The 57,671-nt window shown below is 39.9% G+C and carries 53 protein-coding genes and 2 pseudogenes (1 of these 55 running past the window's edge); 45 read left to right on the forward strand and 10 right to left on the reverse strand.

Annotated elements, in window-relative coordinates; all coding sequences use genetic code 11:
• Positions 1 to 172: transposase (locus DL92_RS17985; RefSeq protein WP_034468330.1), on the forward strand; the 172-nt coding region annotated here is incomplete at its 5' end.
• Positions 173 to 331: 159 nt separating this feature from the next.
• Here the strand turns inward: DL92_RS17985 and DL92_RS0102030 are convergent.
• Positions 332 to 946, reverse strand: coding sequence for a LysR family transcriptional regulator substrate-binding protein (locus DL92_RS0102030; RefSeq protein WP_242845823.1), 615 nt, complete (start codon positions 944 to 946; stop codon positions 332 to 334).
• 78 nt (positions 947 to 1,024) lie between these two features.
• Positions 1,025 to 1,198 (reverse strand): annotated as a pseudogene (locus DL92_RS21845) (helix-turn-helix domain-containing protein); the annotation flags it as partial.
• A 119-nt stretch (positions 1,199 to 1,317) separates the two neighbouring features.
• Here DL92_RS21845 and pnuC point away from each other — a divergent pair.
• Genes pnuC through DL92_RS0102050 form a run of 4 tightly spaced genes read left to right on the forward strand, consistent with a single transcriptional unit; the run spans position 1,318 to position 4,629 of the window.
• The gene (gene pnuC, locus DL92_RS0102035) at positions 1,318 to 2,016 is read left to right on the forward strand and encodes a nicotinamide riboside transporter PnuC (RefSeq protein WP_034468332.1); all 699 of its coding nucleotides are present in this window, start codon (positions 1,318 to 1,320) and stop codon (positions 2,014 to 2,016) included.
• Positions 2,006 to 3,013 (forward strand): AAA family ATPase, encoded by a 1,008-nt coding sequence (locus tag DL92_RS0102040; RefSeq protein ID WP_034468334.1) that lies wholly within the window; start codon positions 2,006 to 2,008, stop codon positions 3,011 to 3,013. Before pnuC ends, DL92_RS0102040 begins: the two co-directional genes overlap by 11 nt.
• A 28-nt stretch (positions 3,014 to 3,041) precedes the next feature.
• On the forward strand, positions 3,042 to 3,515 hold the full coding sequence (locus DL92_RS0102045; protein WP_026654916.1) for a flavin reductase: 474 nt from the start codon (positions 3,042 to 3,044) through the stop codon (positions 3,513 to 3,515).
• A 25-nt stretch (positions 3,516 to 3,540) separates the two neighbouring features.
• Entirely contained in the window at positions 3,541 to 4,629 is a 1,089-nt protein-coding gene (locus DL92_RS0102050; RefSeq protein ID WP_034468336.1) for a DUF6688 domain-containing protein, read from the forward strand.
• Positions 4,630 to 4,967: 338 nt separating this feature from the next.
• Here DL92_RS0102050 and DL92_RS0102055 read toward each other — a convergent pair whose 3' ends face one another.
• On the reverse strand, positions 4,968 to 5,999 hold the full coding sequence (locus tag DL92_RS0102055; RefSeq protein WP_026654913.1) for a helix-turn-helix domain-containing protein: 1,032 nt from the start codon (positions 5,997 to 5,999) through the stop codon (positions 4,968 to 4,970).
• A 156-nt stretch (positions 6,000 to 6,155) separates the two neighbouring features.
• On the opposite strand from DL92_RS0102055, the gene DL92_RS21205 reads away from it, so the two are divergent.
• The 6 genes and pseudogenes from DL92_RS21205 to DL92_RS0102085 all read left to right on the forward strand — a co-directional run bounded on the left by DL92_RS21205 (position 6,156) and on the right by DL92_RS0102085 (position 9,290).
• Positions 6,156 to 6,524: a hypothetical protein gene (locus DL92_RS21205; protein WP_026666748.1), complete on the forward strand. Its 369-nt coding sequence runs from the start codon at positions 6,156 to 6,158 to the stop codon at positions 6,522 to 6,524.
• Between the two features lie 6 nt (positions 6,525 to 6,530).
• Positions 6,531 to 6,758, forward strand: coding sequence for a CBM20 domain-containing protein (locus DL92_RS21720; protein WP_026666749.1), 228 nt, complete (start codon positions 6,531 to 6,533; stop codon positions 6,756 to 6,758).
• Positions 6,692 to 6,895, forward strand: a complete 204-nt coding sequence (locus DL92_RS20605; protein ID WP_197027230.1) for a carbohydrate-binding module family 20 domain-containing protein — start codon at positions 6,692 to 6,694, stop codon at positions 6,893 to 6,895. Before DL92_RS21720 ends, DL92_RS20605 begins: the two co-directional genes overlap by 67 nt.
• A 73-nt stretch (positions 6,896 to 6,968) precedes the next feature.
• Positions 6,969 to 7,085: pseudogene (locus DL92_RS17990) on the forward strand (arsenate reductase family protein); the annotation flags it as partial.
• A gap of 76 nt (positions 7,086 to 7,161) precedes the next feature.
• Positions 7,162 to 8,109, forward strand: coding sequence for a phosphatase PAP2 family protein (locus DL92_RS0102080; protein ID WP_026666750.1), 948 nt, complete (start codon positions 7,162 to 7,164; stop codon positions 8,107 to 8,109).
• Positions 8,110 to 8,213: 104 nt separating this feature from the next.
• Entirely contained in the window at positions 8,214 to 9,290 is a 1,077-nt protein-coding gene (locus DL92_RS0102085) for a CPBP family intramembrane glutamic endopeptidase (RefSeq protein WP_034468339.1), read from the forward strand.
• Between the two features lie 54 nt (positions 9,291 to 9,344).
• On the opposite strand, the gene DL92_RS0102090 is transcribed toward DL92_RS0102085, so the two are convergent.
• The 4 genes from DL92_RS0102090 to iorA are packed head-to-tail and all read right to left on the reverse strand — an operon-like array spanning position 9,345 to position 13,515.
• On the reverse strand, positions 9,345 to 9,782 hold the full coding sequence (locus DL92_RS0102090; RefSeq protein WP_026654909.1) for an acetolactate synthase: 438 nt from the start codon (positions 9,780 to 9,782) through the stop codon (positions 9,345 to 9,347).
• A 40-nt stretch (positions 9,783 to 9,822) separates the two neighbouring features.
• Positions 9,823 to 11,124 (reverse strand): phenylacetate--CoA ligase family protein, encoded by a 1,302-nt coding sequence (locus DL92_RS0102095; RefSeq protein WP_026666752.1) that lies wholly within the window; start codon positions 11,122 to 11,124, stop codon positions 9,823 to 9,825.
• Positions 11,125 to 11,179: 55 nt separating this feature from the next.
• Positions 11,180 to 11,755 (reverse strand): indolepyruvate oxidoreductase subunit beta, encoded by a 576-nt coding sequence (locus DL92_RS0102100; protein WP_026666753.1) that lies wholly within the window; start codon positions 11,753 to 11,755, stop codon positions 11,180 to 11,182.
• A gap of 2 nt (positions 11,756 to 11,757) precedes the next feature.
• Entirely contained in the window at positions 11,758 to 13,515 is a 1,758-nt protein-coding gene (gene iorA / locus DL92_RS0102105; protein ID WP_026666754.1) for an indolepyruvate ferredoxin oxidoreductase subunit alpha, read from the reverse strand.
• Between the two features lie 271 nt (positions 13,516 to 13,786).
• On the opposite strand from iorA, the gene DL92_RS0102110 reads away from it, so the two are divergent.
• From DL92_RS0102110 to DL92_RS17995, 6 genes are all read left to right on the forward strand, one after another.
• Entirely contained in the window at positions 13,787 to 15,421 is a 1,635-nt protein-coding gene (locus tag DL92_RS0102110) for a class I adenylate-forming enzyme family protein (protein ID WP_026654904.1), read from the forward strand.
• A gap of 62 nt (positions 15,422 to 15,483) precedes the next feature.
• A complete protein-coding gene (locus DL92_RS0102115) occupies positions 15,484 to 18,096 on the forward strand; it encodes a heavy metal translocating P-type ATPase (protein WP_026666755.1) in 2,613 nt (870 codons plus the stop codon).
• 236 nt (positions 18,097 to 18,332) lie between these two features.
• Positions 18,333 to 18,770 (forward strand): dUTP diphosphatase, encoded by a 438-nt coding sequence (locus DL92_RS0102120; RefSeq protein WP_026666756.1) that lies wholly within the window; start codon positions 18,333 to 18,335, stop codon positions 18,768 to 18,770.
• A gap of 164 nt (positions 18,771 to 18,934) precedes the next feature.
• The gene (gene gltX / locus DL92_RS0102125) at positions 18,935 to 20,413 is read left to right on the forward strand and encodes a glutamate--tRNA ligase (RefSeq protein WP_026666757.1); all 1,479 of its coding nucleotides are present in this window, start codon (positions 18,935 to 18,937) and stop codon (positions 20,411 to 20,413) included.
• Positions 20,403 to 22,298: an ATP-dependent helicase gene (locus DL92_RS0102130; protein ID WP_026666758.1), complete on the forward strand. Its 1,896-nt coding sequence runs from the start codon at positions 20,403 to 20,405 to the stop codon at positions 22,296 to 22,298. The genes gltX and DL92_RS0102130 overlap by 11 nt, the downstream gene beginning before the upstream one ends.
• A gap of 21 nt (positions 22,299 to 22,319) precedes the next feature.
• The gene (locus DL92_RS17995) at positions 22,320 to 23,153 is read left to right on the forward strand and encodes a PD-(D/E)XK nuclease family transposase (protein WP_081670524.1); all 834 of its coding nucleotides are present in this window, start codon (positions 22,320 to 22,322) and stop codon (positions 23,151 to 23,153) included.
• 91 nt (positions 23,154 to 23,244) lie between these two features.
• Here DL92_RS17995 and DL92_RS0102140 read toward each other — a convergent pair whose 3' ends face one another.
• A complete protein-coding gene (locus DL92_RS0102140; RefSeq protein ID WP_051198964.1) occupies positions 23,245 to 23,604 on the reverse strand; it encodes a DUF1292 domain-containing protein in 360 nt (119 codons plus the stop codon).
• Between the two features lie 144 nt (positions 23,605 to 23,748).
• Here DL92_RS0102140 and DL92_RS0102145 point away from each other — a divergent pair, with 144 nt between their 5' ends.
• The 27 genes from DL92_RS0102145 to DL92_RS0102275 all read left to right on the forward strand — a co-directional run bounded on the left by DL92_RS0102145 (position 23,749) and on the right by DL92_RS0102275 (position 54,994).
• Positions 23,749 to 25,770, forward strand: coding sequence for an alpha-amylase family glycosyl hydrolase (locus tag DL92_RS0102145; RefSeq protein ID WP_026666759.1), 2,022 nt, complete (start codon positions 23,749 to 23,751; stop codon positions 25,768 to 25,770).
• On the forward strand, positions 25,767 to 27,011 hold the full coding sequence (gene pepT, locus DL92_RS0102150) for a peptidase T (RefSeq protein WP_026666760.1): 1,245 nt from the start codon (positions 25,767 to 25,769) through the stop codon (positions 27,009 to 27,011). The genes DL92_RS0102145 and pepT overlap by 4 nt, the downstream gene beginning before the upstream one ends.
• On the forward strand, positions 27,011 to 28,477 hold the full coding sequence (miaB, locus tag DL92_RS0102155) for a tRNA (N6-isopentenyl adenosine(37)-C2)-methylthiotransferase MiaB (protein WP_026666761.1): 1,467 nt from the start codon (positions 27,011 to 27,013) through the stop codon (positions 28,475 to 28,477). The genes pepT and miaB overlap by 1 nt, the downstream gene beginning before the upstream one ends.
• 68 nt (positions 28,478 to 28,545) lie before the next feature.
• Positions 28,546 to 31,188, forward strand: a complete 2,643-nt coding sequence (mutS, locus tag DL92_RS0102160; protein WP_034462312.1) for a DNA mismatch repair protein MutS — start codon at positions 28,546 to 28,548, stop codon at positions 31,186 to 31,188.
• Positions 31,189 to 33,240, forward strand: coding sequence for a DNA mismatch repair endonuclease MutL (mutL, locus tag DL92_RS0102165; RefSeq protein ID WP_026666762.1), 2,052 nt, complete (start codon positions 31,189 to 31,191; stop codon positions 33,238 to 33,240). It begins immediately after the preceding gene.
• Entirely contained in the window at positions 33,237 to 34,175 is a 939-nt protein-coding gene (miaA, locus tag DL92_RS0102170; RefSeq protein ID WP_026666763.1) for a tRNA (adenosine(37)-N6)-dimethylallyltransferase MiaA, read from the forward strand. Before mutL ends, miaA begins: the two co-directional genes overlap by 4 nt.
• On the forward strand, positions 34,168 to 35,469 hold the full coding sequence (locus DL92_RS0102175) for a methionine gamma-lyase family protein (protein WP_026666764.1): 1,302 nt from the start codon (positions 34,168 to 34,170) through the stop codon (positions 35,467 to 35,469). Before miaA ends, DL92_RS0102175 begins: the two co-directional genes overlap by 8 nt.
• A gap of 64 nt (positions 35,470 to 35,533) precedes the next feature.
• Positions 35,534 to 36,247 (forward strand): RadC family protein, encoded by a 714-nt coding sequence (gene radC / locus DL92_RS0102180; protein ID WP_026666765.1) that lies wholly within the window; start codon positions 35,534 to 35,536, stop codon positions 36,245 to 36,247.
• Between the two features lie 10 nt (positions 36,248 to 36,257).
• Complete coding sequence (locus DL92_RS0102185; protein WP_026666766.1) at positions 36,258 to 37,262, forward strand: rod shape-determining protein; 1,005 nt, start codon at positions 36,258 to 36,260, stop codon at positions 37,260 to 37,262.
• A complete protein-coding gene (gene mreC / locus DL92_RS0102190) occupies positions 37,262 to 38,137 on the forward strand; it encodes a rod shape-determining protein MreC (RefSeq protein ID WP_026666767.1) in 876 nt (291 codons plus the stop codon). Before DL92_RS0102185 ends, mreC begins: the two co-directional genes overlap by 1 nt.
• Positions 38,138 to 38,143: 6 nt before the next feature.
• Complete coding sequence (gene mreD / locus DL92_RS0102195; protein WP_051625204.1) at positions 38,144 to 38,668, forward strand: rod shape-determining protein MreD; 525 nt, start codon at positions 38,144 to 38,146, stop codon at positions 38,666 to 38,668.
• Positions 38,661 to 41,672: a penicillin-binding transpeptidase domain-containing protein gene (locus DL92_RS0102200; RefSeq protein WP_026666769.1), complete on the forward strand. Its 3,012-nt coding sequence runs from the start codon at positions 38,661 to 38,663 to the stop codon at positions 41,670 to 41,672. Before mreD ends, DL92_RS0102200 begins: the two co-directional genes overlap by 8 nt.
• 16 nt (positions 41,673 to 41,688) lie before the next feature.
• On the forward strand, positions 41,689 to 42,816 hold the full coding sequence (locus tag DL92_RS0102205; RefSeq protein WP_242845825.1) for an FtsW/RodA/SpoVE family cell cycle protein: 1,128 nt from the start codon (positions 41,689 to 41,691) through the stop codon (positions 42,814 to 42,816).
• A gap of 18 nt (positions 42,817 to 42,834) precedes the next feature.
• Positions 42,835 to 43,230 (forward strand): methylglyoxal synthase, encoded by a 396-nt coding sequence (mgsA, locus tag DL92_RS0102210; protein WP_026654885.1) that lies wholly within the window; start codon positions 42,835 to 42,837, stop codon positions 43,228 to 43,230.
• On the forward strand, positions 43,214 to 44,179 hold the full coding sequence (locus DL92_RS0102215; protein ID WP_026666770.1) for a D-alanyl-D-alanine carboxypeptidase family protein: 966 nt from the start codon (positions 43,214 to 43,216) through the stop codon (positions 44,177 to 44,179). Before mgsA ends, DL92_RS0102215 begins: the two co-directional genes overlap by 17 nt.
• Before the next feature lie 72 nt (positions 44,180 to 44,251).
• Positions 44,252 to 44,671 carry a hypothetical protein gene (locus DL92_RS0102220; protein ID WP_026666771.1) on the forward strand — a complete coding sequence of 140 codons (420 nt, stop codon included), beginning with the start codon at positions 44,252 to 44,254 and terminating at the stop codon, positions 44,669 to 44,671.
• 47 nt (positions 44,672 to 44,718) lie between these two features.
• Complete coding sequence (locus DL92_RS18000; RefSeq protein WP_242827151.1) at positions 44,719 to 46,281, forward strand: biotin/lipoyl attachment domain-containing protein; 1,563 nt, start codon at positions 44,719 to 44,721, stop codon at positions 46,279 to 46,281.
• A gap of 117 nt (positions 46,282 to 46,398) precedes the next feature.
• Positions 46,399 to 46,926, forward strand: a complete 528-nt coding sequence (locus tag DL92_RS0102230) for a cell division protein SepF (RefSeq protein WP_026654882.1) — start codon at positions 46,399 to 46,401, stop codon at positions 46,924 to 46,926.
• Positions 46,927 to 46,986: 60 nt separating this feature from the next.
• A complete protein-coding gene (aroB, locus tag DL92_RS0102235) occupies positions 46,987 to 48,093 on the forward strand; it encodes a 3-dehydroquinate synthase (RefSeq protein WP_026666772.1) in 1,107 nt (368 codons plus the stop codon).
• 24 nt (positions 48,094 to 48,117) lie between these two features.
• Positions 48,118 to 48,660 (forward strand): signal peptidase II, encoded by a 543-nt coding sequence (lspA, locus tag DL92_RS0102240; protein ID WP_026666773.1) that lies wholly within the window; start codon positions 48,118 to 48,120, stop codon positions 48,658 to 48,660.
• A gap of 12 nt (positions 48,661 to 48,672) precedes the next feature.
• Positions 48,673 to 49,599, forward strand: coding sequence for an RluA family pseudouridine synthase (locus tag DL92_RS0102245; protein ID WP_026666774.1), 927 nt, complete (start codon positions 48,673 to 48,675; stop codon positions 49,597 to 49,599).
• A gap of 50 nt (positions 49,600 to 49,649) precedes the next feature.
• Entirely contained in the window at positions 49,650 to 50,285 is a 636-nt protein-coding gene (locus DL92_RS0102250) for a cytidylate kinase-like family protein (RefSeq protein ID WP_026654880.1), read from the forward strand.
• 166 nt (positions 50,286 to 50,451) lie between these two features.
• Complete coding sequence (locus DL92_RS0102255) at positions 50,452 to 50,781, forward strand: hypothetical protein (protein WP_026654879.1); 330 nt, start codon at positions 50,452 to 50,454, stop codon at positions 50,779 to 50,781.
• A gap of 151 nt (positions 50,782 to 50,932) precedes the next feature.
• A complete protein-coding gene (locus DL92_RS0102260; RefSeq protein WP_026666775.1) occupies positions 50,933 to 51,982 on the forward strand; it encodes a M42 family metallopeptidase in 1,050 nt (349 codons plus the stop codon).
• A gap of 22 nt (positions 51,983 to 52,004) precedes the next feature.
• On the forward strand, positions 52,005 to 52,778 hold the full coding sequence (locus DL92_RS18005) for a PHP domain-containing protein (RefSeq protein WP_034468342.1): 774 nt from the start codon (positions 52,005 to 52,007) through the stop codon (positions 52,776 to 52,778).
• A gap of 212 nt (positions 52,779 to 52,990) precedes the next feature.
• On the forward strand, positions 52,991 to 53,773 hold the full coding sequence (locus DL92_RS19995) for a CPBP family intramembrane glutamic endopeptidase (RefSeq protein ID WP_026666776.1): 783 nt from the start codon (positions 52,991 to 52,993) through the stop codon (positions 53,771 to 53,773).
• Between the two features lie 204 nt (positions 53,774 to 53,977).
• The gene (locus DL92_RS0102275; RefSeq protein WP_026666777.1) at positions 53,978 to 54,994 is read left to right on the forward strand and encodes a tyrosine-type recombinase/integrase; all 1,017 of its coding nucleotides are present in this window, start codon (positions 53,978 to 53,980) and stop codon (positions 54,992 to 54,994) included.
• Positions 54,995 to 55,074: 80 nt separating this feature from the next.
• Here DL92_RS0102275 and DL92_RS20000 read toward each other — a convergent pair whose 3' ends face one another.
• Positions 55,075 to 56,310 (reverse strand): D-alanyl-D-alanine carboxypeptidase family protein, encoded by a 1,236-nt coding sequence (locus tag DL92_RS20000; RefSeq protein WP_051625205.1) that lies wholly within the window; start codon positions 56,308 to 56,310, stop codon positions 55,075 to 55,077.
• A gap of 158 nt (positions 56,311 to 56,468) precedes the next feature.
• A complete protein-coding gene (locus tag DL92_RS20005) occupies positions 56,469 to 56,888 on the reverse strand; it encodes a LysM peptidoglycan-binding domain-containing protein (RefSeq protein WP_051198970.1) in 420 nt (139 codons plus the stop codon).
• A gap of 170 nt (positions 56,889 to 57,058) precedes the next feature.
• On the opposite strand from DL92_RS20005, the gene lexA reads away from it, so the two are divergent.
• A protein-coding gene (lexA, locus tag DL92_RS0102290; RefSeq protein ID WP_026654874.1) for a transcriptional repressor LexA crosses the window boundary here: on the forward strand, positions 57,059 to 57,671 show its 5' portion. 8 nt of this gene lie beyond the right edge of the window; only the first 613 of its 621 coding nucleotides appear in the window; the start codon lies at positions 57,059 to 57,061; its stop codon lies off the right edge, out of view.

Below are 57,671 nucleotides of genomic sequence, written 5' to 3' on the forward strand. Positions count from 1 at the left end.
CAATAGACATTTCTGGTGCAGAGGCTATTACGTAGATACTGTAGGTAAGAATGCAAAGAAAATCGAGGAGTACATAAAGAATCAGTTAAAAGAGGATTTAGAGTACGACCAAATGACACTAAAAGAGTATATTGACCCGTTCACGGGTGAGCCGGTAAAGCAAAACAAATAAAAATGAGCCCAGGGGGCTCTGTAGGAAAATGATGTTGCGGCTGGCGAACCATTCGGCGAGTCTTTAGACTCAGCGCCGGCAACAGGCCCTTATAGGGCCAGAACAAACCACCGGCTAAGCCGGTGGTTCTGATTTCTTGATGTAGAGCATGTAACAAGCTCAGTGAAACTTATCTGAACACTGCTCCAAAAACCTCTTCGCCAGTTCCGCATCAGGTGAGTTTTCCAGATAAATCCCATACACATCCCAAGTATAGGTATCAGTTATAGGAATTGCTTTAACGTCGGTATCATCTTTGAAAAACCTTGGAGCAATGCCGATTCCGATCCCATTTTTTACAAGACGGTAAATAGAATCCCCTTCGCCAACCTTTGCAACAATCTCGGGATTGAAATCATTCATGTGGCAGGCGTTTATGAAATCGTGATAAATGTGGTATTTCTCGTTCATGGAGATAAGAGGTTCATCTTTGATCTCCGTAATACTGATCTGCTGTTTGCTTCTGAGTCTGTGGTCTTTGTGGACATACAGGACGATATCTACAGATTTGATGAGTTCCGACAAAAGCCCCGGAACCTGCGGCTTTCCTACAACGAGACCGCAGTTTATCTCATCGTTCAGCACACGCTTCAGGACAGTTTTGTTTTCCTGTTCATCCCAGCTTGCAACAATTTCCGGATTCGATTTCATAAAAGAATGCACCGAAGGAATATCTACAGCTCGCAGTGTCCCAGCCGCAAATCCAATCCTGAAGCGCTTCTCCCTGTCATTCACAGCTCTTATCTCCGAGAACATTTCATTCATGCTTTTAATTATAGTCTTGGATTTTTCATAAAAAATCTTTCCGCTCTCCGTAGGTACAAAGCCGTCTTTAGTCCTTGAAAAAAGTTGAGTGCCGCATTCATCTTCAAGGTTCTTTATGATCTTACTTAGGCCTTGCGGTGACAGAAAAAGTTTATTTGCAGCTACCTGCAGGTTACGCTCTTCATATATGATTTGAAAACATTTTAGATTTCTCGTGTTCATAAAAAAATAATAGCAAGGTGGGAAAAATATGCAATAGTCGCATCGGCGTAGAGTATATTTTTATGTGATATACTCTAGTGAAAAGACACTTTTTTTGAGGGATTAAGGAGAAATAAAAAATGGATGCCATAAAAAAATTTGTAAAAAGCGAACTTAGCGGATGGAAGCCGTTTGATGTTATTTGGCTTGTTTTTGCGACTGCGGTAATCCTGGGATTGTCAATTTACTGGAAGGATTCTCCGGTCAGCCTCTGGGCCGCTGTCACAGGCGTTTGCTGTGTTATTCTGACAGGAAAAGGAAAAAGGTCTTCTTTTATCTTTGGACTTGTAAATACGATTTTGTACGCGATAGTCGCTTTGTGGGCAAAATACTATGGGGAAGTAATGCTGAATCTTATTTATTACCTCCCGATGAATTTTGTGGGCTTTATTGCATGGAAAAAGTATATGAATGATGAGACGGGCGAAGTTATTAAGGAGCGCCTGAGCTTATCAAAGAGTATTGTTGTCTATGCGATAACTGCGGTATCAATCGTGATATATGGTTCTATATTGAAAAGAATGGGTGGAAATTTGCCGTATGTTGACAGCATGAGCACGGTTGTTTCGGTTGTTGCACAGGTTCTTTCCATTAAACGATTAACGGAACAGTGGGTTCTGTGGATCGTCGTTGATATTGTTACCGTGTTTATGTGGGCAGTGGATTTTATGAAGGGAGGAGAATCTATTTCTACTCTTGCCATGTGGAGCATATATCTTATAAACGCTTTTATCATGTTTATTCGCTGGTATAAGGAGGCAAAAAAGAATGCAGTATAACGTTGGTATGTACGGTGGCAGCTTTAATCCGCTTCATTTGGGGCATGTGGATTGCATTATACAGGCTGCAAACATGTGTCGTGAATTATATATAGTTCTGAGCGTAGGAAATAACAGAGGCGAAATAAATTACAGAGTCCGCTACAGATGGCTTTATCAGCTCACAAAACATATCGGAAATGTAAAGATAATAACTTTGTTTGATGATGCTGCCACAAAAGCTGATTATACAGAAGAGTACTGGGACAGCGATGCAAAGAAGGTTAAGGAGCAGATCGGAAAGCCGATAGATATCGTTTTTTGCGGAGACGATTATGATGAAAACAGCTTCTGGAACAAGTGCTATCCGGAAAGCGAGATCTATTTTTTTCCAAGGAATGATATAAGTTCTACAGAGATTAGGAAGAATCCGTATAAGCGATGGGATTGGATCCCGAATGTTGCAAAGCCTTATTTTGTAAAAAAAGTTCTCCTCATGGGCGGGGAGAGCACCGGAAAATCAACGCTTACCATTAACCTGGCAAACAGATTCAATACAAACTATATTGACGAAGCCGGAAGAGAAATCTCAGAGCGAAGCGGAACCGACATGTTAATGCTCTCGGAGGATTTCACGGAGATCTTATTGCAGCATAAGTTGAATGAGATCAACGCCATAAATAACAGCAATAAAGTTTTGTTTATAGATACGGACACACTGGTAACACAGTTTTATATGAGTTTTCTGAACGATCCGGAAATAGACAGGAACAAAGCACTTTCAGATGCGATAGATGCTGTCAATGAATATGATCTTATCCTGTTCCTGGAGCCGGATGTTGCTTTCGTTCAAGACGGTGATCGAAGCGAAGTCATCCGCGATGACAGGGAGACCTACAGCAATAAGATAAAAGACCTGATCACATCTCACGGCAAGAATTTTATAGTTATAAACGGAACATATCAGGAGCGTTATGTTAAAGCAGTGGAAGCAGTGGAAAGATTGCTTTTGGATTAATGTGAAAGCATACAAAAGGAGAGAGTTTATGGAATTTACAACAGATATTTTCAGTCAGTTTGATAAGAAGTGGGCACTTCTTACAGCGGGGGAAAAGGACAATTTTAACACAATGACGATTAGTTGGGGCGGTCTTGGAACATTATGGAATAAGCCGGTTGCTACAGTTTATGTAAGGACACCCCGTTACACTCATGATTTCATGGATAATAACGAATATTTCACGATCAGCTTCTACCCTGAGAAGTATAAGGATACACTTGTAGTACTTGGAACAAAATCAGGAAAAGAAATCGATAAGATGCATTCATCGGGGCTGACTGCCAAAGAAGTTAATGGCTCAATGACTTTTGAGGAGGCAGAGGTAACTCTGGTCTGCAAAAAGCTCTTTTGCCAGAGACTTGATCCAAAGAACATGCATCAGGACATTTCAAAGCGCTTCTATGACGGGGATGCGGAGCATGATATGTACATTGGGGAAGTTGTGGATGTTTTGAGATAACCGCGTACAGTGGTTGAGGTTTATTATGATTTTACTTTTATCCATACCAATATTTCTTACAATATGGGAAATAGCTTTATTTATACGTGAGCTAAAAAAGAATCCATTCGATGAAAGTTGGGCTATTGATGCACTGGTGTTCATTTTCGGAGCTATATATGCTCGCCTATATGGGGTGTATAAATGGATTACATGGGAAGACTGGAATGTACAGCTTGTAAATGCAGAAAGACATGCGCCAATCTATACAGATTCGCTTTTCACGGTTGTAGTTATCTTTATAATCGCTTTTGCAGGATACGTTCTGCTTCAGCGTAAAGAGCTGACAAAAATGCCACCGTTAGTAGTTGTGCTTTCGATTTCTGCTATGTATCTGGGAATGATCCAGTTAATTGTTTATACGATACAGATAGTCGGAGCTAAAATAGATAACGATCCTCTGGATTATTCTGTTATTGTTTTGCCTGTATGTTGCGGCATCATCACTGCAAGAACCATACTGAGAAAAATCCATGAGAGGAAAGAACAGAATACAACAAATGACAAGATACTGGAAAACAAAATATTACGTGTCGCTGACAAAATATTGAGAAAGGCAGATCTATGGCCTGTACTGGCATTTTTATTAATGTTCCCCCTTCTTGGAATACTTATTATGATTCTCATTTTGTTTGGACAAGCGCCGGATTCTATCATAAAAGCCTGGACAGAAACAAGTGAATGGGCATTATCAACAAAGCAGAGCCCGCCCAACCTGCATGTTGACGAGCATTATCTATGTACAGTTGCCGCAGGAGGACATAGAAAAATAGTTAAGCCAATCCGAAAAGGAATACGGCATGGACACGAAGTTATCGTAAATAGACAGCTCTGCATTGCCAACGCCTTCGAGGAAGTCCTGCAAGAAAAAACGCCCCGTGCGCATAGGCTGATACGTGGTTTCTATGACAAATACGGCTTCCCTGTCGCCAAACTTATCAGACATAAGTGGTCAGCGGATATTGTCTACTTTTTAATGAAACCACTGGAATGGATATTCCTTATCGTCCTGTATTCAACCGATGTCCACCCTGAGAACAGAATTGCCGTTCAATATACGGGTTACAAAAAATAAATTATAATTCTCAGACATCATTCCTATTTGGGAGTGGTGTCTGATTTTTTACGTACATTAAATCTGGGAAATTGATTTGTACCCGTAGAAATAAGTGAATGTAGGAACGGCTTTACGGGCATGGAATCCAGAAATCGATTTGTACCCGTAGAAATAAACGAATATGATAAAGATTTTACGGGTATAAAGTTTGCAATTGAATCTGAGCCACGTAGGGGAGGCCACAGAGGCTATCTGGATTACTAAGCTGTCTTTCTTGGAATTAAAGATACAACTAAGTAAATACATGCTAGTGTTAAAAAAGCAGAACAGAGATGCGCTTCTCTGTTCTGCCAAAATTATGCCAAAGACTTCCAATAGTCATTATCATGCATGTAATCAAAACATTCGTCTTCAACAAATCTTTTTATAAGTTTCGCTTTGAAATTTTCATAGAATTCGTCGCTTACATTTCCTGTTTCAACATGTGAAAAGAAATCCGACTTTGCATAATCAAGGATAGTATCGGTGTTATCAATGAGTTTTTTCATTATCTTCGCGGTTGCATCAACATCTTTTTCATGAGCGGCAAGCTGCAATTTGAATGCATTTTCCTGATAAGGACCGAGGTCAAAGCATTTCGCAAGGTTACAGTTAAGCTCTGAAGTACGCTTCGCAAGTTTCATATCATTTTTTTCCAGACAGAATACGTGCAGAGCATCCACGATCATCCGTAGCCTGCTCAGTTGCTCGAACATCAACGACTCATAAGTCCTATAAGCTTCGGTATCCTTACCTGTTTTGGCGAGAATATTTGCGGTGAAAAGCTTCTTATCGGGATTCTCGTCAGAGAAGTATTTAAGATATTCATGTGCTTTCTCATATTCTTTTTTGCTCATTTTAAGGTGGAAAAGAGATTCTGCCGCAGTCTTTCTTATTTTCGGATCTTTGGCGTTGATTAACTGCGAATACCACAGAGCTATTGTGTCACAATACTTATCCTCATTGAGAATGCTCTTCATTATAAGAGCTGAATTGAGCGTTATCGCTACTTTCCACTTGAGATTTTCACAGTTCGGATATTGCTCGACTTTTTCTTTTGCAAGATTGAACATGTCTTCAAAAGGCGCGTTGCCGTAAATCTTCATACTCAGATCTTTTACAAAAAAACTAATCTCGTCATCCGTCAGTTCATCTTTATACGCAAGGAGTTCATCTGTGGTTATTCTAAGAAGCCTTGCAATCGGGGCAAGCAGGCTTATGTCGGGAAGAGTATTCCCGTTTTCCCATTTGTTGACTGCGGGTGTAGTAACACCGAGACGCGTTGCCATTTCTTCCTGCGTAAATCCAAGTTCTTTTCGATATTTTCTAATAGTATTTCCTATATCCATCTTCGTGCCCTCCAATAATCTATTGTAACCGGTTCTGAGATTATGATATCGGAACGCCGCAGAAAATACTATTGAACAGGTGTTAATTATCGGGAAATTTTTTTAACCGCAGGGAAATAACGGCTATTCAATAACCACCGGTAGCGTGGTATAGCTTTGTCTCATCAGCGCCGGATTGTCTATTTTTCTGATTATCATGTCAGCAGCCTGCAGGCCCATGTCGTAGACGTTGATATCTACGATCGTGGGTTTTGGATTGATTATACAGGTGCCGACGGAGCACGCGTTGATGCCGCAAAGTGCATGTCTCCGAAGACAATACATGAACTTGAGGAGTATATAGGAGTACCTACATTCGGTGAGAATTTTGACATGGATGTTGATTTTGTCAGCAAGTGGGTTGGCGATAACGGAGTGAGCGGAATGCTTGACTTCCCGCTGTTTCAGGCAATCGTAAATGATTTTGCACATGGCCGTAACTTTGATAACACTGATGAGATCTCATTAAAGACTATATTCAATTAGGACGGTATGTATGGTGACCATGTCAATCAGATGGTTACATTTATCGATAACCATGACAGGAACAGATTCCTCACAGAGGCGGGCGGCGATATTTACAAAATGAAGAATGCGACAACATACTGGGGACAGAGTGTATATCTTTCAGGAGACTGCGAAGCACTTGGAAATTGGGATCCTGCTCTTGCAGCGGACCGGCATCATGCCCCGATTATCCGAAGTGGACATTTTCTGTAAAGCTTCCTATCGGTAAAAATATCGAATTTAAGGCCATAATGAAGGATGAAAGCGGAAATGTGACTTGGGAATCCGGCAACAATCACAGCTACACGGTTCCTTCAGAAGGTGGAAATTATACAATTCACTGGAATTGATGATCTGAGATTTTATTGCTATTATATTCCTGTCTCGTGTATAGAAATATATGCGAGGCAGGAAAGGAAAAAAATGAACATACAGATTTTTGGTACGAAGAAATGCAATGATACTAAGAAGGCGGAACGCTTCTTCAAAGAGCGCGGCATCAAGTATCAGTTTATCGATATGAAAGAAAAGGGTATAAATGACATTGGGACGGTTCTAATGTCATGCCTTTGACTTTTGACTAAATACATAAATTACAACATGGAGGAGACATAATATGAGTTGGGAAGTGCAATTGATGGAGTGGCTACAGGCCAATATTCCGGGACCGCTTATTTTGCTTATTTCGCAGTTTTCTGCTTTTGGAGAGGAGTTTGCGCTTGTTGCGGTCATGGGCTTTGTTTATTGGTGCCATGATAAAGAATTTGGACGAAAAATAGGATTACTTGTATGTTCTTCACTAATTTTATTTCCTATGATAAAAAACATTGTTTTCAGGATTCGTCCCTATATGGAGCATAGCAGCATAAAATGCCTGCGTCCCGTAGAGCCTGATGCGGATCTTATGGATGTGGATGCGCAAGGGTATTCATTTCCAAGCGGACATTCGACCAATGCGGCAACAGTCTATCCCGGAATTGTTATTTTTGGAAAAAATAAGAACAGGCTCAAATTGGTGTTATCAATTATATTGATGCTGCTTGTAGGTTTTTCGAGAGTTGTAGTCGGATGTCATTATCCTACAGACGTGCTCTGCGGATGGACACTTGGTTTAGCTATGGTTTTTGTTATTTCTTTTTTGTATAAAAAGATAAAGAATCAAAATGTCATATTTACGATGGTTGCAGTAATCGGGACTATAGGAGTTTTTTATTGCAAGACAAGCGATTTTTTTAGTGCATACGGTATACTTTTTGGTCTGTGGCTTTCAATACCTTTTGAGAAGAAATTCGTAAATTTTGAATCTACAAGAAATCCTGTTTCAAGCATTTTAAGACTTGTTGGCGGTGCGGTAGTATTTTTTGCACTTGATGAGATTTTAAAAATTCCTTTTGGCAAGGAGTTCCTAAATTCGGGAACTATGGTTGCTCATCTTGTAAGAAGCGGAAGATATATGATCGCTATTTTTGTTTCGCTTGCTGTATATCCAATGTTATTTAAGTTTAGAATTTTCTCGCTTGAGGTGCCTGAACGTGGCGAAGAAGTTGGCGACGGAATTTACTGATTTGTATTTGATTTAAAGTTATATGGGGAAATTGTAACAATAAGGAAAGGGTAATAAAGAAGCTTGTTATGTAGTACAAAAATAAAATAAAAAGGAGACTTGAAATGGAAAGTACTAACAAGAAACGATTTATAACCTTTATTGCCGTTGCGTACGGTGCTGTAGCTCTAATGTGTATCTTTATGTATATCGGCTTAAAAGCCGGAAAAGATCTTTCAGTCTTTCCGCTTGCACATATGCTTTTTCCTGCATGCGGAGTTATAATTGGAACTTTATTGTTTGGAGATAAGGAAAAAAAGGTTCCGAAAGCAGGATTTTTTGTGATGATTATTACCATGGTAGTTTTGTTGGTTATGAGTTTAGCTTCTATATTTACAACGCAGAAAAAGATTCAGACCGTGACAGGAGAGGGTACAAACTGGTCATCATACGCTCAGACTGTGATTGTTATAGCAAGTGTTGTATGTTACGTCCTTTTCTGGGTATGTGGCAAGGAAAAGAGAAAAAATGTCGGACTTAGTAGGAATGCGGTTGGTAAAAGCATACTTTTAGTTGCTGTTTTCATTGTTTTATATTTTGTAAGACTTTTTATTTGGACTGCTTTGAAGCAGGTCTTTGTAAATGATGGAACAAATGCTGTAGGTGAAATGGCAAAAGTGTTATTTTCGCCTCAGAGTGCATATATAGTTTTTTCAATTCTTATTACTTTTCCTTTGTCATTTACATTGTTTTTGGGAGAAGAATATGGATGGAGATATTATTTACAGCCAATTCTGCAAAAAAAGTTTGGGTTACGACGCGGTGTTTTGATTTTGGGGGTTGTATGGGGAATTTGGCATATTGGATTGGATTTTATGTATTATGCGGTTAATTCCGGACCAATGTATTTTGTAAATCAGATTATTAACTGTATTGCCTTGGCTATATTTTTTGGATATGCATACATGAAAACCAAAAACATATGGGTAGTAACATGGATGCATTATATCAATAATAATTTTGCCTTGTTATTTGCTAATGGGGATACAGATTTGTTTCAGAATCAGACAGTTTTGGCTTCGGATTTACCATTCATTATATTGGGAGCAAGCGTACTCATTGTCTTTATTTTTGCGCCAATCTATAAGGGGAAAAAAGATATGCTTGAATCTGAGCAGGGAAATGAACAGAATGTAGCATAAAAATAAAAGCTGTGAACTAATGAAATTCATCGGTTCACAGCTTTATTTTTTACATCAAATCTGTGCAAGATCTTCCTGAGTAAGCATCTTGAGAGATTTGTTTGCGGCAAGTTTTGCTTCGGCGTTCTTGGTATCTGAAACTCTGAATATCATGTAAGCGTGATCCTTGGCGCATCCGCCTGAGAAAGCGTACATGTATTCGATGTTGACTTTGGCTTCGTCAAATACCGAAAGAAGTTTATCAAGTCCGCCCGTCTCATCCGGAATCTCGATGGCAAGAACCGGAGTGAGGCTTGCTACAAAATTATTTTCTTTAAGAGTATTAACAGCTGCGAGAGCATCGTCAACTACAAGTCTTGCAATACCGAAGTCTTTGGTTTCGGCAAGAGAAGTAGCGCGCATGTCAATCTTGTTCGCTGCAAGTACACTTGTCATTTTCTTCAAGGTACCGGGTTTATTCTCAAGAAATACTGAAATCTGCATTACGCTCATAGCTGTATCCCCCTTTGCATCTTATATTTTCATTATACGATTAGATTTTTCTCTTGTCGATTACACGAACAGCTTTTCCTTCGCTTCTTGCAATAGACTTGGGAGCAAGGAGAGAAACCTTTGCCTTGATTCCGAGCATGGATTTAAGGCCTTCAACGAGTTTCTTTTGTCTTTCTTCAATCTCACCCACATTATCGGTAAACATCTCGGGAGTCATTTCAACCTGAACGTCGAGAGTATCTGTGTTGTTTACTCTGTCTACGACAATCTGGTAGTTTGCTGCATAGCCGTTGTTCATAAGAACAGTCTCAATCTGGCTCGGGAATACATTTACGCCGCGGATGATAAGCATGTCATCTGAACGTCCCATAGGCTTAGCCATGCGGACATGAGTTCTTCCGCAAGAGCATTTTTCTCTTGTGAGCTTGCAGATGTCTCTTGTACGATAGCGAATCATCGGGAAAGCTTCTTTATCTACGGCTGTGAATACCAGCTCACCCTGTGAACCTTCGGGAAGAACTTCTTCTGTGTCGGGATCGATGATCTCGGCGATGAAGTGATCCTCATTGATGTGCATTCCGTTCTGAGCAGAACATTCAAATGCAACACCGGGACCTGAGAGCTCTGTAAGTCCGTAGATGTCATATGCTTTGATTCCGAGAGTCTTCTCGATATCTGCACGCATTTCTTCACTCCAGGCTTCTGCTCCGAAGATACCGGCTTTAAGCGGAATATCATCGGGGCCGTAGCCCATCTCTTTGAAACGCTCACCGAGGTAAGCAGCATAGCTGGGAGTACAGCAGAGGATAGTGGCACCAAGATCGTTGATGAACATAATCTGTCTGTCTGTATTTCCTGAGCTGATGGGAACAGTAAGAGATCCTACTTTGTGTGAACCGCCGTGAATTCCGGCTCCACCTGTGAAGAGACCGTAGCCGTATGCAACATGAACGACGTCTTCATTTGTTCCGCCGGCAGCCATGATGGCACGTGCACAGCAATCTTCCCAGAGGTCGATGTCATGCTGCGTGTAGTAGGCAACAACTCTTTTTCCGGTTGTTCCGGATGTGGAGTGGATACGAACACATTCCTTTAACGGTTTTCCGAGAAGTCCGTAAGGATAAGCGTCTCTTAAATCTTTTTTGGATAAAAAAGGAAGTTTATGGAGGTCGTCAACCGACTTGATATCATCAGGTGTAACACCTTTTTCTTCCATTTTTTTGCGGTAGTAAGGAACATTGTCCCATACGTGTTTTACTTGCTTAACTAGTTTTTCTGATTGAATCTTGCGAATTTCCTCATAGGGCGCACACTCAATGTCCTTTTGATAATATCGCTCCATGTATAATTCCTCCGTGTGTTTGTAGATAGATGATAAAAAGCTTATGATAGCAATATCACTTCATGTTTTTTCCAAGCTCAAATGCCTTCTTGTTCATTTCAAGGAACTTAGGAGGCACATTTGCTTCAAGTGACTTCATCCATGCTTCTTCGGGAAGATCAAAGTAGTGTGAGAGTCTTCCGAGAAGAACGATGTTAACGGCTTTTGCAGATTCTGCCTGCTCAGCGAGTGAGAGGCAATCAAGAGCATCAACTTTAGCACCTGTTTCTTTTAACTTGGAAACAAGATCTTCGGGATACTCGGCAGCACCTGTAATTACAGGCATGGGATCGATCTGCTGTGTGTTCGTAACAATCTGTCCGTCTTTTTTAAGGAAAGGAAGCCATCTTGCAGCTTCGAGAATCTCGAAAGAAACAATGTAATCAGCTTCGCCCTTATCGATAACGGGAGAGTAAACCTTATCACCGTATCTTACGTAAGTAACAACGCTACCGCCTCTCTGAGACATTCCGTGTACTTCGGACACTTTTACATCATAGCCCTGTGAAAGGAGGAGGTGTCCCAATAATTTGCTGGCAAGAAGTGATCCCTGTCCGCCAACTCCGACAATCATAATATTCTTAGTTTCCATTATCATGCCTCACTTTCTGCTGTGCTTTCAAATGCACCAACAGGGCACATCTGTGAACATACATTGCAGCCTACACATAATGTGTTATCAATAGTTGCCTTGCCGTTCTTCATTGAGATGGCAGGACATCCGATCTTCATACATGATTTACAGCCTACGCACTTATCGGTGTTAACCTTAAGAGGTGCGTTATGCTTTACATATTTAAGAAGTGCGCAAGGTCTTCTTGAGATGATTACAGAAGGAGCTTCTACGTTAAGCTCTTCCTTGAGGACTTCGTCGCACTGCTTTAAGTTATAAGGGTCTACGACTCTTACGCGCTCAAAGCCCATAGCTTTGCAAAGTGCTTCGAGGTCGATCTTTCCTGCTGGGTCTCCCTTGATGTTGTAACCTGTTGTGGGATTCTGCTGGTGACCTGTCATTCCCGTGATGGAGTTATCAACGATAACGATAGTTGAGTTTGACTGGTTGTAAGCAACGTTTGCAAGTCCTGTCATACCTGAGTGCATGAATGTTGAATCACCGATTACGGCAACAGTCTTTTTCTCGCTCTCAGCGCCGCGAACTTTGTTAAATCCGTGAACTGCACCGATTGAAGCCCCCATGCAAAGTGTCATCTCGATTGCTCCAAGAGGAGGAACTGCGCCAAGTGTATAACATCCAATATCACCAAGAACTGTGCAGTTATTCTTTTTAAGAGTGTAAAAGAGTCCTCTGTGAGGGCAGCCTGCACACATAACGGGTGGTCTTGCAGGAATCTGCTCATCGATGGTAAAGCCTTCATTTACATCTTTTCCGAAAGCCTTTGCAAGAAGATTCTGTGAGAACTCATCGATAACGGGAAGAAGCTCTTTTCCCGTAACTTCGATTCCGAGAGCCTTAACGTGATTTTCGATGATAGGATCAAGTTCTTCAACAACAAAGAGCTTGTCAACTTTTGCAGCAAAGTTCTTTATAAGATCGCAGGGAAGAGGATTGGTCATTCCAAGCTTGAGAACACTTACTGAGTCACCGAATACTTCTTTTACATACTGATAAGAAGTTGAGCATGTGATGATACCGATCTTGGTGTCACCCATTTCAACTCTGTTAATGGGATTTTCTTCTGCAAATTTGATGAGATCTTTGGTACGCTGTTCAACGATGGGATGACGCTTTTTGGCATTTCCCGGCATCATAACGTATTTAGCGATATTTTTTTCATACGGCTTGTCGGGAACAGTGCGCTCGCCTGTCTCAACGATAGACTGAGAGTGAGCTACTCTTGTGCACATCTTAAGAAGGACGGGAGTATCAAACTTCTCGGAAATCTCATAAGCAAGCTTGGTGTACTCAAGAGCTTCTTTGGAATCTGAAGGCTCGAGCATAGGAACCTTTGCTGCGATGGCGTGATGACGTGAATCCTGCTCGTTCTGGGAAGAATGCATTCCGGCATCATCGGCAACAACTATAACAAGACCGGCATTTACTCCGGTATAAGACATTGTATAAAGAGGGTCTGCAGCAACGTTAAGTCCAACGTGCTTCTGAGCACAAAATGCTCTGCGACCTGCGAGAGAAGCACCAAAAGCTGATTCCATAGCAACCTTCTCATTTGGAGCCCATTCGCAATATATTTCATCATATTTGGCAGCTTCTTCGGTAACTTCCGTGCTGGGTGTTCCGGGATAACTGGAAATAAAGCATACTCCGGCTTCATAAAGACCGCGAGCAACAGCCTTGTTGCCCAGCATCAGCTGCCCATTTTTTGTTTGATCCATGGTAAAAAACCTCCTACAGAATTTTAGACGGCTCATAATTACTGTTCAATCAGAAATGCGCATATACTGCGCATTTCGTGAGAATATGATTCAAGAGTGAGCACATTCCTCGCGAAGCGAATTTTAATGAATGTGCGAATGCATTACTGGAGCGAGCAGTATGCGAGCGAACAGTAATCAATTTAGCGCGATAAAGTTAATATATCATATTTGACCTTTAAATAGAATACGTTTATACTTTACTTTAGCACTTTAAAGCGGAGGATTTCTTATGCCAATTACGGATTTATTGGAACGAAACAGCAAATTGTATGGGGATGAAGTTGCTCTTGTTGAGATCAATCCGGAGATTAAAGAAGAGCAGAGGGTTACGTGGAGAGAATATGAGCTTATTCAGCCGACTTCCACAGCATATTACAGAAGACAGATCACATGGTCGGTTTTTGATGAGAAAGCAAACAGAGTTGCAAACATGCTCATCGAAAGGGGTATAAAAAAAGGCCAGAAGTGTGCGATTCTTCTTATGAACTGCCTTGAATGGTTACCTATTTATTTCGGAATTTTAAAAGCGGGAGCTATAGCGGTTCCTCTTAACTTCAGATTTGATGCTGAAGAAATTGATTATTGTCTTAACGCATCCGATTCGGATGTTTTATTCTACGGACCTGAGTTTATCGGACGTATTGAGGATATCGCAGAGAAGATAAAGAAGGAGACACTTCTTTTCTTTGTGGGAGACCAGTGTCCTTCTTATGCGGAAGACTACTACAGACAGGTTTCCAACAGTTCTTCGGTTGCGCCGAGAGTTCTTATTGAGGATAAGGATGATGCGGCAATCTATTTTTCATCGGGAACAACCGGATTTCCCAAAGCTATTTTACATATTCACACTGCACTTATGCAGTCTGCCAAGATGGAGGCAATTCATCACGAAACTACACATGAGGACAATTTCCTTTGCATTCCTCCTTTGTATCACACGGGAGCCAAGATGCACTGGTTTGGATCTCTTTATACAGGTAGCAGAGCGGTTCTTTTGAAAGGAAATTCACCTGAATCGATATTCAGAGCCGTTTCGGAAGAAAGATGTACGATAGTATGGCTTCTTGTTCCGTGGGCGCAGGATATTCTGGCAGCGCTTGATTCGGGAAAACTCAAGATAGAAGACTATCATTTAAAACAGTGGAGACTTATGCATATCGGTGCTCAGCCGATTCCGCCGAGTCTCATAAAGAGATGGCTTAAATATTTCCCGCATCACAAGTATGACACAAACTACGGCCTTTCGGAGTCAACGGGCCCCGGCTGCGTGCATCTGGGACTTGAGAATGTTGAGAAAGTCGGCGCCATCGGAATTCCCGGATACGGCTGGAAGACAAAGATTGTCGATGAAAACGGCAAGACCGTTGATCAGGGCGAAATTGGGGAACTCTGCGTAAAAGGCCCGGGAGTAATGGTCGAGTATTACAAGAACCCCGAGGCGACGGCCGAAATATTAAAAGACGGCTGGTTATTTACCGGAGATATGGCTCGTCAGGACGAAGATGGATTCATATTTCTTGTAGATAGAAAAAAAGATGTTATAATTTCAGGTGGAGAAAATCTTTATCCGGTTCAGATAGAGAGTTTTTTAATGAAAAATGACAAGATACATGATGCTGCAGTTATAGGACTTCAGGATGACAGACTCGGCGAGATCGCAGCTGCCATTATCCAGGTAAAAGAGGGAATGACTTTAACTGAGGATGATGTCGATCGTTTCTGTATGGATCTTCCGAGATACAAGAGGCCGAGAAAGATTATTTTTGCCGACGTACTTAGGAATCCTACGGGAAAAATTGACAAACCGAAGCTCCGTGAAATATACTGCGGAGAACATCTTGTTGAACGTCAGAATAAATCTTGATGCTCACAAGCTGTCAGGGGAAAAATCCGACAGAAATTGCGGAGTATGAAAAAGGGAATGTTATGGAAAAGTATGTAATTACCGGAATGAGTTGTGCTGCATGCCAGGTGCGTGTGGAGAAAGCAGTTAATTCTCTCAAAGGAGTGACGGAGTGTACTGTTAATCTTCTTACCAATTCAATGACGGTTGAGGGAAATGTTCTTACCTCAGACATTATCAAGGCTGTTGAGGATGCCGGATACGGCGCAACGCTACTTGATGAAGAGAGTCAAAAAAACGAGGAGGAAGAGGCACTTAAAGACAAAGAAACTCCTATTCTTAAACGAAGACTGCTTTATTCGGTCGGATTTCTGCTCGTTCTTATATATTTCTCCATGGGACATAAGATTTTTGGGTTCCCGCTTCCGCCGTTTTTGGACGGAAATGTTATTGCAATCGGAATAATTCAGATGATCTTATGCATTGTCATAATGATCATAAACAGAAATTTCTTTATAAGCGGATTCAGAGGGCTGATGCATAAGTCGCCCAATATGGACACTCTTGTGGCCCTCGGAAGTTCGGCTTCTTTTGTGTACAGTGCGTTTGCGCTGGCTATTATGATGATCTCAAAAGCTAACGGAGCTCCCGAAAAAACAAATCTGTTCTATGATGAGCTTTATTTTGAGTCGGCTGCCATGATACTTACTTTTATAACGGTAGGTAAGATGCTCGAAGCAAGAAGCAAGGGCAAAACGACAACAGCCATTAAGAGTCTTATGAAGCTTGTATCAAAGACGGCGACTGTGATAGATGAAAACGGAGCTGAAAAAGAAGTTCCGATCGAGCAGGTCAAAGTTGAAGATATATTTGTTGTTAAGGCAGGGGAGAGGATCCCTGTCGACGGTGTTATTGTCGAAGGTAGCAGCGCGATTGATGAATCATCTCTTACGGGAGAAAGTATTCCGGTTGATAAGAATGTCGGAGAAGATGTATTTGCTGCAACAATAAATTCATCCGGTTATCTTAAATGTAAGGCTACAAGAGTAGGAAAAGATACAACTCTTTCACAGATCATCACAATGGTAAGTGATGCGGCCGCAACGAAAGCTCCTATTGCAAAGCTTGCGGACAAAGTATCCGGCGTTTTTGTTCCTGTAGTTATGTGTATAGCCCTGGTTACAATAATGTCATGGCTTATAGTGGGAGCAAGTTTTGGTTATGCGCTTGCCAGAGGAGTTGCGGTACTTGTAATAAGCTGCCCGTGTGCACTTGGTCTTGCGACTCCGGTTGCGGTAATGGTCGGAAACGGTGTCGGAGCAAAGAACGGCATTCTTTTTAAAACTGCCGCAACACTTGAAAATGCAGGTAAATGTAATATCGTGATCCTTGATAAAACAGGAACCATCACAAAGGGTGAACCTGTTGTTACCGATGTATTTCTGGCTGAAGCAATCACTGAGAGCGGTTACTCGGCAGAAAAAAATCTTAACGCTGAGCTTGAGTTTGTCAGACTTGCAGGAATACTTGAGTCAAAAAGCAATCATCCTCTTGCAAGGGCGGTGGCAACTCATGCTGTAAATCTCTGTGCGGATATGGATGTTCCCGTGGATGATTTCAGCGAGATCTCGGGTAACGGACTTGAGGGAACTATTGAAGGTGCCGTAATCAGATGCGGTAATCTTGATTTTATTTCCAAATATGCGAACATTCCCGAGGAAGTTTCAAAGAGAGCATATGGATTGTCCATCAGAGGAAAGACACCGCTGTTTTTTGCAAAAGATAATATTTTTGTGGGAATCATTGCAGTTGCGGATACAATCAAAGATGACTCGGCTCAGGCAATCGAAGAGCTCAAGAATATGGGCATACGAGTTGTCATGATGACGGGTGACAATGAAAATACTGCGCGAGCAATCGCTGCAAAAGCAGGTATCAACGAGGTTTACGCAGGCGTCCTTCCGGGTGGCAAAAAAGATATTGCCGATGAACTCATGAAACAGGGAAAAGTTGTTATGGTCGGCGACGGAATTAACGACGCTCCGGCACTTACGGCTGCGGATGTCGGAATTGCCATCGGCGCGGGAACTGATGTTGCCGTAGATGCTGCAGATATCGTTCTTATGAGAAACAGTCTTCTTGATGTTTCCGGTGCGATAAGATTGTCAAAAGGAACTCTTGCAAATATACGTAGGAATCTTTTCTGGGCATTTATTTATAATGTGATAGGTATACCGATCGCAGCGGGCTGCTTTATAGAACTTTTCGGTCTTAAATTAAGTCCTATGTTCGGAGCCGCCGCAATGAGTTTATCAAGCTTCTTTGTTGTTACGAATGCTCTCGGGCTTAATCTCTTTGATATCCGTGATGCGTCAAAGGATAAGAAGATGTACAACAAGATTAAAAAACATAAAACTGATGATGAGGATGATGATTCTGATAATGAGATAATTGTTTCGTCACTTTCAAAAACGGAGGAAATCAATATGACAAAGACACTTAGTATTGAAGGTATGATGTGCGGTCACTGCGAGAATACTGTTAAGGCGGCTCTTGAAGCTGTTGAAGGTGTTACCGAAGCGGTTGTAAGTCACGAGAAAAACAACGCGGTCGTGACACTTAATCTTGAGGTTTCGGATGATATACTCAAGAAGGCAGTTGAAGAGAAAGATTATAAGGTTATTGAGATAAAATAATAGATATTTGAATGGGTAAAATATGTAGTGTTTGTGCGGGTGCAACGTGATGTTGCACCCTCTTTTTGCTTGCAAAATGCCATAATAGATGTCGTAATAAATGGCGTAATAGAAGATTGGATTGCAAGAGAAAATTGTTAGCTTTTCCAAAACTTGATGATTCAAGATTGGATAATCATGATAAATCAATTATAATAAAATTCGTTGAACAAATTATTGGAGAGGATGATAGATAAGTGGGAAAAAATATTAAGATAAAATACTTTAATGATAAGCTTGAAAAGCTTACATATATCGATGGAAAGTCAGATTGGATCGATCTTAGGAGCGCCGAAGATGTGGACCTTAAGGAAGGCGAGTTCCATCTTGTGCCACTCGGGGTTGCGATGGAGATTCCTGAAGGCTATGAAGCGCATATCGTTCCGAGAAGTTCTACTTTCAAGAACTTTGGTGTTGTGCAGACCAATCACATGGGTGTTGTCGATCATTCATACTGCGGGGATAACGATCAGTGGTTTATGCCTGTAATTGCAATGAGAGATACACATATCGGATTCAATGACAGAATTTGTCAGTTCAGGATCATGGAGAATCAGCCCGCGATCGTATTTGATGAGTGTGAGCATCTTGAAGGCGCCGACAGAGGCGGATTTGGATCAACGGGTAAGAATTGATATCGGAAACTTGGATATAACATGTTGCGAGCAATATGCAGCTTGGTATTGAAAAAAAGATATTGTATGCTAAAATTATAAATCGTTTGAAAACATAAGATGCATTCTTGAACTTCATGTTCAAGAATGTTAAAACATATATAAAATAATAATCGAGGTAAAAAATGGCAAAGATTCGTACAAGATATGCACCGAGCCCAACAGGCCGTATGCACGTCGGAAACTTAAGAACAGCTCTTTATGCTTATCTTATTACAAAGCATGAGGGCGGCGATTATATTCTAAGAATTGAAGATACAGACCAGGAGCGTTTTGTTGAAGGCGCTACGGAGATTATCTATAGAACTCTCAAGGAAACGGGACTTATCCATGATGAAGGTCCGGATGTGGGCGGAGAAGTAGGCCCTTACGTTCAGAGTGAGAGACAGAAAGCCGGTATATACATGACTTATGCAAAAGAGCTTGTAGAGAAAGGAGAGGCATATTATTGCTTCTGCGATCAGGAGAGACTTGCTTCACTTGTTCAGGTTGTTGAAGGTAAAGAAATCAGTGTTTATGACAAGCATTGTCTTTCTCTTTCAAAGGAAGAAGTTGAGAAGAATCTTGCTGAGGGAAAGCCTTTTGTTATAAGACAGAACAATCCGACAGAAGGAACAACAACTTTCCATGACGAGCTCTACGGAGATGTAACAGTTGATAACAAAGAACTCGACGATATGATCCTTATTAAGTCTGACGGATATCCGACTTACAATTTTGCTAACGTTGTTGACGACCATCTCATGGGAATCACTCATGTTGTAAGAGGTAATGAGTATATTTCATCATCACCTAAGTACAACAGACTTTATGATGCATTTGGATGGGAGGTTCCCAAGTACATACATTGTCCTCTTATCACTGATGAGGAGCACAAAAAGCTCTCTAAGAGAAGCGGACATTCTTCATTTGAAGATCTTATCGAGCAGGGATTCCTTCCGGAGGCAGTTGTAAACTTCGTTGCACTCCTTGGCTGGTCTCCCGATGATAACAATGAGATTATGAGCCTTCAGGAGCTTATTGAGAAATTTGATTATAAGCGTATCAATAAGTCACCTGCCGTATTTGACTATACCAAGCTGAAATGGATGAATGGCGAGTATCTTAAGAAGATGGACGAGGACAAGTTCTTTGAGACAGCCAAGTCCTATATCGTCGATGCTCTTAAGGAAGAGGGCGACAGCGTGATTTCTTCCGATGATAACAAGCTTAAGAAGATTTCAAATATGGTAAAGACTCGTATTGAGATCTGGCCTGACATTGCCGATATGGTCAAGTTCTTTGCAAAGCTTCCCGAGTATGATACGGCTATCTATACTCACAAGAAGATGAAGACCAACGAAGAGACATCACTTAAGGTGTTAAAAGAGGTACTTCCCATTCTTGAAGCACACGATGATTATACAAATGATGCTCTTTACGCACTTCTTTCCGATTACATCAAGGCTAATGAGTACAAGAACGGTTTTGTTCTCTGGCCTGTAAGAATCGCTGTTTCGGGAAAAGAGATGACTCCTTGCGGAGCTACCGAGCTTATGGAGGTCATAGGCAAAGAAGAGACAATCAGCAGAATTAAAAAAGGAATTGAATTACTTGAGAAATAATAACGTTTACCCATCTTTGGTTGACGTTAAAGTAAATGCCGCTCAAGAGGAAGCAATAACTCATAAAGACGGCCCTGCAATGGTACTTGCGGGGCCGGGAAGCGGCAAAACTTTTGTGATAGTTCAAAGGCTTAAGTTTTTAATCGAAGAATACGATGTTCCTCCTTCTTCGATTCTTGTTATAACGTTTACCAAAGCTGCTGCCATTGAGATGCAGCAAAGATTTTTAAAAATCACGGATAGTTCATATCCTGAGGTTTCGTTCGGAACCTTCCATTCACTTTTTTACAACATACTAAGAGAAAACAGTAAATCGGCCGGCTTCTACAACAAAATTGAGATAGCGGACGAGCTTTTTAAATACAAGCTGGTAAAAGATATTCTCATTAATGCGCTCAAAAACAGCAGGGAGAATTTGAATAAGCTTTCTATCCTTGATGAAAATGAGATTGTAAAAGATATTACGTCTGAGATTTCAAGGATAAAAAACGCGGGACTCTCGCCTGATTCCGTCTCGGATTCTGTTCCGTATAAAGATTATTTCAAGGTGATATTTGAAAAATATAATAACAGTCTAAAATCCTTTGGGAAAATCGATTTCGACGATATGTCTCTTATATGTGCGCAGATTTTTGAGAGCAGAAAAGAAATTGCACAACTTTATAAAGAAAGATATAAGTACATCCTTATTGATGAATATCAGGATATCAATGAGATGCAGCAAAAAAATATCGAGTCGATCCTGAACGGGGATCAAAATCTTTTTGTTGTAGGGGATGACGATCAGGCAATATACGGATTTCGAGGCGCAAAACCCGGAATAATGATGGAGTTTGAAAAGCGCATGAAAAGAGAGGTTCATATAGTAAATCTTTCCGTAAATTACAGGTGTGGCAAGTCTATTTTGGATAATGCGAGTTTGGTCATAGCTGAAAATAAGATGCGATTTAAGAAGAAAATCGTATCCGGAACAGGAACAAACGGATATGTCATAGCAAGAAGATACAGGACAAAAGAAGAACAATATGAAGCGATGAGCGTGTTTCTTAGCGGACAGAGTAAATTAAATGACATCGGTATCTTATGCAGGACCAATTCGGAGTGTAAGACGATTGCGTCATTTTTAAAACAAAAAGGCATAAAGAGCAACATCGAAAACACGGATGATATGGCGCTCTATGACGATGAGGGAGTTATTCTGTGTGTCTGTTATCTTTCTTTTGCGTGCATCGAAAGCTCGAGGGCGCTCTTTTATAAGATTATGAACAAGCCTCTTCGCTATATATCAAGAGAAAGCGCTATGAAGGAAATAGTCAGGAAAGAAGATGTCTTAGCTTTTTATCAAGGAAACAGGGACAGAAGTAAGGTTGTAAATAAGCTGTTTCATGAGATTTCGATGATATCAAAGATGCGACCGGCGTTGTCTGTCAGGTTTATCAGGAAAGAGATCGGGTTAGATAAGCTTTATCCAAACAGTAAAAAGAAATTGGATTTGTTTGAAGATATGGCCAAAAAATATGCAGATACAAAAGCTTTTATAAAGTCTTTTGACGAAGAAAAAGAAAATTATGCTGTTCAAAATAAAAGAAATTCAAAGCATAGTAAAACAGAAGATACGGTAAATATAATTACGCTACATAGCTCAAAAGGTCTTGAGTATAAATGTGTTTGGATTCCTGATCTTAACGAAGGAATAATCCCATCGCGAAGCGCCGTATCCGAATCAGGGAAAGAGGAAGAACGACGCATGCTCTATGTGGGAATGACCAGAGCTAAAGAGGCTTTGATAATGTCTTATGTATGTGGCACAAAAGAAAATGCCATGCTTCCTTCGAGGTTCCTTCGACCAATTAGAAAACTCTGGGAAAAGGAACCTAAAAAGTGATATTATTTAAGGAGAATATAAATGATAAAAAATGAAAAAATAGATGACGGAAATCATTTAAATAAGCGGCAAAACAGTTATGAAGTAAGTAGGATTATCGATAATCTTACACTTTTTGATGATGACATGATGTCATTGGTGTTTGATAAGAATATACCTGCAACAGAGCTTGTACTAAGGATTATATTAAAACGTGATATTATAGTAAAAAGCGTTGAAGGACAAGAAGAATATAAGAATCCACTTGTCGGTGGAAGAGACATTACTCTTGATATTCATGCAATTGATATTGATGGGGAAGAGATTGACATTGAAGTACAAGGAAATTCTGAAGGAGCACATGTCAGACGGGCCCGATTTCACAGTGCTATGATGGATTCTAGGATGCTTCGGGAAAAAGATGCATTTAATAAAATTAAAGATTCTTATGTGATATTTATTTATAAGCATGATAAATTCAGAAAAGGATTGCCTGTATACAGAGCCGATAGAACTGTTTTGGAAACAGGAGAACCATTAAATGATGGCTCGCATATTATATATGTCAACGGAAAGTACAGAGGAAATGATGATATCGGGAAATTGATGCAAGATTTTAATTCGAGCAACTCTAATGAGATGCATTATAAAGAATTGGCTGATAGCGTTCATCATTTCAAGGAAACAAGGAAAGGTCGTATTATTATGTGTGAAGCAGTGAAGAAATATGCAGAAGAGTGTAAAATCGAAGATAAGGCAATGACAACTCTTAATCTTATGAAGAATATGAAATGGACATTAGAGGAAACATTGGACAATATGGGAGTTTCGGATAAAAAAGAACGTGATGTTATAGCCAAGTTGCTTCAAGAATAAGGATATTTGGGGTATAAAAAACAGCAGATTATGTAAAAATCTGCTGCCTTTAAAAGGGTTAACATTCATATCAATTCTGATACCGATTCTCTTACAGATCTTCAGCATCTTCCTCGGGAATCTCAACAATTTCATCAAATTCAACATCGTCGAGATAGAGGTTGAAAGCCTCGGCAACGGCATCGTACTCGGCGTCGTCTTCGATATAGCCAAGTTCAGGCTCTTCATCCTCACCTTTGTAGATGAATTCGTAGAACCATACGTTTCCGTCGTTGTTCTGACCGTTTTTATCAAGCGGAAGAAGAACAATGTAATCTTTTGAATTAACTGTAAGAACTATGATGATCGCACAGGTAACAACTTTGTTGTCATCAAGTTCGATGTCAACGGTCATCTGCTCGTCATTTTCAATTCTGGTATTCATTTCTGTTGCTACTTTGGAAAATTCCATAAAAATCCTCCTGAAAATCTTTTTCAATGGTTATCATGATTATAGCATACTTCGTGCACATAAAGACATTATGTGTTAAAATATTAGGGCTTATGTTGTTTGATACAATAAACAGTAACTTTGAGCACAAATTTCGGAGAGATTATGACTTCAGCGTACAAGATTACTGATGAAAAGCCTTATCCATTGGGCTGCTATATTGACTATGATAAGAGCCTGGTTGTCAGAGCTGTATTTGACGGTGGTTCTAAGCGTGGTATCACGCTTTACCGAGGCGAAAAAGGCGAGGACGACGGTTTTGTCATTGAGCTCCCTACGGAATGTAAGCGCGGGAATATTTATTCTGCGAGAATTTCCGGAATAAAGGATGTGGACGGATTTACGCAGTACAATCTTTTTGAAGATGAGGATTATTTTTGCGATCCGTATGCAAAGCTTGTCATAGGACTTGATAAATTTGGCGAGGAAGTCGAAGATTCCGCTATCAGAGCCAAACTTGACAATAAATCACTCAGATCCGATTCATCTACTTGCTTTGACTGGGAAGGTAGTTCTTCTCCGCAGACCCCGTATGAGGACAGCTTCGTTTATCTGATGCATGTAAGAGGCTTTACGAAGAGTTCTTCGAGTGGGCTTCCGGCTGATATCAGAGGTACGTTTTCGGGAATAATCGCAAAGCTTGATTATCTTAAATCTCTTGGCGTGACTTGCATTGAGCTTATGCCTATATACGAGATGAATGAACTTCAGGATTCCGAGAAGAGAGGCAAAGTTCGCAGTGCCATTAAGGGTTCGAAAGCACTTAAGGGAAGCGATGTTATTTTTTCCAGAAACGGAAGTATTACAAACAAGGGAAGCCTTGATCATAAGGTTAATTTCTGGGGATACAAAAAAGGTTATTACTTTGCTCCCAGGACTTCTTATTGTGTGGATCCCGCAAATGCCGAGGATGAAGTGAAGAACTTTATCAAGACTATGCATGAGAACGGCATTGAAGTAGTCCTTCAGTTTTATTTTGAAGAGGATGAGAGCGAGAGTATAATAATCGATGCGCTCAGGTACTGGAGATGTACGTACAGAGTGGATGGCTTCCATGTCAAAGGAGCCCGTCTTCCTATGCGGAACATCACAAAAGATCCGCTTTTTGCCGATGTAAAGATCTGGCATGAGTGGTTTGACTATGGTGATATATACGGCGGAAAGCCTGTTAAAAAGCGTTTTCTTGCCGAATATAACAATACATTTTTGAATTCTTCGAGAAAATTCTTAAAAAGTGATGACAATACCGCGGGAGATTTCCTTAAGGTAATGATCGCCAACGGATGCGACCACGGTGTGATCAATTATATTTGCAACTACGAAGGATTCAGGCTCGCCGATCTTGTTTCTTTTGAACACAAAAGAAATGAAGAAAACGGCGAAAATAATAAAGACGGTACAGACGAGAACTACAGCTGGAACTGCGGAATCGAGGGAAGAACCAGAAAAAAAGGCATTCTTGATCTTAGAAACAGGCAGATAAAGAATATTTTATCCATGCTCTTTTTGGCACAGGGAACTCCCATGATATTCAGCGGAGATGAGTTTGGTAACTCTCAGGGCGGCAACAACAATCCGTATTGTCAGGACAATGATATCGGATGGGTTGACTGGAAGGCGCTTGATAAGAACGAGGATCTTCTTGAATATGTCAAATTTCTCGTAAATATGAGAAGAGAGCATATTATGTTCAGAGAGCCGGCTCCGTTTAAGCTGATGGATTATATTTCATGCGGTTATCCTGATTTTTCTTGTCACGGGAGAGATGCATGGAGACCTGATTTTACGGCGCAGAGTCATGTTTTGGGACTTCTTTATTGCGGGCTTTATGATAAAAAAGCGGAAGATAAGCCATTTGTATATGTGTGTTACAATATGTGCTGGAATAAATCGGAAATAGCTCTTCCGAAACTTCCGGACGGAAATTCGTGGAAGCTTATATCAGATACCGCATGTGCGGAAGTGAACACTGATTCCGATAACAATTATGTCGTAAAAAATAAAAATGAGTCAGATAAAAAAGCCTTGGATAATGACAAAGTGACGCTTACAGAGCGTTCTGTCAGAATATATAAGAGCTTTAAAGATAGAAAAGATAATAAAAGGAAAAGTAGTAAAAAGAAATGAACAAACCGGACGTTATTGAAAAATTTTTAAGATATGTAAAGGTTGATACCCAGTCAGATTCTGATTCGGGTACGTCTCCTTCTACCATGAAGCAGCATGACCTTGCGAAAATCTTAAGAGATGAACTTTTCGAGATAGGAGCTTCCGACGTATATTATGATGAAGATCATTGCTATGTTTATGCGTCTATTCCTTCGAATATCGATGATGGAAAAAAGAGATACAAGATGGGCTTTGTTGCTCACATGGATACTTCCGATGAAGTTAGCGGAAAAGATGTAAAGCCCAGAATAATAGATAATTACGAGGGTACGGACATATGCCTTTCAAAGGACGGGAAGGTTGTTCTTTCACCAAAGGATTTCCCCGAGCTTTTAAATCATGTCGGTGAAGATCTTATCGTTACAGACGGAACGACACTTCTCGGAGCAGATGATAAGGCCGGTGTTTCGGAAATTATGACAATGGCGGAAACTCTTTTGTCCAATCCCGAAATTAAGCACGGTGATATTAGGATCGCGTTTACTCCCGATGAAGAGATCGGCGAGGGAACAGCTCATTTTGATCTGAAGAGATTTGGTGCAGACTTTGCATATACCGTTGACGGCGGAAAGCTCGGAGAGCTCGAATACGAGAACTTTAATGCTGCGGAAGGAACTATAAAGGTTCACGGAAGAAGCGTTCATCCGGGTGATGCCAAGAATAAGATGATAAATGCGGCTCTTATCTGCTATGAGTTCCATTCAATGCTTCCTGTATTCCAGAATCCCATGTATACGGAGAAAAGAGAGGGATTTTTCCACCTTACAAACGTAAACGGCGGAACAGAGAGTGCAGAGGCAACATATATCATAAGAGATCACAATGAGAAGCTTTTTAACAGCAAGAAAAAGCTCTTTTACGATGCTGCGGAGTATCTTAACAAGAAGTACGGTATTGGAACGGTTGAAGTTAATATAAGAGACCAGTACTTCAATATGCTCGAGAAGATCCGTCCGCACATGCATCTTGTCGAAAATGCTAAGAAGGTAATGATCGGACTTGCGATCACACCGATCGACTCACCTATAAGAGGCGGTACAGACGGTGCTTCGCTTTCATATAAGGGACTTCCCTGCCCGAACCTTTGTACGGGTGGCTACAACTATCATGGCAAGTATGAGTATGCTTCTATACAGGAGATGCGCAAGGTTGTAGATATCCTTTTGGGAATTGTAAAAGTATACGGAGAAGATTTTTAATGGCTAGTGAAAAAGCAAATAATATCAGTATATTAAACGCCAACAGGCAGGACGTTGCCGATGAGGAGAGCGTCAGACAGCTTGAATATATTGAAAAAGCCAAAGCTCAGGTTTCTTTTATGGAAAAAGAGCTTGGAAGAAAGCTTAAGGCATGTGTTGTTACTTTCGGATGTCAGATGAACGCGAGGGATTCCGAGAAACTTCTTGCGACACTTAAGCTTGTCGGATATGAAGAAACAGAATCGGAAGATGCCGATTTTGTAATCTATAACACATGTACCGTTCGCGATAACGCCGACCAGAGAGTTCTTGGAAGACTCGGTCAGTGCAGTAATTTTAAGAAGAGCAATCCTTATATGAAGATTGCGATCTGCGGATGCATGATGCAGGAGAAAACAGCCGTTGATAAGATTAAAAAGAGCTACAGATTCGTCGATCTTATTTTCGGAACACATAACATTTATAAATTTGCGGAGCTTTTGTACCAATCACTTAACTCTGACAAGATGATAATCGATATCTGGAAAGAGACTGACAAGATTGTCGAGGATCTTCCGGTTCTTCGTAAGTATTCATTTAAGTCGGGCGTAAATATTATGTTTGGCTGCAATAATTTCTGCACTTATTGTATTGTTCCTTACGTCAGAGGACGAGAGAGAAGCAGAAGCCCCAAGGACATAATCAGAGAGTGCGAAAAGCTTGCAAAAGACGGCGTTAAAGAGATCATGCTTCTGGGACAGAACGTCAACTCATACGGAAATGATTTTGAGGACGGAAATCCGGATAAGATTTCTTTTGCGGAGCTGATTGACGAAGTCACTAAGGTTGAAGGTATAGAGAGAGTAAGGTTTATGACTCCTCATCCTAAGGACTTTTCAGATGAGCTTATAGATGTTATTGCAAATAATAAAAAAATAGCAAGACATATTCATCTTCCTCTTCAGTCGGGAAATACCGAGATTTTGAGGAGAATGAACAGAAAATATACCAAGGAAGATTTCCTTAATCTTGTAAATAAGATAAGGGCTAAACTTCCCGATGTTGCGATCACAACGGATATTATCGTAGGTTTCCCCGGTGAGACCAAAGAGGACGTTGATGATACTATCGATGTTGTGAAGAAATCAGCCTTTGACAACGCATTTACCTTTATCTATTCAAAGAGGTCCGGAACACCTGCCGCAACTTTTGAAGATCAGGTACCGGAAGACGTTGTTAAAGAAAATTTCGACAGGCTTCTTAAAGTCGTTCAGGATACGGCGAAAGAGCAGTCTCTTAAATACAAGGGACAGGTTCAGGAAGTGCTTGTTGAAAGCGTAAACGATCATGATGATTCTCTTATGACGGGAAGAATGTCAAACAATACACTTGTACATTTCCCCGGTAGCGAGGAACTTATCGGTCAAATGGTCAAAGTAAAGATTACTGATTGTCACGGCTTTTATTTCTTTGGGGAGAAAGCATAATAACGGAGGAATTATACGTGGAGAGTACCACGACGTATGAGAATGTAGACATAGAAAAAGTATCACCCATGATGCAGCATTATCTTCAGACAAAGAATGAGTACAAAGACTGCGTTTTGTTTTACAGACTGGGGGATTTTTACGAACTGTTTTTTGACGATGCGAAGACTGTTTCAAAAGAGCTTGAACTTACCCTTACGGGGAAGGCGTGCGGACTTGAAGAGAGAGCGCCTATGTGCGGAGTTCCTTTTCATGCGGTTGATACTTATCTTACAAGACTTGTTTCAAAGGGATACAAGGTTGCAATATGTGAACAGACCGAGGATCCAAAGCAGGCAAAAGGCATCGTAAAAAGAGATGTGACAAGGATAGTTACACCCGGAACGAATCTCAATATGCAGGCTCTTGAGGAAACCAAAAACAACTACCTCATGTGCGTGTTTTATGATTCGGAATGCATTGGAATCTCTGTTGCGGATGTTACTACGGGTGATTATTATCTCACGGAAGTTTCAAGCATCAAGGAAGCTTGCGACGAGATTGGAAAGTACATGCCTTCTGAGCTTATCTGCAATGAGGCTTTTACTTTTTCAGGTGTTTCAACCGATGATCTTAAGAACAGACTCGGAGTATATATAAATCCTCTTGATGCAAGATATTACGATGAGGAAAATTGTAAAAAGACACTGATAACGCACTTTAAAGTCAAGTCGCTAATAGGTCTCGGACTTGATGATTTCGGAAACGGAATAGTGGCTGCCGGAGCTCTTTTGCAGTATCTCATCGATATGCAGAAGACAGAGATAGCGAATATCACTCATATTTACCCTTATCTTACAAGTAAGTTCATGCTTCTTGATTCATCTACAAGGCGAAATCTTGAACTTGTTGAGACGATGAGGGATAAGCAGAAGAGAGGAACGCTCCTGTGGGTTCTTGATAAGACCAAAACAGCTATGGGTGCGAGAACGCTTCGAAGCTTTATAGAACAACCTCTGATCGAGAAAGATGATATTCTTTTAAGACAGGGTGCGGTCGAAAAGCTTGTAAAGAATGTGGTCACAAGGGAAGAAATACGTGAGTATCTTAATCCCGTATACGATCTTGAAAGACTTATGTCAAAGATCGTGTTTAAGACTGCAAATCCAAGAGATCTTCTTGCTTTCAGGAATTCAATCAGGATGATTCCGGCGATAAAGACATCTCTTATTGATGTTAAGGATGATCCGGAGCTTTCTTCACTTGAGGAGAGACTCGATCCTTTGAGAGATATTTATGACCTTATCGATATGGCTATCGTTGAGGAGCCTCCGCTTACGATAAAAGAAAGCGGAATCATAAAGGATGGTTTCGACAAAGATATCGATACATTCAGAGAAGCCGGAACCAACGGAAAAAGTTGGCTTGCACAGCTTGAGGATGAAGAAAAGGAAAAGACGGGGATAAAAAATCTTAAGATCAAATACAGCAATGTGTTTGGTTATTCCTTTGAGGTTACCAATTCATTCAAAGACAAAGTCCCCGATTATTTCATCAGAAAACAGACTCTTACAAACTGCGAGAGATATACAACTCCCAAGTTGAAAGAGCTTGAAGATACAATATTAAACGCTCAGGATAAGCTCAATAATCTTGAGTATGAGATGTTCTGCAAGATAAGAGATTCCATCGCTCTTGAGATAGACAGAATACAGGGCACGGCTAAAGCACTTGCGCTTCTTGATGTATATGCTTCGCTTGCGTATGTTGCCGAAAAGAATCATTATGTTAAACCCTCAATAAACGAAAAGGGCGTATTTAACATAAAGAACGGAAGACATCCGGTTGTTGAGCTTATGCTTGATTCTTCCGATATGTTTATCTCAAACGATACATTTCTGGATAACAAAAAGCACTGCATCTCAATTATCACAGGTCCCAATATGGCGGGTAAATCGACATATATGAGACAGACGGCACTTATTTCACTGATGATGCAGATAGGAAGTTTTGTACCTGCAGAGAAAGCTGATATATGTGTCGTTGACAGGATATTTACAAGAGTCGGTGCTTCCGATGACCTTGGCAGCGGTCAGTCTACATTCATGGTTGAAATGAACGAAGTTGCTAATATATTACGTAATGCGACTTCAAATTCTCTTTTGATACTGGATGAGATAGGAAGAGGAACATCGACATATGACGGCCTTGCCATTGCCTGGGCTGTTACGGAGCATATCAGTAACAGAAAGATACTTGGCGCCAAGACTTTGTTTGCTACGCATTATCACGAGCTTACAGAGCTTGAGGGCAAGATGGACAATGTAAATAACTACTGTATTGCCGTTAAAGAAAACGGTGATGATATTGTTTTTCTAAGGAAAATCGTAAAGGGAGGCGCCGACAAGAGCTATGGTATTCAGGTTGCTAAGCTTGCGGGCGTTCCCGATATGGTCATCGACAGGGCCAAGGAGATTGTTGCTGAACTTACCGACAATGATATTACCGATAAAGTCCAGAGTATTGCAAAGGACAATAAGAGTGATAAAAAGGTCAAAGTTAAGCATTATGACGACGTTGATATGGATCAGATGTCACTGTTTGATACTGTAACCGATGAAGATGTGCTTAAGAGATTGCAGGAAATCGATATTACAACTCTTACGCCCATGGACGCTCTGAATACTTTGTACAAGCTTCAGAGTGATTTGAAAAACAGGTGGAAAAACTAAATGGCATTCATTAACGAACTCGACAAAAATACCATAGACCAGATTGCTGCAGGAGAAGTTGTTGAGAGACCTGCGAGTGTCGTAAAAGAACTTGTTGAAAACGCGATCGATTCAGGTGCTACCGCAATCACTGTTGAGATAAAAGGTGGCGGTATAGATATGATACGTGTCACCGATAACGGTTCCGGAATTGAAAAGACCGAGATAAGGAAAGCGTTTAAAAGACATGCTACAAGTAAGCTTAAGTCTATCGAGGATCTTTTTACGATTCATTCGCTTGGATTCAGAGGAGAGGCTTTATCAAGTATTTCTTCCGTTGCCCAGGTTGATCTGATCACAAAGACAAGAGACGATCTTGTCGGAATCAGATACAGTATAAGCGGCGGTGAGGAAGTATGCTTTGAAGAGATTGGAGCTCCTGACGGAACTTCTCTTATCGTAAGAAATCTCTTTTTCAATACTCCTGCGAGAAAAAAGTTTCTTAAGACTCCTCAGACTGAGGCAAGTTATATAGGTGATGTCATGGAGCATCTTGCTCTTGATAATCCTACAATATCATTCCACTACATAAACAACAGGGATGATAAATTCAATACTTCCGGAAACGGAGATCTTAAAGAGATCATCTACAGGATTTACGGAAGAGATGTTTCACTTAACCTCGTTCCCATTAATATCACGGAAAAAGGCGTGACTATTGAGGGGTATCTTGGTGAGCCTTCCATAAACAGGTCAAACAGGAATTTTGAGATCTTTTTTGTAAACGGAAGATATGTAAAAGATAAGATTATTTCCAAGGCGCTGGAAGAGGGATACAAGCAGTATCTTATGATGCACAAGTTCCCGTTTGCCGTTCTTCACATAAGAATGGATCCCGCGATGGTAGATGTAAATGTGCATCCCGCAAAACTTGAAGTCAGATTCGACAATCAGACTGCGCTTTATGAGCTTATCCGTTCAAATGTTGAGAATACGCTCAGAAATCGTGAGATGATTCCCGATGCGGTTCTTGACGATAACAAGAAGAAAAAGCCGGAGACTAATGCAGTCGAGCCCGTGAATATAATTAAGGCCGACAATGAAATTGCTCCCGAGCCAAAGAGCGTTGATGTATTCTTCGATGATGAAGCGGAAGATAAAGTTAAAAAAGCCGCTCCTGCCGTAAAAGAGAATGAGGCTACGAAAAAGAAAACCGCTCCGGAACCGTTTGAAAAGCAGAGATTCGAGGAGAATCTTGTAAAAGAAGAAACTCCTATCTACTCAAAAGATGCAAGCGGCGAAAAGGTTAAAATAAGTGATAACAACAAATCTGCCGTTTGGACAAGGATTTTTGGCGATCTTGAGGGAAAACAGGCTGAAAAAACAGAACATCCTTCACCTATAATTAAGCCTTCGGAAGCTATTATAGTTGAAAAGCCCGTACAGCTGGATCTCTTTGAAGAGAAAGTTCTGAGCAAAGAGAATGTCAAAGAGTATGAGATTCTTGGTCAGATATTCGGAACATACTGGATCATCGGTTACAAAGATAAGATGCTTCTTGTGGATCAGCATGCTGCGCATGAGAAAGTAAACTACGAGCGCATGATAAAGAGATACAAATCAGGCGAAATGCTTTCACAGATGGTAAATCCGCCTGTTATCGTAACTTTGGCTTCTGCTGAGGAGGAACTTTTCCTTCGCTACAGGCAGTATTTTGAAAAGATAGGCTTTAACATCGAGAACTTTGGCGGACATGAATATGCGATGAGAGCTATTCCGGTGGATCTTTTTGGATGTGATGATGAGAAGGATCTCTTTATCAAAATCCTTGATGAACTGTCGCACGAGACAAATCTTGACAGGACACCGGATGTGATAAATTATAAGATCGCGAGCATGGCCTGTAAGGCTTCTGTTAAGGGAAATACCAAGATGACCAAGGAAGAGATGGAAGCTCTTTTGGACGAACTTCTTACTCTTGATAATCCTTATAATTGCCCTCACGGAAGACCTACGATCATATCGATGACAAAGTATGAAATTGATAAAAAGTTTAAACGAGTTGTGGAATGAATAAACAAAAGCTGATTGTTTTAACGGGGCCCACTGCGGTGGGAAAATCCAAATTATCAATAGAGCTTGCCGGAAAGATAGGCGGAGAGATAATCTCCGCTGATTCTATGCAGGTCTATAAATATATGAATATCGGCACGGACAAGATTTCCAAAGAAAAAATGGGTGGTATCCCTCATCATCTGATCGACTTTCTTGACCCGAAAGAGGACTTTAACGTCTTTATGTTTCAGAAACTTGTGAAAGATGCCATTACGGATATTTCATCAAGAGGGAAAGTGCCGATACTTGTCGGCGGAACAGGATTTTATATTCAGGCGGTTCTTTATGATATTGATTTTACCGAGACGGATGAAGATAATACCATAAGACATGAACTTGAAGAAAGAGTCAGAAAAGAAGGCACTTCCGGTATTTATGAGGAACTAAAAAGTGTCGATCCCGAGTCAGCTCTTTTGATACATGAAAATAATTCAAAGAGGGTTATACGTGCTCTTGAATATTATAAAAAGACCGGCAGGAAGATATCCGAGCACAACAAGGAGCAGAGCGAAAAAGTTTCGCCTTATGATTTTTACTACTTTGTGCTTACGGATGACAGGGAAGTTCTTTATTCAAGAATTGATAAAAGAGTTGATGCCATGATAGAAGAAGGTCTTGTCGATGAAGTTAAAGAACTTCGAAAAATGGATATTCCAAAGACCGCAACTTCAATGCAAAGCCTTGGATACAGAGAGATATTCGGCTATCTTGACGGCGAATACGACCTTGAAAGAGCGATATATCTGATAAAGAGAAACACAAGGCATTTTGCGAAGAGGCAGCTCACATGGTTTCGAAGAGAAAAGGAAGTTAGCTGGATAGACAAATCGGCATTTAACAGAGACGATAATCTCGTTTTGGAAGAAATACTAAGGATATATGAAAATGAGTGAATTAAATCAGACAATAGACAAGTTATATGATGAGTTCGGTATCTCCGAGAAGGTGCACAGATTCGGAGAGATAATAATCGAGGAGCTTTCCGAGAGATTTAAGAAGATTGACGAGACTGCTGAGTATAATCAGCTCAAGGTTCTTAAAGCTATGCAGGACAATAAGGTAAGTGAAGCATGTCTTATGGGAACAACGGGCTACGGATACAACGATATCGGAAGGGAAAAGCTGGAAGCTGTTTATGCATCAGTGTTTCACACCGAGGATGCGCTTGTTCGTCCGCAGATAACATGCGGAACTCATGCGCTTGCACTTGCTCTTATGAGTAATTTAAGACCCGGTGACATGCTTTTTTCTCCTGTAGGAAAGCCTTACGATACACTTGAAGAAGTTATCGGAATAAGAGAATCAAAGGGCTCTCTTGCAGAGTATGGAATCACATATTCACAGGTGGATCTTCTTTCTGACGGAAGTTTTGATTATGACAATATCAAAAAGGTTCTTGAAGAGAACGAGAACATAAAACTTGTTACCATACAGAGGTCAAAGGGATATCAGACAAGACCGACTCTTTCCGTATCGAGAATAGGAGAGCTTATTGCATTTATTAAGGGCATAAAGAGTGATGTTATATGCATGGTAGATAACTGCTACGGAGAATTCGTCGAGAGAATCGAACCTACAGATGTAGGCGCCGATATGGTTGTCGGATCTCTCATAAAGAATCCCGGAGGCGGACTTGCTCCGATCGGTGGTTATATTGCGGGCAAAAAAGAATGCGTCGAGAATGCGGCATTCAGGCTCACTTCCCCCGGACTTGGAAAAGAAGTTGGCGCTTCACTCGGAATACTTCCTTCTTTCTATCAGGGACTTTTCCTTGCACCTACAGTAACTGCAAGTGCGCTTAAAGGTGCAATATTTGCTGCCAATATTTATGAAAAATTCGGATTTTCCGTTTGTCCGGACAGCAAGGAAGAAAGACATGACATCATACAGGCTGTCACATTCGGAAAGCCTGAGGGTGTTATAGAATTTTGTAAAGGTGTTCAGGCTGCGGCTCCCGTTGATTCATTTGTAACTCCTGAGCCATGGGATATGCCGGGATATGATTCACAGGTAATAATGGCTGCAGGTGCCTTTGTTTCGGGCTCTTCAATAGAGCTTTCGGCTGACGGTCCCATCAAGGAACCTTACTCTGTATTCTTCCAGGGAGGCCTTACATGGCCGCACGCCAAGATTGGCATACTAAAGACTTTGCAAAATCTTGTAGATGCAGGCCTTATCTTGTGCTAAACTAATAGCTGTATGATTTTGATTCATTCTGATCGCCCGGAAAGCTTGTATCAGGAGGAATCACATGAAGCAATCAGATATCTCTTTTAAAGAGCACAGAACATATGAGGACCAGCTTCCCTATGAGCGCTTTTTAAAGTCAGGTCCGGAAAGTCTGACCGATGCCGAACTTCTTGCAATTATAATTCGAACAGGAAGCAGCAGTGCATCTCCGGTTGATATAGCAAAGAAAGTTATGGCAATGGGTAGAGGAAAGGAGAAAGGACTTAACAGTCTTTTCTGTGTTTCTGTTGAAGAACTTATGAAAGTTCATGGCATAGGAGAAGTCAAGGCGGTCAAACTTAAATGTATTGCTGAGCTTGCAAAGAGAATGTCTTGCCAGAAAGCGGATATCGGCCTTTTATGCAACGATCCGTCTATGGTTGCAAATTATTTTATGGAAAAGCTAAGGCATGAAGAATCCGAGAGGGTCTTTTTGCTTTGTCTTAACAACAGATTAAAGCTTGTCCAAGAAGTTCTTTTGTCCATGGGGACTGTCAATTCAGCCTCATTATCACCGAGAGATGTTTTTATTCACGCTCTTAGAACGGGAGCTTCAAATCTGATATTGGTGCACAATCATCCGGGCGGAGATCCGTCTCCGAGTAAATCGGATGTTCTTATTACCAATAAGATCAGGGAATCAGGGGCAATGCTTGATATCATTTTAAGGGATCATATTATTATAGGAGATCGCTCATATTACAGCTTTGAAGAAAAAGGGCTGTTATGGCAATAAGGAGGACGTTTTGAGTAACATATTTGGAATCGATCTTGGAACCAGCAACATTAAGATTTATAACAGAGATGAGGATGGACTTTTCGTTGAGAAGAACATGATTGCCATCGAAAACAAGACAAGAGTTTTTGCTTATGGTAATTCTGCATACGAGATGTACGAGAAAGCTCCCGATAAGATTCAGATAACATATCCTCTTAGCAGTGGTGTTATTGCTGATATCGAACACATGGAAGCTCTTGTAAAGCTGTTTTTGACAGATCAGATGAAGGGTTCCGTTAAGCCTTGCGAAGTTTATATTGCAGTTCCCAAGGATGTTACGGAAGTAGAGAGACGTGCTTTCCACGATCTTATAAATGATGCCGGAATTAAAGCCAAGAAGATCATGATGGTTAAGAAGCCTCTGGCTGACGGACTCGGAATGAATGTTGACGTTATGAATTCACAGGGTGTACTTGTTGTTGACGTTGGATATGATACAACTGAGATCTCAATCCTTTCACTCAGAGGAATCGTTGTCAGCAAACTTATCAAAGTCGGCGGAAAGAAGTTTGACGAGGCTATCAGAACCGTTATTCGTAAGGAATTCGGTCTTCTTATCGGTGAAAAAACATCGGAAACTGTAAAAATGTCACTTAAGGACCTTGAAAAAGAGGGTAAGGATGCGGTTGTTTACGGAAGAGACATCGTAACAGGTCTTCCCGTAGAGAGAATGATCCCTACAGATCTTCTCAATCAGGCTCTTATCGAAAGCTTTGACGCAATCCTTGATAATATTAAAGCTACACTTGAGAGAACTCCTCCGGAGCTTGCAGCAGATATCTTCAAACACGGACTTTACCTTACAGGTGGTGCTTCTCAGATCTGCCACCTTGCACAGAGACTTTCAAACGGTGTAGGCCTTAATGTTAATCTTGCCGAGAACCCGATTGGTTCTGTTGCCCTTGGTCTTTCTAAGATTATTAAAGATGACCAGTACAAGGTTCTTGCTTATGGAATCGAAGAGGATAAATAATGAGCCCTGTTATTAGGAGAAACGGAGAAGAGTTTACTGTCCCCAGTAAATATCTTCTCTCTATTTTAACTGCATTATGTATTGTTCTTATGTTGATAACTTTTAACGCAGACAAGATCAATGCAGGTCCGCTTGAAGGACCCATAAATGCTTTTGCGAGTGTCTTTATGATGCCGCTTCAAAGAGGTATCACGACTGTCGGAACCAAGATTAAAAATACCGCCGACAGATTGTCTGAAATCTCAAGACTTCTTGACGAGAACGAGAGACTTAAAGCAAAAGTAGATGAGCTTACAATTGAAAACAGCAAGTTGCAGCAGGATAAATACGAGCTTATAGAATTTCGTGAGCTTAAAGAGCTTGATGATCAGTATAATTTTGATACTGTTGCTGCAAAGGTTGTGTCTAAAGAGCCCGGTAAATGGTATGACTCCTTTATTATCAACAAGGGAGAAGATGATGGGCTTGAAGTTGATATGAATATTCTTGCCGACGGTGGTCTTGTAGGACGTATTATCAAATTGGGGCCGGATTGGGCTCAGGTTCGTGCAATCATTTCTGACGATAATAATGTTACCGGAACAGTTTTAGCCTTGAAGAAAAATCTTAATGTTTCCGGTAGCCTTAAAGAGTATGATCTTAGCGGAAATATTACTTTTTCAAGATTTAAAGACGATAAAGTTGCGCGTGGAGATTCTGTGGTTACATCCTCTATCAGTGAAAAATATATTCCCGGTGTTCTGATCGGATATATTTCGGAAATAGAGAATGAACCCGACAATACCAAAAAAGGAACAATTACGCCCGCTGTTGATTTTGAGCATTTGGACATAGTGCTTGTTGTCAAGAATCCCAAACCTTTTAAACAAAAATAAAAACAGATGAGTATAAGAAGATTATTAGTAAATTTTTTATTGACGATATTGACGTTTGCAGTGCAGACTTCAGTTTTTAACAGAGTATTGGATTTCGGAGGTGTTACTCCGGATCTTATGCTTGTTTTTGTGACCTCTGTTGCCTTTTTACGAGGAGAAAAAACGGGACTTATGACAGGTTTTTTTGGTGGTTTATTGATTGATATATTTTTTGGTCACCTCGGTTTTTATGCACTTATCTATATGTATCTCGGGTTCCTTGTGGGAAAACTGAACGAGGTCTTTTATTCTCAGAATATTGCAATCCCCATCACGATAATATCTGTTTCTGATTTTATCTACAATTTTGTTTGTTATGTTTTGCTACTCTTGTTCAGAAAGCGATTTGATATCGGTTATTATATGATGAACACGATAATACCCGGAGTTGTCTATACTGCGCTTGTTGCGATTTTCTATTATCCGGTTATCTTGAAGATACATGAATGGATCCTTGAGAAGGAACAAAGGAGCGAGAAAAAATTTGTTTGACGAGATTAAAGAGAAATTTATAAAGTTCATAACTTCAAGATCTGTAATGCTTGCAGGGGTAATTGTTGCATTTGCATGTGTTTTGCTTGCTCGTTTATTTTATTTGCAGATAATGATGGGAGATTATTACAAAGAAACGGCAACCAACGAAACAATCAAGGATAAGTATATTCCTGCGCCTCGCGGATGCATCTATGACAGAAACAAAAATCTTCTTGCTCATGATGAGCGTGCGGATTCTGTAACAATTGAAGATGTATATCCCGATATGAAACTGAAGGAAAAGAACCGTAAGATCAATGAAACTCTCTTGAAAACAATTGAGATTATCGAAGCCAATAACGATGAAATAGATTTTGATTTTGATATCGTGAGGGACGTTTCGGGAAAATACATTTTTAAGTCGGAAAATGAATCGGATATTCTAAAGTTTCTCAGAGATGCTTACGGAAGAACTTCCGTAAAAGAGCTTAAAACTGAAGAAAAAGTAAAGACAGCCAAACAGGTGGTTGAGGATCTTTGCTATAGCTACAGTATCGGAGATTATACGGATCCTCAAAATATAAGCAGAGAAACATTTGAGGCCATGAAGGGCTATTCACCCGAAATGGGATTTAAGATACTGGTTATCAGATATAGAATGGCTAAACAGGGCTTTCAGAATTATCTTGCTACCACTATTGCTTCGAAGGTTTCGGAAGAAACCGCCGCTGCAATTTTGGAGAGTAAAGATCAACTTGAGGGTGTTGATATTACAAGCAGCTATGTAAGAATGTATGATGATGATTTCTTCTGCTTTTCACCGATTCTTGGATATACTGGAAAAATATCAGTCACAGAGCTTGATGAATTTAATAACGGTGCAGGCGACGAAGCAGAAGAGGATAAAAAAGGCTTATTTGCCAAAAACGGTTCTGACGATGATGAAGAACAAAAATATGATCTGAATGATATTGTCGGAAAATCCGGTATTGAAAAGTCGCTTGAAAGTGAACTTCAGGGAATAAAAGGAAAAGATACAATTCACGTAGATAAAACAGGACATATTCTTGAAGTAAGTGACAGTGTTGAGCCTGTCGCAGGCCATGACGTGTATCTTACCATCGATAAAGAACTTACCAAGGGATGCTACAAGATTCTTGAAAAAAATCTTGCAACCATTCTCCTTGATAAGCTTAAAGATTCAAAACGCGGACCCGTTTTTGATGAGAAGCCCAGTGCAAATCAGATGTGGCTTCCCATATATGACGCATATATAAATCTTTTTGTGAATGATATTATAGATATTTCTAAATTTAAAAACGCTGACGCGCAGGAAAACGAAAAGGCTTTGTATGCAGCATTTGTTCCCAAGAAAAAAGAAACGATCGCTGCGATAAAGGATGAACTTCTGAATAAGAAAACTCCTAAAAATCAGCTTCCGGAAGAGTATCAGGAATATATGGATCATATTCTGAACATCTTAAAGGATAAAAACTATCCTGTAATTTCAGCTGATAAGGATGACGAAGATTTCGTTAAGATGAATAAGGAATGGAAAGCGGGAAACGTTTCTCTTTCCCAGTATATTGACAGGGCGATAATAAACGAATGGGTTGATGCATCTAAGCTTGATATTGAAAATCTTTATTCCGATTCGGATGAAACTTACAGTGAGATCGTCAATTATATTGTCGAGGGAAAAGAAGGTAAGGGTGCCACAAAGCAGTACGGACTTAATAATGATCATGTATTTGATACTTATATATATAAGCATATGCTTTATTCAGATACCATATCTCCGAGACAGGTATGTAATGTACTCTTGGAGCAGGGAATCATAAAAGCAGACAATATTGATCCTGATGAACTTACAGTTTGGAATAATGGTGGAATTTCGCCTTATGTATTTTTACGTAACAGGTTGGAAAAACTGGATATAACTCCTGCACAGCTTGGCTTGTATCCTTGTACCGGTTCCATGGTAATTACAGATGTACAGACAGGTGATATTCTGGCACTTGTATCATACCCGGGATATGACAACAATCGTCTTAGTGAAGGTGATCCCGATTATCTTACCAGTCTATTGATGGATAAATCAAATGCTAAACCTATGTACAATCATGCCACTCTTGAAAAGACAGCGCCCGGATCTACATTTAAGATGGTAACCGCTACCGCGGGACTAATGGAAAATGTTATAACTACAACTTCAACCATTGGCTGTAGCGGAATTTTCAGTAAATCGGATCCTCAGCATCCCGCAAAATGTTGGAAAGCAGGCGGACACGGTTCACTTAATGTTGTAGGTGGTATCAGAAATTCTTGTAACTGCTTTTTCTATGAAGTCGGTTATAGATTGGGAACAAGTGGCAATAAATATGACAGTGATCTTGGTTGCGCCAAGCTTGCTAAATATGCGGGAGAATATGGCCTTACAGATAAATCCGGAATAGAGATTGCCGAAGCGGAACCAGAAGTTGCCTCAGAGGATGCTGTCCGTGGCGCTATCGGACAGGATACAAATAACTATTCAACTGTTGGTCTTGCAAGATATATTACAACTGTTGCAAACCGCGGAAAATGTTTTGATCTTACATTGGTAGATAAGATTGCGCTTGATTCTTACGGCAAAATGAAAGATAACAGTGCAAAGGTCAGAAATCAGATAAATATGCCGCAGGCTTACTGGGATTTCATTCATCATGGAATGAGAGAAGTAGTTATGGATAAGCCTTATTACAGCGAGCTTTCAAATAAAGGATGCCCTGTTGCGGGTAAGACCGGAACGGCGGAAGAAGGATGGAATCCCAACCATTCGCTGTTTGTCTGTTATGCACCGTACAGTGATAAGAACGAGCAGCCTAAAATTGCGGTTGCTACCAGAGTTGCAAACGGATATACATCAAGTTATGCGGCTCAGATCACTGAAAAGGTTCTTGAATACTATTTTGAATATAAGACACTTGATGAAATTCTCGGTGGAGGAGAATCTCTTGTCGGAGGCGGACGCGAGGACTAAAGTTTGGAGAAATTAAATGCGTGAAATGCTGAAAAAATATAAGATAACTGAATATGATTTTTTCCTTGTGGCAATGATCTTAATAACAAATATCTTTGGTATTCTTGCCGTCACTTCCTCTTTTCCCACATTGAAGACAATGGTAATCGGCGGATCGATAATAAGTTTTTTGCTAATGATATTTTTGTCGCTTGTGGACTATACTTTTTTGCTAAAATTTAATTGGCTCTTTTACATTGCAAATCTTGTCCTTTTGGCACTCATTTTTACTCCTATGGGAACGACGATTAACGGTGCAAGAAGGTGGTTGAATCTTGGCTTCAGATTTCAGCCTTGTGAAGCGGCCAAAATAATATTGATTTTATTTTTTGCGCAGTTTATTATGAAATATAAAGATAAAGTTAAAGATATACGCTTTATCTTTGTTTGTTTTGCTTTGTTGGGGGCTCCTATTTTGCTTATTATAGGGCAGCCCGATCTTTCGACATGCATCATGATATTTGTTACTTTTGCGTGCATGTTGTTTGTTGCCGGAATGGACTGGAGACTGGTTGCAATTGCGCTAACCGTGGCAGTTCCGCTTGTTTTATTTGTTATCGGTGATGCTGTAAACGGCTGGGGTATTGTTTTTGGTAAGGTTTTAAAAGTTTATCAGGGTGAACGAATACTTGCATGGTTGCATCCCGAAGATTTTACAACTGACAAGGCTTATCAGACATTACATTCGCTTATGGCAATCGGTTCGGGTGGAATCCGCGGAAAAGGATATAACACAGATGATGTCACCGTACTTAATGCGGGATTTATTTCAGAACCTCAGTCAGACTTTGTTTTTGCGGTAATAGGAGAGGAATTTGGCTTCATTGGGGGATGCGCGGTTATCATTCTGATCTTAATAATTTCGGTCAGATGTTTTATGATCTCCTTTAGGGCAAAAGACAAAGCAGGACAACTTCTTGCTGCAGGAATGGGAGCTTGGGTCGGATTTCAGGGATTCATCAATATATCCGTTGTTACAGGTCTTTTCCCAAATACGGGACTTCCGCTTCCGTTTATCAGCGCAGGAACATCTGCAATTTTAAGTATGTATGCAGGCATGGGTATCGTCCTTAATGTCAGATTGCAAAGCAACAAGTATATCTAGGGAGGGTTATAGATAGAAATGAATATTGCGCTTATTGCACATGATGCAAAAAAGAAGCTTATGCAGAATTTTTGTATAGCTTATAGGGGTATATTAAGTAAAAACGATCTTTTCGCCACGGGTACAACGGGCAGACTTATAGAAGAAGTTACAAATCTCAGCATTCACAAGTATCTTGCGGGACACTTGGGTGGTGCACAGCAACTTGGAGCGGCTATCGAACATAACGAGATCGATCTTGTTATATTTTTGAGAGATCCGCTTACCGTTAAATCACATGAGCCTGACATCAGTAATGTCATGACACTTTGCGATATGCATAACATCCCGGTTGCAACTAATCTTGCTTCAGCTGAACTGCTTATTAAATCTTTGGATAGAGGAGATCTTGAGTGGCGTGAAATGTATAAGTAAGCCTTGTTCTTTTTTTGCTATAGTGTTGATGTTGTCATCCGTTTTTATGAGCGGATGTTCTTCAATTCCGTACGAAGCAAAGTATTCGATTGATAAATCAACAACAAGTAACAGATGTGAGCCTTTTGCGGCAGATAAGTGTATTGCCGACGTAGAGGATATTTCCAGCCAGGACATGCAGGTCAATGACAAAGTAAGTGCCGGTCTGTTTGACATTAACAGAAGAAGAACACTTTATGCAAAGAACGTACATGAAAGACTTAAACCCGCCAGTCTGACGAAAGTCATGACTGCTTATATTGCGCTTAAATATTATGGAGATCAGCTCGATAAGGTGCTTGTTGCGGATTCATCCGTATATGCAAATGAGAGCGGAGCTCAGGCACTCGGACTTAAGGAAGGCTGCTCGATGACGCTGAACGAAGCACTTTGTGCGCTTCTTATTTATTCCGCAAATGACGTGGCAAATCTTATTGCGACTAATCTTGCGGGCTCCATTGAGGCTTTTGCCGATATGATGAATGCCGAAGCCTTAAAACTTGGTGCGACTCAGTCTAATTTCAAGAATCCAAACGGTCTTAATGTTGAAGATCACCTTGTTACCGCATATGATATGTATCTGATCTTCAGTGCCGCTATGAAATATGATAAGTTTTCAGAGATAATCAGCATGAATTCTTATGATGTAAAGTGGACCGATGAAAACGGTGAAGGCCAATCAAGGACAATTGATAATACAAACGGGTATCTTAGAGGAGATGTGGCAGCACCGAGCGGAGTCACTGTTATCGGTGGTAAAACCGGTACCACAAATGCTGCCGGACATTGCCTTATCCTGCTTGCGAAAGATGGAAGCGGTAATCCGTACATCGCAGTAATTATGCGCGATACAGACGGTGATACATTGTATTCAGACATGACTAATATGCTTAATGAAATCGTTAAATGATGTTGTCTTTTAGCACCTAATATCCTATAATTAATATATCGATAAAATACTTACTTGCGGGAGGGTATGCCGATGGTTCAGTTAATTGTTGGGAAAAAAGGAAAAGGTAAGACCAAATGCTTATTGGACAAGGTGAACACCGAGGTAAAAAATGTTCTCGGTTCCGTAGCCTTTCTTGATAAGAGTACCAAGCACATGTATGAACTTAACAATAAGATTCGTCTGATAGTCGTCTCGGAGTTTATGATAGAAAATTCCGATGAATTCATTGGTTTCGTCAGTGGTATTATTTCTCAGGACCATGATCTCCAGCAAATGTATTTTGACAGTTTTTTGAAAATATCCTGTCTTGAAGGAAAAGATATTTCCGGAACTATCGACAAGCTCGAAAAGCTTGGCGAAAAGTTTAATATTGATTTTGTTCTCAGTCTTTCAATGGATGAGTCAGAACTCCCCGAAAGCGTAAAATCAAAGGTTGTTATTTCACTTTAAATTTTAAGTATGAGATATTTGAGCCGCGGATCACCGCGGCTCAATGTATGAAGAAGGTTAATAATATGGCCGGCCAGAATAGCCGAAAAATTACAAAGTATCCCAAAAACATAAATAATCTAAATATCGGAGTGGTTTTCTTTGTTGCCGTGGCAATATATATAATCATCAGTGTTGTCATTTACCTTGGAAAAGACCGCGTTATTCCTTATCAGGTTATGGACGGATCTCTTTCGACCAATAATATTTATGAAGCCATCGCTATCAGAAGCGAAAAGATCGTTCCTGCTGACCGCGCAGGCTATGTGTATTATATTGCATCCGAAGGTACCAGGGCAGCGGTCGGAGATCTTGTTTATACTATAGATGAATCGGGAAAACTTATTGAATATTTAAAATCACAGGGGTCGGAAGAAGTGGAGCTGAATGATGAGAGCATGTCGGAACTTCGTTCTCAGATCATGTCGTTCACTTCATCTTTTGATGAGAAAAATTTTTATACTGTTTATGATTTTAAGAGCGGACTTGACGGCACAGTGCAGAAGCTCTCAAACAGTAGTCTTCTTAACGACATTCAATCTCTTAATCTGAATAATTCCATTGCCAGAGTCAGTGCACAGGATCCGGGCATAGTAATTTATTCAACCGACGGCTATGAAAATCTTACTCCCGATAGTATTACTCTTGAAAATTTTGATCAGTCAAAATATGAAAAGCATCAGCTTATAAATAATTCACTTGTAAAAAAGGGTGATCCGGTTTATAAGATCTGCGACAGTGAAGACTGGTCCATTATAATAAATGTAAAAGATGAAGAGCAGGCCAAGGAACTTGAAAGTCATCAGTATGTTGATGTTAAATTTATCAAGAATCAGGATATTTCCTCGGCAAAGGTGTCTTCGTTTACCAACGGAAACGGTGATAAATTTTTCATGTTGTCTTTTACCAATTCCATGATCACTTTCTGCAGGGACAGATTCTTAAGTGTGGAGATTATGACAGACAGCAATAACGGTCTTAAGATACCTAATTCCGCAATTGTAGAAAAGAGCTTTTTTACCGTTCCGCAGGATTTTATTTCTGAGAACAATGATGAAACGACGAGCGTTCTTAGGGATAAATATGATGAGCAGGGAAATAAGACTGTTGAATCGGTCAATATATCAATTTATAATGAGGATGATTCCGACTGCTATATAGATACGGATTCGCTAAGAGCCGGAGATGTGCTTATAAAGCCGGATTCGAACGCGACATTTACAGTAGGCAAAACGGGTACGCTTAAAGGCGTATATAATTATAATAAAGGCTATGCCGACTTCAAGCAGATTGAAGTCCTTTACAATAACGAGGAATACTCTATAGTTAAGTCTAAAACCAGATACGGCCTTAGAGTTTATGACTATATTATTCTGGATGCCGAATCATATGATAAAAATCTCAGATCCAAAGACGAACCGCAAGATTCACAGGATAGTGAAGAAACTTCGGCTTCACAAGGATCGGCGGATGAGGCGGAGAGCGCATCTTCAGGTGATTCACTGAATTCAGAAGATTCTCAAGCGACAATTGATGAATCGGCAGATGGCGGTTCGACCGCAAATCCTTGACCAAAACCCGAGCAAAGAGCCCGTTTGTCTCAACAGCGATTTGACATACGGTACAAATCTACGATAATATTAAAGTAGATTTTTGTTGGGATTATTATTATGAGGAGCATATAGATAATGAGCGTAATGGATAAGTTTTTAAAAGCAATACAGCTTACGGGAGATGATGAAAGCGGATATTACGATTCTGATGATGTCTACTATGATAGCAGTTCCAAAAACGATATATTTAGCAATACGACTCCTATTGGAAAGGATGTTCCTGCAATAGATCTTTCCGAGGAAAAGAAGAAGACAACTCCCAAAGTTGTTCCTACCAGATCAAGGAAGGCTTTATCTGCGGCAGGCATGGAGGTTTGCGTGATTAAACCTACATCTGTCGAGGATGCAAGGGAGATAACGGAAACACTTTTGGCTAACAGGACTGTTGTGCTTAATCTGGAAGGCCTTGATGTTGATATCGCACAGCGAATCATTGATTTTACTTCGGGTTCGACATTTGCAATATCAGGTAATCTTCAGAAAATTTCCAGATATATATTTATTATTACACCTGCATCTGTAGATATTTCAGGTGATTTCCAGAGTATTTTGAGCGGGACATTCGGTGGTGGAATTACAGAAGGACCACAGCAGATAGATTAAAAAGATCGAGGCTGTTGACACAGATAATAAGGTCAACAGTCTTTTTTTGAGGAGAATGTTATGGAAAAGACATTAAACGTATGCTATCAGGAGAAACCTTGCTATGACATCGTATATAGCAAAGACTTTTCTGACCTTGCTGACGAAGTAAAGAAAATCGGTTTTGAGAACAGAAAAATCTGCCTTATCACAGATTCTAATGTGGATGGGCTTTACTCAAGTGAAGTATGTGATATACTAAATAAAGTTGCAAAAACTGTTATAAAGTGTGTAATACCCGCAGGAGAGGCAAATAAGAACCTCGATGAGATAAATAAGATATATGAACAGCTTATTTTGAACCGGTTTGACAGGCATGATCTTATCGTTGCTCTCGGCGGCGGAGTTGTAGGCGATATGTCAGGTTTTACGGCTGCAACTTATTTAAGAGGGATTGCTTTTATCCAGATTCCTACGACGCTTCTGGCTCAGTCGGACAGCAGTATCGGCGGAAAGACAGGCGTTGATTACAAGGGATATAAGAACATGGTCGGAGCATTTTATATGCCGAAACTTGTTTATATGAATATATCAACTCTTAAGACACTTGACGAAAGACAGTTTGCTTCAGGTTTTGCCGAGGTTATGAAGCATGGAATCATTAAGGACAGCGAATTCTACACCTGGCTCATTGACAATATGTATGAGATTGATGACAGGGATATTGATACTCTTTTGGAGATGGTATACAGAAGCTGTCTTGTGAAGAAAGCTGTTGTTGAGAAGGATCCCACAGAGAAGGGTGAAAGAGTACTTCTTAACTTTGGTCATACACTCGGACATGCAATTGAGAAGTACAAAAACTTTGAGCTTATGCACGGAGAGTGTATTTCGCTCGGTTCTGTTGCGGCAGCATTTATCTCTTGGAAGAAGGGACTTCTTTCGATGGAAGAATATTACGAAGTAAGAGATATGCTTGTTCCGTTTAATCTTCCTATTTCTCTTGAGAGTATTGACGCGGATGAGGTTATAAAACTTGCAAAATCCGACAAGAAAGCGGATGCTGATAAGATCAAGTTTATCCTTATCAAGAAGATAGGCAGAGCCGTTATCGATACTACGGTTACGGATGATGAGATGAGAGCCGCTCTCGAAGAAATTGATTGGTCAAAAAAGGCCAATGAATAAATAGAGGTTTTACGAGGATTTATTATGAACACAAATTTATCTAAAAAGAAAAAACTTTTTTTACTTTCCGATCTTGTACTTATTGTCTTGCTGATATTTTTCGATCAGCTCACAAAGCACCTTGCATTTGTACATCTTCAGGATAAGCCCGCGATCAAGATAATCAACGGGGTTCTTGAGCTTAATTTTTTGAAAAACAGCGGAGCTGCGTTTGGAATGCTTCAGAATCAGAAGGTTTTTTTCGTACTTATTGCCGCAATTATGCTTGTGGTTATCGCTTACGTTCTTTTCAGAATGCCCGATGACAAGAAATATAATATTTTGCATATTGTTCTGGCACTTGTTGCAAGCGGTGCCGCAGGAAACATGATCGACAGAATACATAATGATTATGTTATTGATTTCATTTATTTTGTTATCATCAATTTTCCTATTTTTAATGTGGCCGATATTTATGTTACGGTTGCAACATTTATCTTTGCGGTACTTCTTCTTTTTTACTACAAGGATAACGATTTTGAATTTTTGAGCTTCAAGCAGCAGAAGAAATTCAAGGAGTTCAAATAAGGTATTTTGAGAATGGATGAAACTAATCTCTTTGAATGTGTAGTTACCGATGAATATGAAGGATACAGAATCGATAAGCTTATAAGTGAACTTATCGATTCTTTTTCGCGTTCTTATATAAAAAAACTTATCGATGATAAAAAGGTTTTTTGCAATGATAAGAATGTAAAGGCAAGTTATGTTGTATCTGAGAATGATGTGATAAAGATGGAGATTCCGCCGCTTAAAGTTCCCGAGATTGTACCGCAGGATATCCCTCTTGATATCATTTATGAGGATGAAGATGTGCTTGTTGTAAATAAGCCCAAAAACATGGTGGTGCATCCGGCTCCCGGCCATTATTCCGATACGCTCGTAAATGCCGTTATGTTTCATTGCAAGAATCTGTCGGGTATAAATGGCGTTTTAAGACCCGGAATCGTGCACAGGATTGACAAAGATACGACAGGTTCTGTTATTATCTGCAAAAATGACGCCTCTCACAGGGATATAGCGGCTCAACTTAAGGAGCATTCCATAGACCGCATTTATCATGCCATCTGCTATGGAATAATCAAAGAAGATGAAGGCGATATTGATGCGCCGATTGGAAGAAGTCCTTCTGACAGAAAGAAAATGGCTGTCGTTTCAAAAGGCGGAAAAGATGCGTTTACACATTATCGCGTTTTAAAGCGTTTTGAGCAGGATAATATGACTTATATAGAGTGTAAGTTAAAAACAGGAAGAACGCACCAGATTAGGGTTCATATGGCGCATATCGGGCATCCTCTTTTGGGAGATGAGGTCTATGCTTCCGGAAGAAAGAGCAAATTTAAGACGGAAGGTCAGTGTCTTCATGCAAAAACTCTTTCTTTTGTTCATCCGAAAAGTTCTGAATATATCGAGACAGATGCCCCTTTACCTGCATATTTTCAGCATTTGCTTGATATTCTCAAATAAGGTAAGATATAAATGAGAGTAAAGCTTTTTTATAAAAAGGGGTGATCTGTATGAATACGATAATTACTATCGGTAGACAGTTTGGATCGGGCGGAAGAGAAATCGGAGAGATGGTGGCCGATCATTTTGGAATAAAATGTTATGACAAGGAACTTTTATCAAGAGCCGCTAAGGAAAGCGGATTCTGCGAGGAAATGATCCAGAATCACGATGAGAGGCCTACAAATTCTTTTTTGTATAATCTTGTAATGGATACATATTCTTTTGGATATAATTCTTCAAGCTTTGTAGATATGCCGATCAGTCACAAGGTTTTCCTTGCACAGTTTGATACGATCAAGAAGATTGCGAAGGAAGAACCATGTATCATCGTCGGAAGATGCGCAGACTATGCGTTGAGTGACCTTCCGAATGTTCTTAATCTCTTTATTTACGGTGATGAAGAATGTAAGATCAAGAGAATCCGTGAGAGATTTTCCGATATCACATCAAACGAAAAAGCACGTGAGATGATGATAAAGAAAGATAAACAGCGCCAGAGTTATTACAACTATTATTCTTCCAAGAAATGGGGAAGAGCAGACAGCTACGATCTTTGCATCAATTCAAGCATTCTTGGAATTGAGGGCACTGTAAAGCTGATAATTCAGTATATTGAAGACTACGAAGCCGCAAAGAATGGCTGATAGCCGGGAAATCACGAGCAAGGCAGATTTTAAGTCTGTTTTGCTCTTTTTACGTTATTAAACAAAATATGGTATATTTTGATTTTTTTGTAAAATGACTTAACTAAAATTCGTGTCTTCCGATATATAATTTGTATCTGAATAATTCCAGGGAGATATTTCATTTATGGATTTTAATTTTATGGCATCGGTTGACAGTATTACAAACAAATATCTTAATCAGACTGCAATCTCTTCTTTGAGCGAAGAAGATAAGAAGAAATTCGGGGCTGATTTTGCCGAAGTATATGAGTCAATGACATCAATGAAACTCTTGAGCGCTAATCTTCGTTCAAGCTATGAGAATACTCATACCGACGATCTGAGCGAGCATGCATCAAGACTGGGCTATTCTATAGATAACAGGGTTATAAATATGCTTCATGTGCAGATTTCCGATGACATGAATACAAAGGTTAAATCTGCAATGGATAATGCTGTAAAATCTTTGCTGTAATAAATTTTATCAATAGGTCTGTATCTTATGGATACAGGCTTTTTTCTGCATTATCGGGGGATTCAATTTTTTTAAATAAAGATTTTATCCTTTTTTGCTGGAATATTGCATTTTCCAAGAGTAGAATGTTTTGTTGAGGAGCGAAGTAAATATGAAGAGAAAATTTGAAAAAAAATATGTCGATTATCTTGTAAAGAAAACTGAAGAAATCGTAAACATCGATTCTCCCACAGGTTATACCGAAGAAGCAGCTTCTTTTGTAAAAAAAGAGTTTGAAGCGCTTGGTTTTAACGCTTACTACACGGTTAAAGGCGGTATTATTGTTGAGTTTGGCGGCAAAGATAAAGATAACGGACTCCTTCTCGAAGCTCATGTAGATACGCTTGGCGGAATGGTCTCAAGGATCAAGTCAAACGGAAGACTGGAGCTTACCAATCTTGGCGGCATGAATCCAAACAATGCCGAGACTGAAAACGTAAAGGTCATAACCAAGTTTAACGGTGAATACGAAGGTACTTTCCAGTTAAATGATGCATCAATTCATGTAAACGGGAAATATAACGAGCAAAAAAGAGACTGGGACAGCTGCGAAGTTGTTCTTGATGAAGATGTAAAAGATGCAGACGATGTAAAGAAGCTTGGTATCTCTATCGGTGATATAGTATGTTTTGATCCGAATTTCAGAGTGACAAAGAGCGGATATATCAAATCCAGATTCCTGGATGATAAGCTTAGCGTCGGAATTTTATTTGCTTATGCAAAATATCTAAAAGATAATAATATCACCCCTGAAAGAGCGATATATGCCCATATAACGGTTTTTGAAGAAGTTGGCCACGGAGGATGCGGAAGTGTTCCAAAAGGCTGTACAGAGGTGATATCAGTTGATATGGGATGCGTCGGTGAAAACCTTGATTGTAGCGAAAAACAGGTTTCAATTTGCGCAAAAGACAGTGGCGGGCCTTACAACTACAATATTGTAAGAGCTCTTATTGAGATTGCAAAAGATAATGACATAGATTATGCCGTTGACGTTTATCCGTTCTACGGAAGTGATGCAGAGGCTTCGCTTCGTGCCGGCAACGATCTTAGGCATGGACTTATAGGTGCCGGTGTTTATGCTTCTCACGGGTATGAGAGAAGTCATAAAGATGGCGCAGAAAACACCCTTCGCCTTTTGATAGCATATACGACTGACTAAAGGAGCACAAAAAGACAACATTATGAAGTACATTTATGAAACTCACATGCACACCAAGGAAGCGAGCGCATGTTCCGGAACAGAGGCCCGCGAGTTTATAAAATACATGTCTGAACTTGGTTACAGCGGAATAATTATTACAGACCATTTTTTTAACGGTAACAGCTGTGTCCCGAAAGATCTGCCCTGGGAGAAGAGGGTAGAGATGTACTGCAGCGGCTATGAGCACGCTCTGGAAGAGGCTCAGAAAACCGGCTCGGATCTTACCGTTATGTTCGGTATAGAATATAATTTTCACGGAGACGAATTTCTTCTTTACGGAGTTGATAAAAAGTGGCTTCTTGACAATCCCGACATTCTTGAAAAAGACAGATATGAAGTTTATAAATCTGTTCATGACTACGGCGGAATCATGATTCAGGCTCATCCATACAGGGAAAGAGGGTATCTCAGCGAGATAAATCTTACACCGTCTGTTTGTGACGGTGTCGAGGCATACAACGCTTGCAATCTTGATTATCAAAATTCACTCGGTTATCAGTATGCCGTCCAGAAGGGGTTCAGAATGTCTGCAGGTTCCGATATTCATAATCCCGGTCAACCAGATATGGGTGGCATGTGCTTTGATCATAAGATAAAATCTATAAGCGAATATATCAATGCTTTTATGAACAACGAGGGAATTCCTGTATTTATGCGAGATATATCTGTTAATCGTGAATTTAAGGAAGTTTCAGGAAATAAAGATTTTACAGTTCCTACGCAGGGTCCGACGCTTGAAGTTATCTGGCATTAATTCTGTAAATGAATAAATATATTCCATAATTTTCTTTTCTATAAGGTCAAGAAAAGCTAAAAAAGTCGTCCTAATTGTACGGTTAGGGCGACTTTTTGCTTGTTTTTTATACCAATGGTATGTGTACAGAAGCTTTGTTTTTTTATACTATGTCTATAATAGTACGGCAGCTGAAATATTTAATAGTGTTTTTGATGAAAGAGAGAGAAAAAATGGAAAAAAGAAAATTTGCACCGGGATTGGTGCTTTTTATCATTATGTTTTTAATATCGACAGTAGGATTGACGCTTTTAGGTGAGGGAAATTTTGCACTACCGGGAATGATTGCTCGTTATGTTATTGGTACTGTCAGCGTTGTTTTTATGGCAAATATATATGGAGTGGAATTTAAAATTAAAGGTTTTTTTAAGGGACTTTTTAGTGTTATAGGCTTGGTTGGAGTAGCTTGCTGCATACATAATTTATTAGCTATGAGGATTCCCACTGATATTGGTTTCAAAGAGGGACTTCCAAATGCAATATTCATGTTTCTGCTTATGATGTCAGTAGGTGTATTTGAAGAGGCTATCTATAGAGGTGTACTCTTTAATACATTAAGAAATTGCTTGGGCGAAAGCAAGGGGAGAATAATTTTGGCGGTTATTTTATCTGCGATTCCTTTTGGACTTACTCATTTTCTTAATCTTATTTTCTATCCAAATCTTGTAGTATGGATTACTTCTCAGGTTGTATATGCGACTGCAGGTGGAGTCCTTTTTGCATGTATTTATTATATTACAGACAATTTTTGGCTGGTTGTGGTCTTGCACGGACTCTATGATTACTTAGCCAGTATTTGGTCATGCTTTGTAAGTCAGGCGGAAGGAATTGGTATTCCTGCAGTAGATTCAACAATAATGCAAGGAATAAAAGATGCAATTCCCGACTGTATCTTCGGATTGATTGCATTCATAGTATTGTTAGTAGTTCTCAATAAAAGAGAAAAGGATAGCTAACTTACAAACAGTTATTGCAAGCATATATAAGATTATTCAAAGATTTTACTAAAGATCTTCCCATAATAGGGATGTAAATATACTTTTTCGCAAAATTCTAGTTTTACGAAAAACATGTAACGTGTTATAATAGATATATGGGTATTCTATGCCTATATATCTATTTTTATGCGAATAAAAGTCCTTTTTTGGGGGAAATATAATATGCCTGATAACAAAAAACAATACTCTGATAAAATCAATGAGCTTTTAAGTGAAATGCCTGAGTTTGTTTCTGATTTCATATACAACTTCGGGCGTGTCGAAAATTATGCGACCAAACTCGAATATTGTCGTGACATAAAGGTCTATCTTGAATTTATTGTAAGTTTCCTTCCAAAGCATTGTGATAAAAACATTAAGGATCTGTCAATAGATGACGTGGCCAACATAGAAATTCTTGATATAAACAGATTCCTGACAACGCTTTCCGGAAATCACAAGGAATCAACCGTAAAAAGAAAACGTGCTTCATTATCCAGTATGTATGGCTTCTTTGTAGCTACGGGCAAAATGTCCCGTAATCCGATTGCAGCTACGAAGACAATAAAAATTCCAAACAAGGATGTTATTTATTTAACAAACAACGAACAACGCGTTCTTCTTGATACTGTAAGGCACGGGACGAATCTTCATGATTCTGTCGCAAAGGTCCATTATATCTATGCTGACAGAGATTCGGCCATGTTCATATTACTTCTGGATACCGGCCTTCGTGTTTCCGAGATGCTTGATACGGATATTATTGACTTTAATCTTGAAGAATGCAGTGTTGTTGTTACAAGAAAAGGCGGCGATACGCAGGTAATCTACTATTCCGATGAATGTCGCGATTATCTGGAGATTTACTTTACTTCACAGAAGGCCAAATTTGGATTGACCTCCAAGAATCTTAAATTTCCAGCTTTCACTACTACTTCCGGCAACAGACTGGGAGTGCGAGCGGTTGAGATTCTTGTAAAGAAATATGTTTCTGTGTGCCTGCCGGAAAAAGCAAGGATTATATCTCCGCACAAATTAAGATCCAGCTTTGCGATGAGCTTTTATGCTGCAAGTGACAATGATATTCTGCTTCTCAAGAAAAAAATGAACCATAAGAGCATTCAGACGACAAATATATATGCAAAAGCCTCTGATACAGCCATGAAGGAATCACGTTCATTGCTACAGGGATTGCGATGATATTTATATATTTGTTTTAAAGTATGAAGTTATGTAAGAAAAACTGCTTGAGAAATTTTCCCCAAGCAGTTTTGTTTTATTTATTTTAATGCTTCATTACTTGATTCAATATTATCTTTGTTTTCGTTGGCGATTTCTTCGGGAGTTTTGTCTACAAAAGTAGTGTAAATAGCTACATGATCATATATGCATCTCCATGAACTATATGCTTTCGCAGTAACACAAATATAGTGTTTTCCCTGCGCAGACACTTCATAACTGGCCGCACATGATCCGGCCTGGTGTACATATCCGGTCTTTGCACCAAGTACAGTACCCAAGGTATCTTTATCTTCTATTCTTCTGATAAACAAGTTACTAATGCTTATTCCGTTCGGAGCAGCTTTTGTAGGCGAAGTAGTATACGTTTTTGTGTGTAGAACTTCATTACAAAGCTTGTTCTCTTCAGCAGCCTTAAGAATAATTGCTATATCTAAAGGTGTACAATAGAGGTCTTCATCAAAAATACCGACACAGTTAGTGAAATGTGCCGAACTTGAAAGGCCGAGCTCTGCAACTTTCTGGTTCATAAGCTCTACGAAAGCCTCTTGAGATCCTGCAACATATTCGGCAAGTCCAATCGCTGCATCAGCACCGGATTTAAGAATCGTACCGTACATAAGATCGCGAACGGTCTGTTTGTCACCGGCTTCAAGACCAACGTTACTACAGTCGTTTTCTAAGACATATTGTACTATGCCTTCATTTATTTCATACTCGTCATCAAGACTTTTTATGTGTTCGGCAGCAACCAAAATAGTTAATATCTTGGTCATCGATGCCGGGAACATTCTTGTCTTGGCGCCTCTTCCGGCAATTACTTTTCCTGTATCAAGATCAAGAAGAACGGCATACGAACTGTCTACATAGTCTTCTTTATCTTTGTTATTGCTGTTTAGATGGGCAACATTAGTCTCCATATAATCAACTTTATAGCCCTTAAAGAAGGCACGTGCATCCTCGGATTTTTCCAAGAAAGGATTTAACTCGACTTCTTTTATTTCTGTATCAACAATATCATGTGATGCCTCATCATCGTCCCCTTGCTCGGTGAAAGTATCAAACGGTCCGTCCTTTGGTAAGGTTATATGGACCTTGCTCATGATAAATACAAAAACTGTTACGAGTATTGCAACTCCGGCTGCCAGTGAAGCTGTATGTACAAGTATTTCTTTTCTTCTTCTTAATTTATATTCTCTAACGGACAGTCTTTGACCGTTTCTTTTTCTGTAAGTTCTTCTCCCTAAAGAACGTCTTCTTTTTCTGCTATTTCTCAAATTACTAAATCCACCCTATAAAAAAATACAACAACTAAATGTTATCATTTTTTTATCTATTTGTTCAAGTGGAAAAAGCTACAAAATAATGCAAAAAAAACTTACATGCAGATAAAACTTGAATTTTATGGACGATTTTTCTGTAAATTTGGTAAATTTTACTTAAATTCTGTTGAATAATACGGAACTATCAATGAATCTCCGGCAATTAATTCCGATGCATCCGCAAGATTGTTAATATTGCAAACTTCATCAATATAATCATTCATATCATTGTAGTGCTCGGATGAATACATGTCTCCGGCTATTGTCCAAAGGCTGTCACCGTAATTGACGGTTATTGACTTATAATATTTATATTCGGGTGTATATGTATCTGACTGCGCATCTGAATTAAAAGTTGACAAATTAAACATTATGATGAAAATCAATGCAGATACGACAGCCATAAGCATAACAAACTGCCTTCTGACAATATTCTTACGTCGTATCTTATTATTCCTGATTCTGATCTCACTCTTACTGAAATATCTCGGATCATTGTATAAACTTGCTGCTATCCTCATTGCTTCGCTCATAATTTTCACCTCTCAGTATAATACGAACAAATATTTGCGAACAACCGTTCTGCTATCATGATATCGAACAAACATTCGTTTGTCAAGAAAAATCAGAACATATTTTCGCGAACAAATATTTGTGTTTTGAATTTCTCTATGATATACTTGGATTAGATTAGGAGGTTATTATGGACAAAAGCAAACTTACACCAATTCAGGAAAAGATCCTCGATTATATCAAGGAAGAGACATTAACAAAAGGCTTTCCTCCGTCAGTTCGCGATATTTGCGCTGCGGTCAATCTTAAATCAACATCTTCTGTTTTCACACATCTCGGTAATCTGGAGAAAAAGGGATATATAAAGCGCGACCCCACCAAGCCGCGTGCTATCACTATCTGTGATGACAGTTTCAATATGATAAGGACGGAAATTGTCAGTATTCCTGTCGTAGGCCAGGTTGCTGCAGGTACTCCTATCCTTGCGGAAGAAAATATCGATTCTTACATTCCGATTCCAGCTTCAATGTGCCCTAAGGGCTCTGATGCATTTATACTGAATGTAAAAGGCGATTCAATGATCAACGCCGGAATATATAATGGAGATCAGATCTTTGTTGAGGTCTGCAATACTGCCAAGAACGGCGACCAGGTTGTAGCTCTTATTGATGATTCCGCTACCGTTAAGACTTTTTATAAAGAGAACAATCGCATCAGACTTCAGCCTGAAAACGATACTATGGATCCTATAATCGTTGATGATTGCAAGATTCTTGGAAAAGTATTCGGTGTAATGAGATTTT

It is taken from the genome of Butyrivibrio sp. AE2005 (genome assembly GCF_000686965.1).
In the GTDB taxonomy this organism is placed as follows: domain Bacteria; phylum Bacillota; class Clostridia; order Lachnospirales; family Lachnospiraceae; genus Butyrivibrio; species Butyrivibrio hungatei_A.

Bases quoted from the DNA above. Each gene is read 5' to 3' on its own strand.
- pnuC (WP_034468332.1), top strand. From the start codon at position 1,318: ATGGATGCCATAAAAAAATTTGTAAAAAGCGAACTTAGCGGATGGAAG.
- DL92_RS0102040 (WP_034468334.1), top strand. From the start codon at position 2,006: ATGCAGTATAACGTTGGTATGTACGGTGGCAGCTTTAATCCGCTTCAT.
- DL92_RS0102045 (WP_026654916.1), top strand. From the start codon at position 3,042: ATGGAATTTACAACAGATATTTTCAGTCAGTTTGATAAGAAGTGGGCA.
- DL92_RS0102050 (WP_034468336.1), top strand. From the start codon at position 3,541: ATGATTTTACTTTTATCCATACCAATATTTCTTACAATATGGGAAATA.
- DL92_RS0102055 (WP_026654913.1), bottom strand. From the start codon at position 5,999: ATGGATATAGGAAATACTATTAGAAAATATCGAAAAGAACTTGGATTT.
- DL92_RS21720 (WP_026666749.1), top strand. From the start codon at position 6,531: ATGTATGGTGACCATGTCAATCAGATGGTTACATTTATCGATAACCAT.
- DL92_RS0102080 (WP_026666750.1), top strand. From the start codon at position 7,162: ATGAGTTGGGAAGTGCAATTGATGGAGTGGCTACAGGCCAATATTCCG.
- DL92_RS0102085 (WP_034468339.1), top strand. From the start codon at position 8,214: ATGGAAAGTACTAACAAGAAACGATTTATAACCTTTATTGCCGTTGCG.
- DL92_RS0102090 (WP_026654909.1), bottom strand. From the start codon at position 9,782: ATGAGCGTAATGCAGATTTCAGTATTTCTTGAGAATAAACCCGGTACC.
- DL92_RS0102095 (WP_026666752.1), bottom strand. From the start codon at position 11,124: ATGGAGCGATATTATCAAAAGGACATTGAGTGTGCGCCCTATGAGGAA.
- DL92_RS0102100 (WP_026666753.1), bottom strand. From the start codon at position 11,755: ATGGAAACTAAGAATATTATGATTGTCGGAGTTGGCGGACAGGGATCA.
- iorA (WP_026666754.1), bottom strand. From the start codon at position 13,515: ATGGATCAAACAAAAAATGGGCAGCTGATGCTGGGCAACAAGGCTGTT.
- DL92_RS0102110 (WP_026654904.1), top strand. From the start codon at position 13,787: ATGCCAATTACGGATTTATTGGAACGAAACAGCAAATTGTATGGGGAT.
- DL92_RS0102115 (WP_026666755.1), top strand. From the start codon at position 15,484: ATGGAAAAGTATGTAATTACCGGAATGAGTTGTGCTGCATGCCAGGTG.
- gltX (WP_026666757.1), top strand. From the start codon at position 18,935: ATGGCAAAGATTCGTACAAGATATGCACCGAGCCCAACAGGCCGTATG.
- DL92_RS17995 (WP_081670524.1), top strand. From the start codon at position 22,320: ATGATAAAAAATGAAAAAATAGATGACGGAAATCATTTAAATAAGCGG.
- DL92_RS0102140 (WP_051198964.1), bottom strand. From the start codon at position 23,604: ATGGAATTTTCCAAAGTAGCAACAGAAATGAATACCAGAATTGAAAAT.
- DL92_RS0102145 (WP_026666759.1), top strand. From the start codon at position 23,749: ATGACTTCAGCGTACAAGATTACTGATGAAAAGCCTTATCCATTGGGC.
- pepT (WP_026666760.1), top strand. From the start codon at position 25,767: ATGAACAAACCGGACGTTATTGAAAAATTTTTAAGATATGTAAAGGTT.
- miaB (WP_026666761.1), top strand. From the start codon at position 27,011: ATGGCTAGTGAAAAAGCAAATAATATCAGTATATTAAACGCCAACAGG.
- mutS (WP_034462312.1), top strand. From the start codon at position 28,546: ATGATGCAGCATTATCTTCAGACAAAGAATGAGTACAAAGACTGCGTT.
- mutL (WP_026666762.1), top strand. From the start codon at position 31,189: ATGGCATTCATTAACGAACTCGACAAAAATACCATAGACCAGATTGCT.
- miaA (WP_026666763.1), top strand. From the start codon at position 33,237: ATGAATAAACAAAAGCTGATTGTTTTAACGGGGCCCACTGCGGTGGGA.
- DL92_RS0102175 (WP_026666764.1), top strand. From the start codon at position 34,168: ATGAGTGAATTAAATCAGACAATAGACAAGTTATATGATGAGTTCGGT.
- radC (WP_026666765.1), top strand. From the start codon at position 35,534: ATGAAGCAATCAGATATCTCTTTTAAAGAGCACAGAACATATGAGGAC.
- mreC (WP_026666767.1), top strand. From the start codon at position 37,262: ATGAGCCCTGTTATTAGGAGAAACGGAGAAGAGTTTACTGTCCCCAGT.
- mreD (WP_051625204.1), top strand. From the start codon at position 38,144: ATGAGTATAAGAAGATTATTAGTAAATTTTTTATTGACGATATTGACG.
- DL92_RS0102205 (WP_242845825.1), top strand. From the start codon at position 41,689: ATGCGTGAAATGCTGAAAAAATATAAGATAACTGAATATGATTTTTTC.
- mgsA (WP_026654885.1), top strand. From the start codon at position 42,835: ATGAATATTGCGCTTATTGCACATGATGCAAAAAAGAAGCTTATGCAG.
- DL92_RS0102220 (WP_026666771.1), top strand. From the start codon at position 44,252: ATGGTTCAGTTAATTGTTGGGAAAAAAGGAAAAGGTAAGACCAAATGC.
- DL92_RS18000 (WP_242827151.1), top strand. From the start codon at position 44,719: ATGAAGAAGGTTAATAATATGGCCGGCCAGAATAGCCGAAAAATTACA.
- DL92_RS0102230 (WP_026654882.1), top strand. From the start codon at position 46,399: ATGAGCGTAATGGATAAGTTTTTAAAAGCAATACAGCTTACGGGAGAT.
- aroB (WP_026666772.1), top strand. From the start codon at position 46,987: ATGGAAAAGACATTAAACGTATGCTATCAGGAGAAACCTTGCTATGAC.
- lspA (WP_026666773.1), top strand. From the start codon at position 48,118: ATGAACACAAATTTATCTAAAAAGAAAAAACTTTTTTTACTTTCCGAT.
- DL92_RS0102245 (WP_026666774.1), top strand. From the start codon at position 48,673: ATGGATGAAACTAATCTCTTTGAATGTGTAGTTACCGATGAATATGAA.
- DL92_RS0102250 (WP_026654880.1), top strand. From the start codon at position 49,650: ATGAATACGATAATTACTATCGGTAGACAGTTTGGATCGGGCGGAAGA.
- DL92_RS0102255 (WP_026654879.1), top strand. From the start codon at position 50,452: ATGGATTTTAATTTTATGGCATCGGTTGACAGTATTACAAACAAATAT.
- DL92_RS0102260 (WP_026666775.1), top strand. From the start codon at position 50,933: ATGAAGAGAAAATTTGAAAAAAAATATGTCGATTATCTTGTAAAGAAA.
- DL92_RS18005 (WP_034468342.1), top strand. From the start codon at position 52,005: ATGAAGTACATTTATGAAACTCACATGCACACCAAGGAAGCGAGCGCA.
- DL92_RS19995 (WP_026666776.1), top strand. From the start codon at position 52,991: ATGGAAAAAAGAAAATTTGCACCGGGATTGGTGCTTTTTATCATTATG.
- DL92_RS0102275 (WP_026666777.1), top strand. From the start codon at position 53,978: ATGCCTGATAACAAAAAACAATACTCTGATAAAATCAATGAGCTTTTA.
- DL92_RS20005 (WP_051198970.1), bottom strand. From the start codon at position 56,888: ATGAGCGAAGCAATGAGGATAGCAGCAAGTTTATACAATGATCCGAGA.